Genomic DNA, 41406 nt, shown 5'->3' with positions numbered 1-41406 from the left:
TTGGCCGACATCACCGGCTTGCCCAGCGAATCCAGCAAGAAGGACGATTTGCGGTACAGACTGCCGCCGCTGATGGCGGCCACCAAATGGCCGAGCAAGGACGACGCCACCGGCGCCTCGAACACCACCGGGTACTGCCCGGTCTTCACCTTGCGCGCGCCCAGGCGCCGCGCGGCGCGCTGGCCGGCCTTGGCGCCGATGGCCTCCGGCGCGTCCAGGTCCTCGCGCCGCCGCGCCGACGAATACCAGTAATCGCGCTGCATCGCGCCCTCGGCCTCGGCCACCACCGCCGCGGAAATGCTGTGGCGGCTGCTGGCGTAGCCGGCGATGAAGCCATGGCTGTTGGCGTAGGCGAAGTGGCTGGATTGCGAGGACGCGGTGCCGCCCTCGGAATTGCGGATGCGCGGATCGGCCGCCAGCGCCGCTGCCTCGCAGGACTTGGCCAGCTCGATGGCCTCCTCCACCGGCAGCGCCCACGGGTGGTACAGGCTGAGGTCGGGAAACTCGCTGGCCATCAATTGGGAATCGGCCAGACCGGCGCACGGGTCCTCGGCGGTGTAGCGCGCGATGTCCAGCGCCGCGCGCACGGTGTCGGCCAAGGCCTCTTCGGAAAAATCGGAAGTGCTGGCATGGCCCTTCTTCTGCCCCAGGTAGACGGTCACGCCCACGCCCTTGTCCTGGTTATACTCAATGGTTTCCACCTCGGACAGGCGCACGCTCACGGTCTGGCCCAGGCCCTCGGAAACATCGGCCTCGGCGGCGCTGGCGCCCTCGGCCTTGGCAAGCTCGATCACGCGGGAGGCGATGCCTTCCAGCTCGGCTTGGCTGAAACTGAATGTCTTGTCTGCCATAGTGTCTTTCGCAATGGTCGAAACGGCCGGAGGCCTTTTCCGGTATCATACCAGCCTTGAGAAAACCGATTGAGAATTGCCAACGATGACCCATTACCAGAACGACAGCCCGGACGACGGCTACGTCAGCAAATCCCAGCGCAAGCGCGACATGGATGCGCTGCAGGACCTGGGCCGCGAACTGGTGGAGCTGTCCAAGGACACGCTGAAGAAAATGCAGCTGCCGGAAGACTTGCTCACCGCTATTCTGGACTATAAACGCTTTACCGCGCACGGCGCGCTGCGCCGCCAGCTGCAATACATCGGCAAGCTGATGCGCGACGTGGACCCGGAACCGATCCAGCAATACCTGCTGATTCTCAAGGGCGAATCGTCCGAGCACATCGCCTGGCAGCATCTGCTGGAACGCTGGCGCGAACGGCTGATGGAGGACGACAAGATGCTGGCCAGCTTCGTCAGCGACTTCCCCGCCGCCGATCCGCAGCAACTGCGCACGCTGATCCGCAACGCGCGCAAGGAAAAGCAGGACAACAAGCCTCCCAAGTCCTTCCGCCTGCTCTACCAGGCCATCAAGGACGTAATCCCGGAACCGGGCAAGCCGCGGCTGCAACAGCAGGACCAAGAGGACGACGAGTGATGTTGAAGGTAGGCCTGGTTTCCATCTCCGACCGCGCCAGCAGCGGCGTTTACGAAGACAAGGGCATCCCGGCGCTGCAAGACTGGCTGGCCGCCGCGCTGGCCAGCCCCTTCGCCGTCGTCGCCCGCCTGATCCCGGACGAACAGCCTCAGATCGAAGCCACGCTCAAGGCGCTGGTGGACGAGGAAGGCTGCCAACTGGTGCTGACCACCGGCGGCACCGGCCCGGCGGCGCGCGACGTGACCCCGGAAGCCACGCTGGCGGTGGCGGACCGCGAAATGCCCGGCTTTGGCGAGCAGATGCGCCAGATCAGCCTGCGCTTCGTGCCCACCGCCATCCTGTCGCGCCAAGTGGGCGTGATCCGCAAGCAGGCGCTGATCCTCAACCTGCCCGGCCAGCCCAAGGCGATCAAGGAAACGCTGGAAGGCCTGCGCGGCGCCGACGGCCAAGTGGAGGTGCCCGGCATCTTCGCCGCCGTGCCTTATTGCATCGACCTGCTGGACGGCCCCTATATCGAAACCCATGAGGCGATGGTCAAGGCCTTCCGCCCCAAGTCGGCGCAGAAAAAACCGGCCTGAGCCATGGCTTACCAGTCCCCCGCCTGGCTGCGCGGCGGCCATGCCCAAACCATCTGGCCGGCGCTGGCGATCAAGACGAGCCGACCCGACTACCGCCGCGAGCTGTGGGACACGCCGGATGGCGCCCGCATCGCGCTGGACTTCGTGTCCGGGCGGCCCGGCGCGCCGCTGGTGGTATTGTTCCACGGCTTGGAAGGCAGCAGCGACAGCCACTACGCGCGCGCGCTGATGCAGGCCGTGCAGCGGCGCGGCTGGAACGGCGTGGTGCCGCATTTCCGCGGTTGCGGCGGCGTGGACAATCCCTTGCCGCGCGCCTATCACGCCGGCGACGGCGCCGAGGTGGGCTGGATTCTGAGCCGGCTGGCGCAACGCTTCCCGGTGCTGGCCGCCGCCGCGGTGTCGCTGGGCGGCAGCATGCTGCTCAACTACCTGGCCGACGAAGGCGCGCAGGCGCTGCCGCGCGCGGCGGCGGCGGTGTCCGCGCCCTTGGACCTGGTGGCGGCCAGCACCCGGCTGGACCGCGGCCTGGGCAAGCTGCTGTACACCCGCATGTTCATGGACACGCTCAAGCCCAAGGCGCTGGAATCGCTGCAGCGCCACCCCGGCCTGTTCGACGGCGGCAAGCTCAGCCGCGCGCGCACCTTCATCGAGTTCGACGATTTGGTCACCGCGCCCATCCATGGCTTCGGCACCGCGCTCAACTACTGGCAAAGCGCCAGCGCCAAGCCGCGGCTGGGTCAGATCGCCCGCCCCACCCTGGTGCTGAACGCGCGCAACGACCCCTTTCTACCGGAACAGGCGCTGCCGCGCCAGGACGAGGCCGCGGCCTGCGTCACGCTGGAGTTTCCGCGCCACGGCGGCCACGTCGGCTTCGCCTCCGGCGCCTTCCCCGGCACGCTGGACTGGCTGCCGTCCCGCTTGCTGGAATTCTTCGAACCGCATCTGGATTGACTGCGCGGCGCTTTCTGCGCATCTTGACGGCATCCCACCCTCAAGCGAAAACGCCGCATGGCTTCCGACACCGTCAAGACTTCCGTCCTGCGCAAGACCTATCTGCGCATTCTCCTGCCGCTGTTCATCGCCTCGGTGCTGGCCTTTCTTGACCGGGTCAACGTCAGTTACGCGGCCCTGACCATGAACGCCGACCTCGGCTTCGACGCCAAGGTCTACGGCCTGGCCGCCGGCATTTTCTTCGCCGGCTACGTCTTGTTCGAAGTGCCGGGCGCGATTCTGGCCGAGCGCTGGAGCCCCAGCCGCTGGATCGCCCGCATCCTGTTCTCCTGGGGCGCGGTCAGCATGTTGCTGGGCCTGGTGCAGAACGAATGGCAGTTCTATGTCCTGCGCTTCTTGCTGGGCGTGTGCGAGGCCAGCTTCTACCCGGTGATCTACGCCTCGGTGATCCCGCGCTGGTTCGTCGCGGAAACCCGCGCCCGCGCCATTTCCATCACCTTGAGCTCGCTGCTGGTTTCCGCCATCGTCGGCGCGCCGCTGGCCGGCTGGATGGTGGGCCTGCAACCCTTAGGCCTCAAGGGCTGGCAAAGCCTGTTCCTGCTTGAGGGCGGCGTCACCGTGCTCTACGGCTGCGCCGTCCTGCTGTGGCTGCAAGACGACCCGGCCAAAGCCCGCTGGCTGAGCATGGAGGAAAAGCGCTATCTGCTCGATACGCTAAAGACGGAGCAAGCCGCCACGCGTCTACAACAACCGGCCAGCTTGCGCCAGGCGCTGGCGCAGCCGGCGGTGCTGCGGCTGTGCCTGATCTATTTCCTGTGGATCACCGGCTTCTGGGGTTTCAGCTTCTGGATGCCCACGGTGATCAAGAACGCCTCCGGCTGGTCGCCGCTCGCCATCGGCCTCGCCTCCGGCGTGCCGATGCTGGCGGCGCTGGCCGCCATGCTGTGGCTGGGGCATTCCTCCTCGCGGCGAGCGGAAAAGCGCTGGCATGTGGCGCTGCCGCTCCTGCTCGCCGCCGCCGGTTTCCTGCTTGGCGCGCTGAGCGACCATATCGTCGTTGCGCTGCTCTCCGTCACCATCGTCGCCATCGGCGTCTACAGCCCGATGGGCGTGTGGTGGTCCATCCCCACCACCTTTCTCACCGGCACGCTGGCCGCCGGCGCCATCGGTCTGATCAACTCGGCGGGCAATATCGGCGGCTTCATCGGCCCTTACGCGCTGGGCCTGATCGAGGCCGCCACCGGCAGCCATACCCTGGCCTATTTCTGGCTCAGCGGCTCGCTGCTGCTCAGCGCGCTCCTAGTGCTGGGCTTGAAACCGCCAGCGCGAACAGCGGACAATCCAACTCAAACCGCCGCTTCCGGCGGCCGATAGGACGCACCATGCTGAAACAAACCCTCGCCATCGCCCTCTGCGCGCTATTGCTCACCGGCTGCGCCAGCATGGCCGACCGCCTGCGCGGCTCGCTGGAACCGCCGGCGGAACGCGGCTACGCCATCCTGTCGCTGACCGGCAAATCCGCCAACCCGGACAGCGCGATGCTGGGCCTGAACATCGCCAACGCCTCCGGCCGCATCGTGGCCGCCGACAGCGCCAGCCTGCTGACCGACACCGTGTTCGGCGAACTAGGCAAGTCCATGGCCGAGGGCAAATTGCTGCTGTTCACGCTGGAGCCGGGTCAGTACCGGGTGGAACAAGTGTGGGCCAATTGGCTGGAAGACGGCGCTTGGGGCGTCAGCCGCAAGATGCGCAGCTTCCGCCTGGCAGCGCCGTTCGAGGTGAAACGCGGCGAGGCGGTCTACTTGGGCAATGTGAATGTGGAAATGAGCTTTTTGCCGGAAGCACAACTGCGCAATGAAACCGAGCGCGATCTCGCGCATATCCGCCGCATCTGGAAGATCAAGGATGTCTCCGGCATCCAGCTGCGGCCGCTGGGGCAAACACGGCCCTGAGCGTCTGTTAGAAATATCGGAACCGGCTCAAAACCCGGCATGGCCGCCGACAAAGCGAAAGGCTCATACCGGGTATGAGCCTTTCGAAACCACTACGCCTCTCTACCCGCCGCAGACCACGAACCGGAGCTGAACCCGCTCACTTCTGCCACAGCTTGGCCAGATAGGCCGGCTTCACCGTCGCGGCCGCTAGCGGCACGGCTTCCAGCACCCGGTAGGCGTTCTGCCGGGTGTCGCGCAATAGCGCGTCGGCGTAGGGCGCGCCATCCAGCTTGCGCAAGGCCGCCACCCGCGGCGCATTGGCCCGGTCGCTGCGATGGGTGACCACGCCGATCTCGTTGCTGGCCAGCTTGACGAAGCTGCCCGGCGGATACACGCCCAGCTCCTTGATCAACAAGGCCGCGTGCTGAGGATCGAAATCGCCCAGCTCGCCACGGTACAAGCTGCCTATCACTAGCGCCGGCAGCGCCGGTTGCGGCTGATGTATGCAGGAACACAACACATCCACCATGTGCAGCAAGGCGGCGTCCGGGTGAATCTCCTCGTCGCGCAGGCCCTGCGGGTAGCCATCGCCGCCGCGCTGCTCCTGATGGGTTTGCACCAATAGATGCCAATGCTCGTCCACCACCCCGGCCTCGCGCAGAATGGCGGAACCGACGATGGGATGGGCGTATAAATCGTCGCGCTGCGCCGCGTCCGGCGGCGTTTGCTGCCGCGATAGCTGATTCAGCAGACCGGTGATCGCCAGATTCATGCTCAAGGCCGCGCCCACCACCGCCTGCAAGCGCGCCTCCTCCATGCCCAGCCGCCGCCCCAGCACCGCCATGATGGCGGCCACGTGCACGCTGTGGGCGCTGCCGATATCGCGGTAGGGCGTCAGCAGCACGCTGGCCAGCACCCCGTCCGGCTGCTTGCTGGCCAGGCGGATCAGGGAGGCGGCCATGTCGGCCAGCCGGCCAGCCAGCCCCGGCACCGCCAGGCCGTGCAATAACAGGCCCTCGGCGCGCCGGGTCTGGAAGCCCAGCTCCATGATGGGATTGGGCTGCACCTGGGCCGCGGCTTCTTTCTCGCGCTGCGCCGCGCGCTCCAGTTGCTCGCGCTCCAGGCGCGCGGCCACTTCCTCGCTATCTCCATGGGCAATCGATACCAGCCGCTCGCGCTGCTCCGGCGTCAGCACGTAATGCCCCTTCTTCAACAGCAGCAGGCCGTTCTTGGCATAAACATCCACCGGCAGTTGCCCGCCGATGCGCAGGAAGCTGGTAGGCAGCTTCACCTTGGTGGAGTCCGGCATAATCTATATAAGTTTCGTTAAGTCATGCTTCAACAGCTGTGAATAATGCCGCATTCCCTCCGCGGCTGGAAGCCCCGGCGACCTTCCCCGCACGCCAGCTTGCCTCCGCATACCAACGGCATTAATCTGTGCATTCCTATTCCTCCCCGTACACCAAGCCGGAGAATTCGCTTATGACCAGCAATCGACCCATCGACGCCTCGCGCAGGGACTTTCTGAACAGCGCGGTGGGCGTGGGCTTCGCATTGGCGGTGCAACCCATTGCCGCCAGCGCCATCATCACCGACGGCGCCGGCCTCAGCGCCGGCGCGGTGGAAATCCCGACCGGACCGGCCATCATGCCCGGCTACGCCGCCAAACCGGCCGCCGCCAGCGGGCCGCTGCCGGTGGTGCTGGTGGTACAGGAAATCTTCGGCGTGCATGAACACATCCGCGATCTGTGCCGCCGCCTGGCCAAGGCCGGCTACCTGGCGGTGGCGCCGGAACTGTATTTCCGTCAGGGCGATCCCAGCAAGGTCGCCAGCATCAGCGAACTGGTCAGCGGCCTGGTCAGCAAAGTGCCGGACAGCCAGGTACTGGCCGATCTCGACGCCACGCTGGCCTGGGCCGGCGGCAACGGCGGCGACGCCAAACGCGCTGCCATCACCGGCTTTTGCTGGGGCGGCCGCCAAGTGTGGCTGTACGCCGCGCACAATCCCAGGATCAAGGCCGGCGTCGCCTGGTACGGCCGGCTGCAAGGCGAGCCCAGCGCCAACACCCCGCGTCAGCCGCTGGACATCGTCGCCCAGCTGCACGCGCCGGTGCTCGGCCTCTACGGCGGCCTGGACAAGGGCATCCCGCTGGAATCGGTGGACAAGATGAAGGCCGCCTTGCGCGTCGCCGGCAAACCGTCCGAAATCGTGGTTTACCCGGAAGCGGACCACGGCTTCAACGCCGACTACCGCCCCTCTTACAACGCCGCCGCCGCCAACGACGGCTGGCAGCGCATGTTGCAGTGGTTCAAGCAACACGGCGCCTGACACCGGCTCATCCTCCCGCCGGCCGCCTGGCGCACGCCGCCAGCCGCAGGCGGATCACCTGGTTGAAACGCGCCAGCCACAGCGGGTCGAACTGCCGCTCGGAGGCGTTGATCTCGGCGATGGCGCGCATCATCGAATGGCGCAAACCACGGTGGGCGTGCTTCAAGGTCACCGCCTCGAACGCGTCCACTAGCGCCAGGATGCGCGCGCCGTCGCAGATTTCGGCGCCGCGCAGGCCCAGCGGATAGCCGCGGCCGTCCGGCATTTCATGATGCTGGGCCACCATGCGCGCCGCGCCGGCCCAGGCCGGCATCCGCTCCAGCAGCCCGGCCGCCCAACCTGGATGCTCCGCCATCTGGCGACGCTCCAGCTCGCTCATCCGCCCGTTCTTGAGCCAAAACGACTCCGGCAGCAGCATCATGCCGATGTCGTGCATATAAACGGCGGCTTCCAATTGGTCATCGTCCACCACCCCCGGCGCCTGGCGGCTGGCCTCCAGCGCCAGCGCCAGATTGCGTTCGGTACGGCCCAGGAACTGCGGCAAGCGCTGTTCGAACTGCACCGCCAGCAGCCGGAAAAAGGCCAAATCGCCGCGGCTGGCCAGCAAGGCGGCGTCCACCGGCGCTTCCGGCGCCATCGCGTGCAAGGGTATGCCGGTGATCTGCTCCACCAGTTGGCGGCAATGCTGCAACAATTCGCCAACCGGGGACTCGACCGTGCCGTTCAGCGCGTGCAATAGCAAGGGCAGCTGCAGATCATCCAGCAACTCGTGGTTTTCCAACGCCTCCAGCGCCAAGCCCAGCCGGTCCATCACCAGCAGCATCACATCGCCTATCGAATCTTCATAAGCCACCTCGCCGCTGCGCAAGCGCTCCAGCAAGCTCTCCAGCGCATGCACGAAAGGCACCACGAAGCGCACCTGGCACATGCTGGCATCGCCCTTGATGCTATGCAGCAGACGGAACAGCTGATCGATCTGAGCGGCATCGGTATCGCCGAAGCCCAGCTGGCACACCAGGTGCTCGACCTGCGGCGCGTAATCGCTCATCACTTCCATAAAGTCATGGAACGCTTCCGGTTCCACGATTTCCAACGACAGCTCCTGCTTGCCCATGCCTCCCCCCGTTTTCAACCGCCGTCATTCCCAGTATATGCAGCATGCGGCAAAGCGTGCGACGACACCCTTCTCAAAGCGCCGTCCGCCGCGCATAATTTGCGCCCCGGCGCCTCGCCAAGCCTCTCTTTCCCCATCCCCATGCCAAACTCAATGGACACGCTGCAACAGCATATCGCCTTCATCATCGAAGTGGACAAGCTCAAGACCGTGCTGCGCAAAACCAAGACCGCCCACGCCGACCGCTACGAAAACTCCGCGGAGCACAGCTGGCAGATCGCCTTGTTCGCGCTCAATCTGCGCGACTTCGCCGCCGAGCCGGTGGACATCGACAAGGTGGTGCGCATGTTGTTAATTCATGACCTGGGGGAAATCGATACCGGCGACACCCTGGTCTACGCCGCAGGCGGCGCCGCCGAGCGCGAAGCCGAGGAGCTGGCGGCGATGCGCCGCATCCTGGGCCTGCTGCCCCAGCCCATGTCCGGGCAACTGCTGGCGCTGTGGCAGGAATTCGAAGCGCGCAAGAGTCCGGAAGCGCGTTTCGCCCGCGCGATAGACCGGCTGATGCCCATCCTGCTGAACCTGCGATCCGGCGGCCAAAGCTGGCGCGAGAACGGCGTCAGCAAAGAACAGGTGCTGGCGATGGCGGTTGGAAAAGTGGAGGACGGCTGTCCGCTGGCCGCGAGCTGGCTGCGCGCGGAATTGGAGCGCGCGGAGCAGGCCGGTTATTTCGGCGCCTGAGCGTCTTGCCGCAAAAACCGGCACAAAGGCCAGGGCTTCTGAAAAAACAGCAGAAAAACCCTGACAGCCATGCAGAAAACGCTTGCCATGTCCCGGAACTATAGGCACTATTCCTGCCGCAGGATGCTCAAGTTGTGGATGTGTTGTTGTCGTAGTGGCATTAAGTCCGTACCTCAGTCGCCATTTCCCTTGAACTTCGTGCCTTTTATTTCAACTGCTCGTTTTGAGGAATAAACAAAATGGCAACCGGTACCGTTAAGTGGTTCAACGACTCCAAAGGTTTTGGCTTTATCACCCCGGATGAAGGCGGCGACGACGTGTTCGCTCACTTCTCCCAGATCAATGCCAAAGGCTTCCGCACCCTGGCCGAAAACCAGCGCGTTAGCTTTGACGTCGTAGACGGCCCGAAAGGCAAACAAGCCTCCAACATCCAGCCCATCTAATCCTCGCGATTAGTACAGCTTGATGAAAACCCGGCCTCGCGCCGGGTTTTTTGCATTCACGCCCCAACGCAAGGACTCCCCATGCCCGCCCTCGACGACCACGAAGCCATCATCGCCACCACCAAGGAATGGCTGGAAAAAGCGGTGATCGGACTGAATCTGTGTCCATTCGCCAAAAGCGTCTACGTGAAGCAGCAAGTGCGCTACGTGGTCAGCGACGCCAGCCGGCCGGACCAACTGGCGCAAGAACTGGCCACCGAACTGCAATTGCTGGCCGACACCGATCCGAGCGAAATCGACACCACCTTGCTGATCCACCCGCGCGCGCTGCAACGCTTCCTGGATTTCAACGACTTCCTCGATATCGCCGACGCCATCGTCGAGGACATGGGACTGGACGGCGAACTGCAAGTGGCCAGCTTCCACCCCAAGTTCCAGTTCGAGGGCAGCGGCGTCAACGATATCGAGAACTACACCAACCGCGCGCCCTACCCCACGCTGCACCTGCTGCGCGAAGCCAGCATCGGCCGCGCGGTGGAGGCCTTCCCGCAGGCGGAAGCGATTTACGAAAAGAATATCGAGACTCTGCAACAGCTGGGCCTGGACGGCTGGAAAGCGCTGTTCGCGAACAAGACACCGTAAGCACAAACTCGCCGCGCATTGCCAAGCGCGCCGCGCGCATGGTACACCAACGGGCATCCAACCCTTGGAGTTCAGCCGCCCATGTCGCTCAGGCCCCTGCTGCCGCTCGCCGCGCTATTGTTGAGCGCCTGCGCTTACACCCCGGTGCAGAAACCCGTCGCCGGCGATGATTTCCGCGGCAACGAACTGGGGCAAAGCAGCGCCAACCGCATGGCCAACCTGGCCATGCGCGACAATCTGGCCAGCCTGCAAACCCTGCTGGAAAAACTGTACAAGCGCAATCCCAAGGAATGGCGCAAGGCCGGCGCCGCCGACTACCCGTCGGCGCTGCGCCAGGTCATGGCCGCCATCCGCAACAACACGCCGCTGCCGGCGCTGCGCGGACAGCGCTCCATCGCCGCGATGAGCACCGCCTTCGATCCCGGCTTCGGCGGCGACCGCGCCGGCGCGCTGATCTACGGCATAGGCTCGATGCTGGTGGACGCCTACGGCGGCCGCACCGAGCTATTCCTGGTGCACGGGCTGGACGCGCAGCAACTGGCCAACGCCTCGCACAATCTGGAAGTGGCCGCCTGGATGCTGAACAACCGCCAAATCAGCGGCGCCCCGGTGCTGCTGTCCAATGAAATCGGCAGCGTGCGCAATCTGTCCTTCGAGCGCGAGTTCGGCAAGATGATGGCCAGGCTGGACCTGCTGGCGGAACTGAGCGACGAGAAACTGCGCCGCAGCGCCATCGATTTCGGCCAATCGCTGATCGCCGGCCCCTTCCTGCAATTCCTGCCGGTCAGCGCCGCCGCCCAGGCGGCGGCTCCGTGAAGCGCCGGACTCAGCCTCGGCGCGGGTGCTTGCCTATCTTGTCGCTATAGAACGCGCGGATGCGCGGCATATCGGCATCGATATCGCCGCTGGGCTGGAACATCGGGCCAAAGCCCGCCTCCTTGCGACTGTAATCCAGATAGGCCAGCGCCACCGGCACGCCAGCGCCGCAGGCGATGTGATAAAAGCCGGTTTTCCACTCGTCCACCGCCTTGCGGGTGCCCTCGGGCGGAATCGCCACCACCAGGCGGCTGGAACGCTGGTACACCTCCACCATCTGCTGCACCAGGGAGTTGTTCTGATGCCGCTTGACCGGAATGCCGCCCAGCCAGCGCATCAGCGGGCCCATCGGGCCGGCGAACAGCGTGTGCTTGCCCATCCAGTAAATCTTGGCCCGCGAGGCGAAGCACAAGGCCAGCGTCAGCGGGAAATCCCAGTTGCTGGTATGCGGCGCGCCGATCAGCACGTATTTGTCCAGCTTGGGGAATTCCCCCCGTAGCTTCCAGCCGCTCAATTTGAGCAGCACGATGGATAGCCAGCGGAACAAGGGCCGGATCACAGGCGTGTCGAAAATGGTGAAGTGCATGAGGGTCCTGAGCAAGGGCCTTGCCGCAGGACGGGAGAGCAGCAGTATAGACATGGCGCCGCCCAGCGTCGGGCAAGCGCCAACCACGTGGAAAAACGCCGGAATGTACCTGATAAAACCATCCGGGTAAATCTGTATTGCGAAATACAATCAGGCCACGCAAGCCCATGAATTCAAACGGCAAGCGCGCCGGTTCAGTCCGGCAATGGCACGATGCGATACACGCAGCGCCGCCCGCCGTCGGCCAGCGCGTGCTCGACGCGCTCCACCGCCGCCGCCGGCCCCAGCACACGCTCAAACAGCGCCAGCTCCGAGCGGCACAAACCCTGGCACTGCCGCGCCGCCGCGCAGATCGGACAATGATTCTCCAATAGCAGCCAGCCGGCGCCGTCCGGCTGCAATTCCGCCATATAGCCTTCCTGGCTGCGTATCCGCGCCAGCGCGTCCAGCCGCTGCGGCAGACCCTCCGCGCCGGACATCGCCCGAAGGTAATCCGCTTCCGACTGCTCCTCGCGGCGCTGGATCAGACGCTCCAGCCCGGCCTCGCCGAACACCGCCCGCACCTGCTCCAGCAATTGCAGCGTCAAGTCCGAGTGACGGTCGGGAAAGCGGCCATGACCGCGCTCGCTCAAACGCCAGAGCTGAACCGGCCTGCCCACGCCCTGGGCCTGGGTTTCCGTCTCCGCCAGCCCCTTCTCCTCCAAGGCCTGCAACTGCTTGCGCGCGCCCATGCTGGTCAGCCCCAGCTCCGCCGCCAGCGCCTGCGCCGTCAGCGCTCCGCGCGTTTTCAGCAGATACAGCGCCCGATCCGCGCTATTCATGCCCGCTCCCGTCATGCCTGCGCCGCATCACGTATCACCCCCTGCAAACTGACGGCGGCCACCGCGCAAGTCAGCGCGCCCAGGACCAGCACCAGGCGGGTATCCAGAATGGTCAGCACGCTGCCCAGCAAGGCCACCAGCACATTGGCCACGCAGAAAATCGTGGTCAGCAAACCCATCACGCTGCCCTGCCCCAGGCTGGCGAAACGCTCGGAGCACCAGCTGGGCAGGATGGCGTTGTAAATCGCCAGCGGCACGCCCAGCGCCACGATCAGGCCGACGCCGGTCCACGGCAGCTCCGCCAGCAGGCTCAGCGCCAACAAGCCCAGCGCCACCCAGCCGGCATTGAGCCGCGCCAGCTCCAATGGCGCCCGCTGATGCCCAAGCTTGCCCAGCAAGGCGCTGGCCGAGGTCATCAGCACGCACATCGCCGCGGTCACCAGCGCGATGCCGCGACTGTCCAGCCGCGCGTACTCCACCAGCCACAAGGGGTAGAACTCGTAAAACGCGTTGACCCCGATGGCGAACGCCAGCTGCATCCAGAACAAGCGCGCCAGCAGCGGGTCCGCCGCCAAGAGCCGGAAGGAGTGCTGGCCGCGCATCACCTGCAGCAAGGACTGGTCCTGATGCATGCGCTCGCCGGTTTCCGGCAGGAAGGCCAGCAACACCAGCAGGCACAGCAACATCGCGCCGGCCGCCAGCAGGAAGGGCACCGCCTCGCCCAGCGGCAAAGTCAGTCCGCCGATCAGCGGCCCCACCAGCCAGCCGGTGTACAGCACCGCATTGAGGATGGCGAAGGAACGCGCGCGATCAAGCTGCGGATGCAGATCCGCGACAATGGCCCGTGCCACCGCCACATTGCCCTCGGTCAGCCCGGTGACGAAGCGCGCCATCACGAACAGCAAATACCAGCGGCTCCACAGCGCATACGCCGTCAGCAGATAGCCGGCGAAGGTCAGCAGCAAGGTGCCGGTCAGCACCCGACGCCGTCCCAGCCGGTCCGACAAGGCGCCGATCAAGGTGCTGCCCAACAAGATGCCCAGCGGGTTGGCCGCCAACGCCAGGCCCAGCAGCAGCTTGGGCGGCAGGCCCAGGAAATGGTTGAAACCGTCCGGCGCGGAATCCACGAAGATGGGCGCTAGAATGGGATAAGGCATGGCCACGCCGGCCGTGCTCATCAGCGCCACCAGACAGACTGTCAGCAGAATCAGTTTTGGATGGGAGACATTCATGACGCATACCAATTGAACGATGGCCCATGCTAAACCGGCCCCGGCAATAAGTAAACAAAATGGTTTACTTAAACTTTCTTCCCCGCGGAAAAACATCAATACAGCATATGGAATGATGTACGTATGGTTACGAAATGGCGCGCAAAAAAAGGAACCAGATGGCATTCCCGGCGTCTCAAACAGCACAAGACCTACTTTATGTTTTTGGAGACTCTCATGACATCGATTACCAGCAAGCCCGCCTTTAAAGCGATTGCCGCCAGCCTGCTCGCCGTCAGCCTGTTGTCCGGCTGCGCCAATATGTCCAAGCGTCAGCAAAACACCGCCATCGGCGCGGCCGCCGGCGCCGTGCTCGGCTCCGTGCTCACCAGCGGCGACGCCATCGGCACCGTGGGCGGCGCCGCAGTAGGCGGCGTGATCGGCCACCAGACCGGCAAACGCTGAAACCCAGTCTGATTTCACCGAGCCAGCCTTGCGCTGGCTCTTTTGTTTTGTGCGCCGCGCCCATATCATCAAAGCACTAGCATCACGGGCCACGCCATGACTTCCACCGCACGCATGAATTGGGAACGACTCCTCTCCACCAAACGCTTCAAGGTCATCCAGGGCCAAGTCAAGGAGACCCGCACCCCGGCCACCGAGGAAGGCAGCCCCGGACTGCGCACCGATTTCCACATCGACCACGACCGCGTGGTGTTCTCCAGCGCCTTCCGCCGGCTGGGACGCAAGACCCAGGTCCACCCGCTGGCGCGCCACGATCACACCCACAACCGCCTGACCCACAGCGTGGAAGTGGCCAGCGTGGGCCGCAGTCTGGGCAACCGCGTCGGCATGATGATGCAACATGCCCACTTGCTGCCGGACAACTATACCCCGCACGACATCGGCGCCGTGGTGCAAGTGGCCTGCCTGGCTCACGACATCGGCAATCCGCCCTTCGGCCACACCGGCGAATACGCGCTGCGCGACTGGTTCCGCGCCGAGCGCAACGCGCACTGGCTGCACGGCTTGGCGCCGGAGGAAATCCGCGATGTACAGACCTACGAAGGCAACGCCCACGGCCTGCGCATGCTGGCCACGCTGGAGATGTACACCGGCGAAGGCGGCATGCGCCTCACCGCCGCCGCGCTGGGCGCGCTGATCAAATACCCGTGGACATCGGACGCCGAAGCCGCCCAGGCGCGCGACAAATTCAATATCTACCGCACCGAGCTGCCCTATTTCCAACGCGTGGCCGCGGAGCTGGGCCTGCTGCCCAAGGGCGTGATGCAATGGAGCCGCCACCCGCTGTCCTACCTGATGGAAGCCGCCGACGACATCTGCTACGCCATCCTGGATCTGGAAGACGCGGTGGAGATCGGCATCCTGGACTTCAAGGAATTCGAAACCCTGTTCTCCGGCTTCACCGAATACGAACGCATCTGGGACATGCAGGATGTGCGGCAGAAATGCGGCACCCTGCGCGGCATCGCCATCGGCCGCTGCGTCAGCGAAGTGGCGGAGAAATTCATGCTGCACCACGACAGCCTGCTGCGCGGCGAATTCCCGGCCAAGGACTTGATCAATCTATGCGGCTCGCAGGTGCAGGACGCGCTGATCCACGCCAAGGAACTGGCCAGCACCCGCGTCTACCGCCACCGCACCAAGCTGGTGACCGAACTCGCCTCCTACCCGTGCATGGCCGGCATCCTGGACGCGCTGATCCCCGCCGCCCACGCTTACATCAGCAAGGGCGCCGAGCGCCTGAGCCCGCGCGAGCACCTGGCCATGGGCTTGCTGGAACAGCATATCCGCGGTGACGACAGCCTGTATCAGGCCTATATGAAAGTATTGGACTTCGTCGGCGGCATGACCGACAACTACGCCGCCAACCTGGCGCGCGACATTTCCGGCGTGGGCATACTTTAACTCCGCCCCGCCGTATTTTCGGCAGTTAAAAAAACAGAAAGACAGGAATGCAGCACACCACCCGTTTTTGCATCGTCCGCCATGGCGAAACCGACTGGAACCGCGAATATCGATTGCAAGGCCACACCGACATCCCCCTCAACCCCACCGGCCAGGAACAGGCGGCCAGCCTGGGCCGCGCGCTATGGCCGGGGCGTTACGCCTTCGACGCGCTCTACGTCAGCGACCTAACCCGCACCCGCCAAACCGCCGCGCCGCTGCAAGCCGGCCTGGGCCTGGCGCCCACCTACAGCGCCGCGCTGCGCGAGCGCCACATGGGCGTGTTCCAGGGCCTAACCTATGCCGAGGCGGAACAGAGCATCCGCGACGACTATCTGCAACTCAAATCCCGCGATCCGGACTACGACCTCAAGGGCGGGGAAAGCCTCAATGTCTTCATGCGCCGCATCGGCGACGGCTTCACCGACATCGCTCGCCGCCACCTGGGCCAGACCCTGCTGGTGGTCACCCACGGCGGCGTGCTGGAAATGATGTATCGGCTGGCCACCGGCAAGCCGATGTCCGAAGCCCGCGACTTCCCCATCCCCAACGCGGCCTTGAACTGGCTGAGCTATTGCGATGGACACTGGCGCGTGGACCAATGGGCCGACGAATCCCATCTGGCCGCCGCGCTGGACGAAATCCAGTAAACACGGCAGCCGCTGTAAGCCGCGGCTGCGCCTGGCGACTCACTGCCAAGCGCCCATCACGGAGAACCTCATGAGCACCCGCAAAACCGATCAAGAATGGCAAGGGCAGCTGACGCCGGAACAATATCGCGTCACCCGCCAGGCCGGCACCGAACGCCCGTTCAGCGGCGAACACTATACCCGCACCGAGAACGGCGACTATCACTGCGTCTGCTGCGGCACCCTGCTGTTCCACAGCGACAGCAAGTACGACCCTGGCTGCGGCTGGCCCAGCTTCTGGGCCGAAGCCGCCGGCGCGCGCATCGCCCGCATCGTCGACCACTCCCACGGCATGACTCGGGTCGAAGTGCGCTGCTCGGAATGCGACGCCCACCTGGGCCACGTCTTCCCGGACGGCCCCGAACCCAGCGGCGAGCGCTACTGCATCAACTCGGTGGCGCTGACGTTCACGCCCAAGGCTTGAGCAGTAGTGTTGTAGGTTTTCAAAGTTACCGCACACTCTTTGCACACAGTTGAAATTGCACCAACATGGGGCATAGCCATTACATGCTATGCCCTTTGTTATTTCAACTCAACAAATGGGCACACAAAGTACCTTAGCTTTCCATTCACTCCACTGCTTTACCACACTCCTATTCAATCCCTAGCTCATCATAATTTCCAAAATGGCCACTTTATTTGTTTTTCCTCACAAAATATCAATTGCAAAAAAACAACAAATCGAAAATCGCATTGATTCACTTGAGTTTATTTAACTCAATTGGCATTTTAAAATTTCCATCTGCAATTCCAGTATAAAAAACATGTACTAGAATTGCACTTTCCGTCGAGATAGGTCGGAAAAAATATAGGGAAAGCACTCATATTTGCCAACAATCGCGACAAACCTTAGGATGTAGAAAATATGACAGGAATGGTCTAGCTTGGAAGATGGGAAACCAATTGAAGCGTGGACTAGACCATCAAGATGGAGGCACTGGCCAAATACACGAGATAGCAAAGAGTGCCTGCACATAACAGAACAGGGCACCCCTTTTCAGAGGTGCCCTGCTTGCGAGCAGTCAACACGATCAATGCCACCTAGCCGAACGAGATACTGCTCTCACAAAGTACCCCGCTCGCCAGTAAACGAAAGGATCGCATACACCAGATAACAAAACAGGACACCCCTTTACAGAAGTGCCCCGCTTGCCAGTGTAGGTGACTACACGATACATCTCTCACGAAGCTAGTATCGTCAACTCCCCTCCGCTGGTCAAGCTTCCTATACGCCTTTTTTCTAGATCTCAATTTTTGAGAGGCACCCACACGCCTTTCTCAAGCTGAGGCAGGAGCTTGTCATGTCGCATACCAATAAAGAAGTATCCATTTCAATACTTAGAGAGCTACTGAACTCCACGACCCCTGCTCGCGATGTAGTTCATCGGCACGGATGTTCATATCGCGGCTTCTTCCAGTCAAAAAAGGCTTTCGCAGGAGCGATCCCTTTCGAATCAGGACTCGCCAGAGATGCTCTTCGAACATTTGAACTTGCCCCCGAAGTGACCATGATCGTCCCGGAACCGTTCGCTTTTCATTATGAAATGGACGGGTTAATCCGGCACTACACCCCTGACTACTTGTTGTTTCTGCGCGACGGGCGTCGTGCTGTTGTTGAAGTCAAATGGCAAGCGGAGGCAGATCAGCCAGCAAACCAGCTCCGCTTCGACGCTATCGGCAGGCAGATAGCACGTGCCAACGCCATGTTCGCCGTTCTAACTGAAAGACAGCTACGCGATCCAGTCTTACAGAAGAACATGTCGTTGATAGAAAGCCACAAGCACCTTCAGTTATCGACTGACATCATCAGCAAGATCTTGAGCAGCCTGCGTCACGGCGATCAACTCCTGGGACAGCTTACCGATAGCATAGGCTGCCAAAATCTCGTCCTAGCAGCCATCGGGCAAGGCATTCTTGCCATAGACCTACGCCGCCCACTGACTAACGAAACCAAGATCAGGAGGGTATGAGCATGGCTACTCTCAATCAAGCCACCAGCCTGAATCTTGCGGGACAACTCGTCCCTACTCCTCTCGACACTCCACCGCAATTGGGGCGGACTTTTGAATCGTATCCTGCAGGTGCTCAACAAGAGGCACTACGACGCCGTGCCTACATCGATGCGCTTGCAGCACAGCACTCAGTTCGTCATACGCAGGACATGCTGAAGGAATTAGCCCAACGGGTTGCGGCAAGGATCGGGGATGTGTCACCGCCATCAGCCATATCCATCTATCGCTGGCACAAAAGCTTTGTGACCAGCGGGCACGATCTGCGTGCGCTCATCCCTAAATTTCATGCCCGCGGCGGTAGCGGCCAGCGACTCCAAGCAGAACAGCTATCGCTACTGGAGAAGGCTGTTGACCAGACTTTCCTTAGCTTGCAACGGAAGTCGATTTCTTCAACCTATGAAACCCTATTAAGCTCAATCGCCTATGAAAACTCTCAACGAGCAGGCAAGAGCCTTATCGCTCCACCCTCCTATGCGACAGTACGGCGCTATATCCGCTCGCTTCCCTGCTATGAGGTCGACCTTGCCCGCTACGGACGCGAGTACACCCGCAAAAAGTACCGGCACAGCAGCATCACACCCGCCACGATGTACCTGCTGGAACGCGTCGAAATTGACCATACGCCATTCAACATCTTTGTCATCGATGAGGAATCTATGCTGGTGCTGGGGCGCCCGTACATCACGGTGATCATCGATTGCCACACGCGCATGATCCTGGGCTTCTACTTGTCGTTCTCGCCACCCAGTATCGAGGCAGTGCTGCGTTGCTTGCAGCACGCCATCGGCAACAAAGACTATGTGAAAGAGCGGTACCCCGACATCCAGCATGACTGGCCATGCCATGGCATTCCCACCACCGCTGTCGTCGACAACGGATTGGAGTTTCACTCCCAGGACCTGCTGCGCGCCACTTTCGAACTGGGCATCAACTATCAGTTCTGCCCGCCCCGCACGCCCTGGTTCAAACCCATAATCGAGCGATCGCTGCGAACGCTGGCGGAACAGTTCGCCCATCAACTACCCGGCACCAGCTTTGCCAACTGGTTTGACCGCTATGGCTATGACCCACTGAAAGAGTCGATCGTCACCCTGTCAGAGCTGGTCCACGCCCTGCACATCTGGATCATCGACATCTACTCCCAGACGTACCATCGAGGCCTGAAGCAGACGCCGTATGCCGCCTGGCAACGCGCGGCGGAAATCGTCACGCCTCGCACCATCGATCCTGATCGCTTACGGCTAGTGCTCTCCAAGCAGGCTGAACGTGTGCTGGGGCATGCCGGCATTGAGCTGCATGGCTTGCGTTACAACTGCAAAGATCTACTCCCTTGGCGCAAACAGCTCGGCGATCGTATCAAAGTGCAGGTCCGTTTCGATCCAGACAACCTGGGCTCGATTTTCGCCCTCCACCCGCAGACCAAAGAGGCCATGCTCGTTCCCTGCCTCACCCCGGACTACGCCGAGGGACTGCAACTGCACCAGCACAAGCTGATTCTGGCCGCGATGCGCAAGGAAGGCCTGGCATCCGCCGATCCGCTATCGCTGGCTCGGGCCAAGGTGCACATGCAGGAGGTGGTCGGCCTATTGCTACAAAGCCGTAAGCTGGCCGATCGCAAACGCGCCGCTCGGGCCAAAGGCTCGCACTCAAGCAAGGTGATGACCACCGGCAAGTTGCCTCCTACGATTTCAGAGGACGCGGAACTCCCCCCGACAGACAGCTGGTCACCGCCCAGTACGTTGCCCGTGCTCGCGCACGATCCGGAAGGAGATGACCATGAGTGAGCGTTATACGCTGGCAGACCTTCGACGGGCGGAGCGGATCCAGATCCTGCATCCACAATTCAGCACGGCGCTGGAAAGGCTGTCGCACAGCCATGCCCTGTCGCGCCAAGGCGCCGCTGCCAGGCATCTGCTGCTGATTGGCGCGTCCGGCACCGGCAAGACCTCGGTGCTGCACAGCTTTGCCAAACAGTACCCCAGCTACGAAACGGAGGAAGCAACGATACGCCCAGTGGTGTATGTCCAAGTGCCTGCCCACCCGACCATCCGAGGCCTGGCGGAGGCCATTCTGATCGCGCTAGGGGCCGACGTTCAGCTCCGGGGCAGCACCGCGGAGAAGACCAACCAGATCGTGCAGCTGATCCGCGGCGGTAAAACCGAAGCCTTGCTGCTGGATGAGTTCCATCACTTCGTCGACGCCGGCCGTAGAACCTTCGAGGAGGTCACCGAGTGGCTGAAGACCCTGATCGATCAGATCGCCATTCCCACGGTACTGTCCGGCCTGCCAGAGTGCGAGTGGATCCTGCGCTCCAACGAGCAGTTGCGCCGTCGCTTCGCCGCCCGCGTGGCGCTGACGCCGATCGGTTTCTCCTGCAACGAGGACAAGTCCTTGTTCCGCGACGTCGTCCATGCCTGGGACACGCAGATCAACCAAGGACGCCCAACCTGGGGACTCGCCGAGTGGGAGTGCGTCAGGCGCCTGCACTATGCCAGCAATGGCCTGCTCGGCTATCTCTCCAAGGTGATTCTGGGGGGATTGGAATGCTTAATTAAACAGGATCAGCACAATCTCGACCAAAGCATTTTGGCCATGGCTTTCTCCAACTATGTCTGGCGAGACAGCCTGCCTGAGCTGAATCCCTTCGATACCAACTTTGTATTCCGACGCCTAAACCAGCCTGACGAGCCATTCGAGCCCACCCGGTTCTCCCGCCGGAACGCGCCCAAAGCCGCCATCCCCGCGTTGTAAACCCATGAGGATCGCCTTTATGGCGATCCTCCAACGGAACACATCATGACCTCCCCATTACTGCAGATCCGCCCCAAGCCGCTGGCGGGCGAAAGTCTGCTGGGCTATTGCCTGCGCCTCGGGCACGCCAACGGCTACCCGGGACAAACCTGGTTACCGCTATTCGTCAAAAAAACCAACGCCGCCAGGCAGAATCTAACCCTGCTCACAGGCCATGATCAGACCGGTTTGGAATGCCTGGCAGGCCCTGCGCCAGCCAGCCTGGGCCGTCACAGTCACCATCGGCTCGGGCTCAAGGTGACGTACTGGAACCACCATCATCGCCGCTGGTGCCCCGTCTGCCTGGCCGAGCACGGCATCTGGCAAACGGAATGGCTGCTGACCCTGCAAATAGCCTGCCCAACCCATCGCCTATTGCTGCGAGAAAAATGCCCCGGTTGCAACCAACTCATCCGTTGGCATCAGGGCACCATGTTTACCTGCAGCTGTGGCGCCGACTTGCGCCATGCCGCCACACGCCCAGGCACCGCTGCCGAGTTGGCTCTCGCCAAACTGATTGCCCAAGCCATCCGGCCGCTGATCGATTTGCCCGACCTCGCTGTCAGCAACATCCCCACGCCGCCAGAATTAGATAATTTACATCCGGCCCAACTATGCGACCTGCTTTGGTTCTTTGGCGCCTATGCATCGCACCGTCCCAACACCCGGCCGCAGAAAATAGCCGATCATGGCCGGATCGAAATCATTCAGCCCTATCTGCAGTTGGCCATGCAGATCGCCCAGCACTGGCCGCAACGCTTCCATCAACTGTTGGAGGAGTACACGCTGCCCATATCCGGCAACACGGCATCGTTACGGGTCTACTTGCGAGAAATACATCAGGCCCTCTACCGACTGCTGATCCATCCAGAGTTGCTATTTGTACGGGAAGAATTCGAGCGTTATGTCCATGAGCGATGGCCGGACAAACTGATCCTGCAGCAGGATCTGCGTCAGGCCCATCCCATCATTAGCTTGGCCAAGGCAGCGGAACAGCTCAATCTCTCAAGAGGCGCGGTACACAAGCTGATAGAAAACGGCACGATCAAAGGCTGCCAGTCCTCATCAGCGAAAGGGAAAACCATTTGGCTGGTAGAACGCAGCTCGCTGGATGCCTACGTCCGCAATGAGCATGGCACTCTGTCGATCTCGGAAGTGGAACGTATTCTGCGCATCACCCCAAAACGGATCCGTTTGCTGATTGAAAGTGGTCTGCTGCAGCCATTGCCTCACGATAAGAAACGCACCCGGTGGTGCTTTCAGCTAGAAACCATTAACACTTTTCTGAAGCAACTGAACCATGGCCTGATCAGCCCAGAACCGGACAATCCAGAACTGCTATCGGTGTGGGAAATCACCAAACGGTGGATGCAAGGCAGCGAGCCCTTCTTGGCGGTCATCCACGCCTTGCAGAATGGCTCGTTGGAGGTCATAGGCCGCAACCCGGCCGACCATGGCCTCCGCGCGTTGCTGGTTTCCCGACAGCAATTCACGCTCTGGCATAAGCAATACCGCCGCTCCCGCGGTTTCTTCACGGTTAGGGAGGCGGCAACTGCCATCCAGATGGACGTCAACCTGCTCTATCACCTGATTGGGACTGGGCATGCCCACGCCAGCCAGCAACAGTATGGTTATGAGAAGCGGATGCTGCTGGGTCTGGAAGCCAAAGAGCTGGAACGGCTGACCAACGACTACATCTGGGGCGAACGCTTGGCGGAACAGATCGTTAAGCCTGTACACAAGGCCGCCGGGCACTTGATCAAACAAGGACTACATCCTCTCTGCGGGCCAACAGTAGACGACGGGAAAGAGTATGTGTTCAGGCGTACCGATGTGGCAGCAAAAATGACTTGATTACCCGCTTTCGTCGGATTGCTATATTTCCAATTGGCACAGTGTCTAGAGTCCTACCCCCTTGTTTGACACAGAGTTTTTTCCGTACAGACCAGCTATGATGTTTTTTTATCAATAGCTTTTTTTAAAAATCTGATTTTGCTAAGGAAATCATGATGCCTGACTACCCGGTGAGAGAAATCTCTGTTCATGTCCCGGCTCAAATGGCAGATAGAATCGCCCAAATGGCAAGTCGACTGGGACGCTCTCAAGACTGGATCATGCAACAGGCGCTATCTGCCTGGATAGAACGAGAGGAAGAACGCGAACGTCTTACTCAAGAAGCACTTACCGATGTCGATCTTGGTCAGGTGGTCAGCGACCAAGCTATAAATACCTGGGCGGAAAGTCTAGGAACAGAAAGTTCAATTCCATTACCAAGGAAAGTGGGTCAGTAGAACCCCTTCCAAATTTATTGGGTAATACAAGCTGTGTGCACAGGAACATGGAAGGTCGATCACTTGAGCCGGACTGACCTTTACTCTTTATGAAAGCTGCACCTAACCTTCCAGTCTCCGTAGCCATACAACGGTCGATCACTCTGTCTACAAGGATACAAATCATGCAAAAATCTGAGCCAACCGTCTCCTTGGAGGAGGCCTCCCCAGAGGCCTATGACGCTTATGTACACCAAGCAGTCCAAGCAGCCATAGATGATCCTTCTCCCGGCGTACCGCATGAAGAGGCAAAAATTTATTTTGCCAAAAAGCGCGCAGAGCTACTGAGTCGTTTGGCTGGTTGAACGGTACTGTCCGTAAATTACCAAAACTCAATGCTGGGGGAACGTCGCTGCGGTTAGTCTGCTTTGCACACAAATCGAACATACCATTCAAAATCAAAAATCTGTATAAGATCCCCGACGTCTCCCCCCCCCCTCTACTGAAAACGGGGAGTGTCGGTCTCGCACCAAATCAGCTGGCAGCACCTTCTAGACACGCTGGCCATTCTTGTAGCATCTCTCCTGGGTATGCAGGGTTGTACATAGAACTCACCCTGAAAACTCCTAGCGATAACAGGTCTGTTTTGAGTCTCGTAAACCTTGCCCCCGCTGAATCGATCTGAGGTGCCCTCGTTTGCTAGAGATATTGTGTGGCCTGTAGAATAACGGCATACATCGTATTCAACTTAAGAGAGTCAATTTGGCACCCTCACAGCATCCGACCAGTTCTCAAGGTATCTCCAGTGGAGGCGCAGCAGCAGCAGCGGGTATTGGGTTTCAGGCCCAGCTGGGTGCGCTTTTCGGCCTGCAGTTGCTTGCCCAAGTTCCCGTTGACCACGTATTGGAATTGGGGGGAGCCGCTCCAGTCTGGATTCGCTTTGAGACCGAAGCGCCAGTGGACGACATCCTAGTGGCAACGTCGGAGGATGGATTCATCGCAGTGCAGGCCAAAACGAAAGTGAACCTGTCAGCCGGAGTAGATAGCGAGTTGGCTAAGACCGTCCAGCAGTTCGTTCGACATTGGCTTGCCTGCCGCGACGGCCAGGGTGAACAGCTTTGGGATCGCCGCCTCGATCCGACCAGAGACCGGCTCGTGCTGGCAGTGGGGCCCTCGGCACCGGCTACGATTCGTGTGGATCTCCCGGCTGCGCTGAGGTCTTACTCGCAGCCATCGCCAAGCGCGCTGACGCAAGACCAGCTAAGGGCAATAGAGGTATTCGAGACATGCATGCGGGAGGCCTGGAGCAACTCCACGACCGAGCCATGGAATCCGACCGTGCTTCGGAACGTTGCACAGCTAGTGAGGGTGATGACGTTTGATCCGGCTGGCGCATACGCCAACACCATGGATGGACTGGCAACAATGGCGACAACGCGGGACCAGGCACGGCCATTAGTCACCGCGCTGACACAGATTAGTCAGCGCTGGATGGCCGAGCGTAGCGGTGGTGACTTACCTCAGCTGCGGCAAGCCGTCATGCATGCACAAGTACGACTGTCTGTACCGCCGAGCTTCAAAAATGATATCCACAAGCTTAGGGAACACTCGGCGCAAATTGCCGCCGACTTGGAACGCTACGAGCAGATCGAGAGGACCGAGGGCATCATCCGAATCACCCGAGAATGCCAGACAGCCGCCTTAGCCGCTGCCCAAGAAGGATCGCTCCTCTTGATTGGCGAGCCCGGTGCAGGCAAGAGCGCGGTCATCAATGCGCTGGCTCGTGAGTTGCGGAGCCATGGGGACGTCGTCGAGCTTGCGGTCGACCGCTATAGCGCTCAAGACCTCGTTGGACTGAAAAACGAACTGGAGCTCGAACACGACCTGGTCAAAGTACTCGAGGCCTGGGACAGCCCATCGGCCGGATGGCTCGTCGTCGACGCTCTCGACGCTACCCGCGGCGGGCAGGGAGAGGCCGCGTTCCGAACACTGATCGAGCGCGTACTAGCGTTGAGGGGACGCTGGAAAGTCGTCGCTTCAATACGGACGTTCGATTTGCGGATGGGTATTCGATTCCGTGAGTTATTCGCAGGCCGTCCGGCCAATGCAGACTACCTGGATGCCGCATTCCAAACGGTGAAGCATTTGCTCGTGCCACCATGGTCGGAGGAAGAGTTCAATCAGGTACTGAACCAAGCGCCAGAACTTCGCACAGCCCTTGATGGCGCGCCAACAAAGCTTCGACAACTTGCCCTTGTGCCTTTCAACACACGTCTCATCGGCGAGTTGCTCCACACCGGAATGGGTGCTGAAGCATTTCGTGAGCTAGCTAATCAAGCGGGCCTGCTGAGGATGTATTGGGAGCATCGGGTGACGCCATTGGGATCGCGTGCAGATGCCTGCTTGCACCTGGTTGTTAAGGAGATGGTAGATGGCCGCTCGTTGCGGGTACAGACGCATATCATCGCCGCGGCAACGCCCGATGCCTTGGACGCGCTCCTTCTAAGGGGCGTATTAGCCAAGGTTGAGAACGAGCGTTTTATCCAGTTCCGTCACCATATTCTGTTCGACTATGCCGCCTCGCGACTTGTTATGGACGTCGATGGGCTGGTTTCAGGCAAGGTGCAATACCTGAAAGCTCAGGCGATTGGTCTGATGCTTGCCCCAGCGATGGGGTTCTTGCTACAGGAGCTCTGGGGGACACAGCCGGATCACGAGCGTTATTGGACCGCAGTCGAAAGAATACTCGGCAACCCCGAAGGGGATCCAATCCTGCGCAGTGTGGCTGGAAGGCTCAGCGCTGAGCTGCCGGAGAATGCTACAGACACTCATACCCTCGCAAAGCATGTCACAGATGGTGGAGACATAGTGTCTATGGCACTGTGGCACGTGGTGTCTTCGTTAGCGGTGCGCTTAGAGGACCATCCAGATGTGAGTCTTATGCCGTGGGTCTCGCTCGCAGGAGAACTCGCAGCCAGCGTCGAACGAGCCCCTTCAACCGTGAGGACGCTGCTTTACCTCTTGATTAAAACTGCGCGTCCGTCTCAAACAGGTGAGGCAGTCGGCCTTGCAGCAAGAGCACTGTTGCGATTCACATTCGACCATCCTGAGTCAAGAATAGATGCCGCGCCAGTTATCCCCAATGTCGTTGCCACTTATGCGACTGAGCCTTCAGCGTCTCGAGCACTCTTAGAACGAATCTTCGAACCTGAGCGGGCCGATGCACACAACTGGGAGGACGTTCCTGCGTTGTGCCGTGAGATTTCCACACTGGCCGATGTAGATCCACAATTCGCTGCGGCCGTGTATTCAAGCACATATGCAGGTACGGTCAAAGACGATATCACTACCAGCATGGGGGGACGAAGTCGGATTCTATCTCTGACATCGAACTCCAAGCAGGACTACGGCATGGCGCTGTACTCTCTGTGCGAGTTCTTCCCAACGTTTCTGCAGAATCACCCTCAAGCAGCTACCCAGGCGTTTGTGGAGTCGGTAGACCACTACATTCGGAGGGAGCACAAGCCACCAGAGCGCGAAGTTATCACTAGGATGATCAATTTCAGGACTTTTCAACTCAAAACCGATCTAAGTCACATCTGGGCGCACAACCCTGATCATGAGTATGGCCACGATGGCGATGCCCTGATCGCAAAGTTCCTACCTGCATTTGTTGCGTTACCCGAGCCTGATGCGCTCTTGGTTGCAGAGCAGCTTTCGGCTTCATCTGCATGGGCATTAATATGGGCAAGGCTCTTTCTTGCGGCAGTGCGGCGCAGCGATAGCTTGATCGACCAGCTTTGGCCGGTCGCGGCAGATGAGGCATGGCTCACTAATATCGCTACTCAGAAGGATGCGATCGACCTCGTGGCATGCGGGTATGGGCGGCGTAGCGTCGCTGAGAGGGAAGCCCTCGAAACTTCGGTGACGACCTTCTCAATGGAACGGTACAACGACCCGGAGGCGGCCAGAGAACACCTGATCCAGCGTTTGTATAGTGTCATCGGGTCTGATCTGCTTGTCACAGAGAATGCACGCGCCATCCTTTCCGCCACATCAGCAGAGTTAGTAGCGCACAGCCATCGAAACGAGCGACCATTTCGCATCTCAAGTGGCTGGGGTCAGCCTGATCCCTTTTTCTGGATTGAAAGTCTTGACAGGGATCGACCGTCGAATATTACCGTCATGGCTGCCATTGAGGCGGCTCGGGACTACATCGAGGCCAAGCCTGGTCAACCGTCGACCGACGAAATCGATACGGCACGAATGCTCGAGTTGCTCGAGGCAATCGTTCCCGGCCTAGCGGCTCCGGACTTGGATGGAGCGTTGCGTCTGCACGCCGAAGGCGTCATCGGCCAGGGGTGTGGGCGACTCGCTCAGGGCGAGCGTTTAGTTATCAGGGATGTCTTTGATCCGACAGACCGATATCTTGCGCTCGTTCGAATAGCCGCCACATCTAGCAATCCAGAGGTCACCGACGAGACGGAATCTCAGTATGAACAATCCCAGTCTTGGGGAGGGCCCGCCGCACGTATTGAGGCCGCAACGGCAGTGCTGGACGTTTGCCTTCAGCGAGCAGATCTTTACCCACGACTTGAGGAGGATATCGACCGCTTGCTAGGTGATCGCCATCCAGCAGCGCGGTCTCAATCAGTCCTGCATCTCATTCGATTGTGGGATCTCGACCGGGCAGGTTTCTGGCAGCGGCTTGAGCTTCGTCTGGAACGAGAAACCAACTTTGCAGTTTTGGACTCTGTCGTCGATGTACTGAGAAGGATCATTCATGTCGAGCCCGAACGAAGTGAACGACTGATCCTAACGCTTCTTGGGCGTTATAGCGGTACGGCGAAGCAGGCAGATCTTGAGGTTTCTCTGGTTGACCTAGTTGCGGTTCTTTCGGTGAGTTATGAGAGGGCCTCTGTAGAGGCTATCCTGTCAAAGTGGTTGGATGATCCCTCTGTGCATAGCAAGCAGCTCGAAAAGATTCTGTTTACGCTTCGTGATGCAGTCGTGCTGGGCCTGCATCCCGGCCAATCAGAGGAAGGGGCCCTTCGGCATCGAGCCCAGACCCTTCTTCATCGAATCGTCGCCGCCGCCAGTGGACCACTTGCAGCATATGACCCAGGCGTCGCAGTTCCCGATGAACAGGTGCCGAGATTGAAAGCGTGCGTCGAGCTCATCGACAGGGCGGCCATGCAGCTCTATTTCGCGACCGGTCGCGTCAACGGCGGAACGGGAATCGACGAGGCGGGGTGCAAGATTTACTTGGGCGAGATAGCATCTACGCTCGACCTCATTGCAGATCAAGCGCAGCCACACACTATTTACCAACTCCTGCAATTAGTGGAAATTCTGGCCCCGCAGAACCCGGAGCGTGCGTTTGATCTGACCGCGCGTGCGATTCGCGGGGGCGGCGCAAAGGGCGGCTACCAGTACGAGCCGCTGGGCGCCGAATTGATGGTGCGACTGATAAGCAGCTTCTTGGCCGACTGCAAGGAGATTTTTGGGAACGACCTACGGCGCCAGGCACTCGTAGACTGCCTCGAGATCTTCATGGAAGCAGGGTGGCCGTCAGCAAGAAAGCTGCTCTATCGTTTACCAGAGCTGCTCCAGTGATTCGCGAAGTCACGGAAGCAGAGTTCATCCAACGATTTGCCGATCTGATCGATTGCTTCGAGGCATCGATTGCTGCAGACGCGCGCGCCGAGTTCGCCGGCGCTGGGGCCGGCAATCCTCACGAACACACAACTCGCGTTCACTTTCTGGATGGACTCGTAGAACTGCTTGGTTGGTCGCTCGGATTGGGTGGGGACATGGCGGAAGAGGCCCGTCTCAAAGGCGAGACGACCACGTTCATGGATTATCTTGGCGTCAGAGCAGATACCAATGCTCCAGCCTTACTCATTGAGGCCAAAGCTTGGGACAAGGCGTTTCTGGAACCGCGAAAGAAGGAGTCTTTTGACCCCTCTGTCCTATTAGGTGAAGGAATCAATCATTGGAGAAGTGGAGGTGAGGCAAAAAACTCTCCGGTGGCGGGGCAATGGCATACCTACATCGATCAAGTGGGCGGCTACGTTAAAGGTCTGAAAGATAGACATGGTCACACACTACCCAGAGCCGTGATCACAAGTGGGCAATGGATCGTCGTGTTCGTTGATCCATTACAGGCCTTCATCGAGGGCCCCGTCGAAGACGTCAAGATCAAAATATTTCATAAGCAGAATTTCAAGGTTCAGGCCAGCGAATTGTTTTCGCTGATATCGAAGAAGGCACTTGCTGCCGAAACCCCTTTCAATGTGCGGCCTACCGAGGTCTTGAACTACCTCACAAAGGACTTGGTTGTTGCATGTTTTCACGCAGTTCACGTGAGCTACGAGGCAAGTGGATCACCTGTCTTCGGGCGAAAACCCCGTGTATTGGTCTATCCCGCTCTGGTGCTGCACGGGGCAGACAACATGCTCCTGACTGTGCTTGAGGAATCCGAGGAGTCCTTGCTCGAATACACAAAGGACCCGACGACGGACGAACTCTATTTGGATCCGCACGTCAACAAGCTTGCTGCCGGTGCCGCGGCCCTACTGGCGCGAACGGGAGCACAGCTCGACCTTGAGCTTCGCCCCTCCCCTGTTGTCGATTTTCCTGGGTTCCCTCGAGAGCCGCTGCACAAGCCATCGGTCACACGGGCACTAGCGCGCTCTAATCCCAGAGAACGCGACAACTGGATCATAGTCACTGGCCAAGCGCCCCACTTTGTCAAAACTGGCCCGGACGTCGACTGCAGGTTTCATAAATGGAGCGTCTGCAATGTTGCTCGCCTTGCGGCGGGATCATCTGCGATCTCTAAGCCTGTGTTGTCGACGCCGAGGGTCCTCTTCATCGACGAAACACCTCACCACTGCGCCCACCGTGATGTAATGGACCGCAGAGAACCCCGTTGTCATATACACATGATCGATGCGAGCCTTTGCTGTCGCAGCTGTACTTTTATTTCAGATTGTTGGCCCGGTAATACCCGCCCGCCGCTACCATGCGGCACCTAGCCATCTGTTGAGTTGAATTGCCGCTGAGAATCGCCCCGACTTTTCTAGATGCCTTGCCACCAGCACGAAATCGCGTAAAGAGGGGGCCTTTCAAGTGACAGTAGATCGGCCAAGGCTGACGGTCAACATGACTAGAACTGCTACGAGGGTAGTAAATGACGCTGGAAAACGACACCAACGAGCCTCAGATTCGAGATATACCGAAAGCAACACTAAGAGGAACTTCGCCTGAACTGACTGGCGGCCAAGGATTTAGCTTCGAAGACGCTGTTTCTTCTGTATATGCCGCTGCATTGCTCTGTGAAACAACGGCGCCGGGCCTTCCGGGCCGCGTCGTCAAACATGTCTCCGTGCAGCAAGGTTCGTTCGGCCAGCCTTTGGACGACCTTATCGTTCGTGCAGCCGGAGCCGACCAGGTCTCGATAACCTTCAGTGCCCAGGTCAAGCGCAGGCTGGTAATTAGCGCAGCGGACACAAACACTGACTTTCGAGAGACGATTGAGCGAGCTCACGAAACGCTGTTGGACGCTGCATTTCAGGTTTCGTTGGATAGGGTAGGTGCTATCGTAGGAGAAATCTCGGACGCAGCCAAAAGGTGCTTCGAAACGCTTTGTGAATGGGCGCGGGGAGAAAACTCTTCTGAACAGTTTGCCCGTAAGCTGCAGACCGATGGTGCTTCGGGCGACAAGCTCACGCAGTTCAAGGTAGTTCGCGACATCCTCTCGCCCAAGGTAGCGCCGGGGGAACTCGATACAGTCACCCACAAACTACTAAGTCACTTTGTCTTAATACGCCTAGATTTGCTAACCGAAGGTTCACCAACCGAGGCTCAGGTAGTTTCTGCACTTGCCAATACCCTGGCTCCAGTGGACCGCCCTCGCGCTGACGACCTGTGGCGTCGGTTACTGGCGTTGGTGCGTGTTTCGCAAGGGCGCGCTGCAGGGTACGACCGCAAGACACTCGTCGCTCGCCTAAACGGCGCACTCCGGCTTGCTGGGGCACCGAGTGCGCAAGGAGCACTGCAAGCCATACAGCAGGAGAGCCGGCTTGCCGCTGCCGAAATCACGAACTGCATTTCTGGCTTGAGTGTGCCTCGCTACAGCAGCGTTCAAGCAGTGATCGAAGCTGCAAAGTCGCCTGGATTTGTGCAGATTGGTGGCATGCCCGGTACGGGCAAGTCGGTCGTTCTCCGCTCGGCAGTCGAACAACTTGCCACCTCTGGAACTGTCCTCTTCCTAAAGTCAGACCGTCTGCAAGGGAATACGTGGGCTCAGTACGCCGCCACCACGGGAATGACGCACGGCAACTTGGAAGAGCTCTTGGTGGAGCTTTCCGCATCCGGCTGCAGCGTTCTGTTCATCGACGGTATTGACCGTGTTGAAGTCGAACACCGAGGCATCCTTCTGGACCTGCTGAACACCATCCACTCCTCGCCGTTGTTGTCGGGATGGTGCGTCGTGGCCACCGTGCGCGACACAGGAATGGAGCCGTTACGCACTTGGCTTCCTGCACATTTGTTCTCAAGTGGGGTACGGACGCTGACCATAGACTCTTTCGACGACGGAGAAGCTGAAGCACTCGCGCAAGCCAAGCCAGCCCTTCGACCACTGCTTTTCGGTAGTAACGCTATTCGGTTAGTCGTTCGTCGACCCTTTTTCGCGGCCGTTCTTGCCAAGGAGGTTGACTCGTCGAACGTGCATGCCACCTCTGAGGTCGACCTTGCTGCTCTGTGGTGGGAGCGTGGTGGCTATAGCGCAGACCCCGCGCGGGTGGGCTACAGGAGGAATGCCCTAGTACAACTGGCCAAGACAGGTGCACATCAACTTGGCAGGCGCATTCCCATAGCCGATGTCGATGCTCAGGCGCTCGCCGAACTCGAAGCAGATGGGATTGTGCGGCCTGTCAGGTGCGGACACAGCGTGCAGTTCTCCCACGACATATTCTTCGAGTGGGCTTTCTTACAGCACTTGGTCCGAGCGGATGACTCTTGGCCGGACGTCATTCGCGAAGTGGGAGAGCCTCCAGCACTTGGACGGGTCGTTGAGCTGCTCGCTCAGACGGAGCTTGCACATGGCGAGAACTGGGACAAGCACTTGGCTACATTAGAGGCAAGTCAGGGACTTCGCTCCCAATGGTTGCGCGCGTGGATGGCTGGGCCGTTCTCCCTAGAGACATTCGCGCAGTACTCCGACGCGTTTGACCGAGCGATGTTCGACACTGCCCACGTACGGGTCCGCAAGGTGGTAGTCTGGTACCAGGCTGAAAAGACGAAGCCAAATACCGCCATTCTTGAGCGCTCAGACACTCCAGACCTCGACCTTGCTAAGCGCATGCTGTACGCGGACATGTGGGGGCACCCTTCCGACGTTTCGGCTTGGGTTCGTTTTTGCGATTGGCTTCTGGACCACGCGCAAGACATGCCAACGAGTGTGATTCCGGACGTAGTTGCGGCGTTCGAGGTTTGGCAGAACGCATTCTCTCACTACCGCAATCGGGTTTCGGTGCGCATTGTTAAGACATGCTTGGCGTGGCTGTATCACATTGAGCATCAGCGCCATAAGAAAGAATTTTCGACAGATCGAGGAGCCTGGGACGAAATCGAGGACTGCCAGGATGGCTTGGACGAACTTGAGTCCGCGTTGCGAACGTTGGTGTTGAACTCTTCACTTACCCAAGGCCCATTGGTCACTCAATACCTCCGCGATTTATGCCACCTGGAGCGGATGCCACGGCAGGCCGTTCAGTCCGTATTCACACATGCCCCACTTCTCTCACGGGCTTGCCCTGCGGGCTTGGTCGATTTCACTCTGTTCGTGGTGCGCAAGCGCCTCCCCGTGGTTGTACAGAAGGAAATGCGAGGCAGGGACTACTTTGCGCCACACCACGTCAGTCATTTCGAATGGGACCATCTCTCCATCGACGACCACTTCTCCTTTTTCCCAGCTGCACCCACGAGGGAGCCGTTCCACTCGCTGCTGCAACAAGCCCCAGATGAGGGCAGGAAACTGGTTCGAGAGGTCGCTAACCATGCCATTCGATCATGGCGGCAACTGCATAGGCTCTCTTACGAGAAGGATGGAACACCTATTCCGCTCGTCATGCAGTTCCCGTGGGGCAAGCAACTATTCTGGGGGAATAGCCGTCTCTACTTAGGTGCGCGTGGAAGCTTCGGGCCATCCACTGTCAACTCAGGCTGGATGGCTCTTGAGGCGTGGGCATTCCGTGAGCTTGAGAGTGGCACTCCTGTTGATGACGTCCTCAAGGCAGTCTTGGAAGGGCACAGGTCCGTGGGTGCCCTCGCTGTTGCTGCAGCTATCGCTCTACAGGCGCAACACACCTCCGAAATAACTCTGCCCATTGCGACGAACCAACGTCTCTGGCACTGGGATATTCGGCGCCAAGTGGAGGACATGGGACAGATGGCGAACCTCATCGGGTTCACCAATTCGCAGGACAGGCCTCATGCGTTGGCCGTGAAGGAAGGCAACGAACGGCCGGTGCGTCGTGCGGACGTCCGCTCGCTCGGCACTCTGATGGTGCTCAGGGGAGGAGAACTAGGCGCGCAAGCGGGTGTAGCAATCCAAAGCTTTCCGGGGAACTTGCCCTTTGACTATTCTGAGCAACGAAACAACGCTGAGGTGTGTTCGGACCTCGCCAGAACAGCGGAGATTTGGGCCGAGATTGGCAAGCGAGAGAACTATCGCGCAGAGCTCAGCCAGGATGAATCCCAGGTGGTAATCTCCCACAAGAATCCCAAGGAAATAGGCGAGGACATTCAGGTAATGCAAGCCCAGTACAGCGAGATGGGACGCTATCTCGCTCTTCTGAACTGGACTTACTCCTACTTCAATGAAGGCAAACTTAAGGAGTCGCTCACGCTCGAAGTTGCTGCAACAGAAGCAAAGGCACTCGATCTTGAAGATCTTTTTGCCTCTGGACATGACCACATAGCGTTGGCACATCAACGGCAATCGGCCGTTGCGGGTGTAGCTGCAATCCTTTTGCTGGAGAACGCTGAAGCGCACATCGAATGGGCCGCTGAAGTGTGCGTTCGTGCTGCGTGCACACCAGAGGTACCGCAACAGTTTTTCACTCGCAACGCGAAGCTCATGCACCATCCGGTGCTCTACGCAACCAAGGGGCTAGGGGCATTGTTCTCGGTCATTGAAGACGACAGGGACATCAATACGCTTCAGTCATTCCTCACGGAGCTGTGCGCCCATCCTTACGAGGAAATCACAGTTGCGGCATTCGGTTCCTTACTGGGTGCCTGGCCTAAGTATCCAGACATCGCGTGGGCTGCGTTGTGGCTGGCTACGGCGCTTGCGCTCGTCGAGGTGAACTATGTTCCCGAAGGAGACACAGAGGCACGGCAATACACACGAATCCAGGGTGTCGTCAATGAGGAACTCCAACGTCTCCAAGATGGAGCACCTGTAGTTAGTACTTTTCCTGCGTGGCCGGAACCTTGGTTGCCTATTACTGAAGGCGAGGCTGTTCAAGCTCGCCGGCGACGTAGTCGCACTGTCAATGACGAGTGGCGGGTCAACCCAATACACGTCGACACTTCGCTTCTGGAGAAGGTTCTGCAGGTCATTCCCTTGGAGGCTGCACTGGCAGACCAAGCGCACGCGGCGTCTTTCTTGGACTGGTGCGAGGGGCTGACCAAGTGGACTATCGAGCGAATTGCACCTGCTTGGGCGAGAAGCCGCAGAGACCTTGATGACAACTACGGCCCGGACTATTTCGAGTGGCGTCGTCATCTCTACCGCTTTTTGGCTCGAACCTCACTAATGTTGCCTGTAGATGAGGGTACACGGCGTTTCCTGGAACCTGCGATGGCCACTAATGACGAGGTCTTTGCGAGTTTCGGTGAATGGTTCACATATCATCTGATTGCTCAGGTTGCGGACAGTAAGGAGATTCCTCAAGCCGCGTTGCAACTACTGTCTGTCATCACGCAGCGCGTTCTGGCCTACGAGGATTGGCATCACGCGAGCCATGGCGGGCTCTCTGAACAGGACATTGTCGACATCGTCAAGCACCTGTTCTTTGCAGACTTCACGTACGCAGGTGGGGCAGTTCGCTTTGCTAACCGCAACTGGTCTGAAGTTGGCATTGTACTTCCAGTCTTCGAGCCAATATTGCGTACCCACGGGTCTGTCACCTTTGTCGCTCGCGCCTGGATGGACCTTTGCGAAAGCAGCCTCGAGCACTACCCAGTTCAGCACTTCGTCGACAACCTTGAGCACCTTCTGGTCGGAGAAGGAACACCACCTGGATGGCGTGGCACGCAATTGCCGGCCCGGTTGTCAGGGCTGATTCAGCGCTTCAGTGAGCGGCAGCAGCCCATGCCCCTGGAGATGGCGCAGATGCTACTGCGGGCACTAGATAGGCTCGTTGACATGGGTGATAGGCGAGCGGCTGCAGTGCAGCTTAGTGAGGTTTTCCGCTCTGTTCGTATGGCCAAATAAAGGCTGGCCCCGCAAGTCATGCTTTGCTCGCTACAGGCTCATTGTTGGGGCGTCGCGTTTCCAGCAGGTCTGCTTTGGCCGATTAACAGCCCCAATCCCAAATAGTCAATACGGTCAGTTGTTGACCTTTTCTCATTAATCATGCCTATAAGTCGTTTTTTTGCAGTAACCATGCTCCGCAGTCCTTGTTCAGCATGGCCACGCAAATGCAAAGAGCCTTGACTGACAAGGCTCTCTTTTTTCACGTACTTTGCTTCCCTACAAGTGTTGTAGGCAATGCGAGCCGGATCGCCGTTGGTTCAACTGCGCTATGGCCCGCAATCAAAATCCGTTGCGGCTTCATGCTTGGCGTCCCTCCGTGATTTCGCTTAATGCCAGGTGCTGTAAGAGCATGATCGTCTTGCCGTCGACGATCTCGCCGCTTTTGACCAAGCGCAAAGCGGTCCGCAGCGGCATTTCGAGCACCTCAAGATCCTCGCCCTCGTCTTCGATGCCGCCGCCATCGCTTACGCGCATGGACGCGTCGTAGTCCCCCAGATAGAAATAGAGCTTCTCGGTCACTGACCCTGGACTCATGTAAGCCTCAAATACCTTGCGGATATTGCTCACGCGGTACCCAGTCTCCTCTTCCGCCTCTAGGCGTATGCGCTCTTCCGGCGTGGCGTTGTCGAGCAAGCCGGCGGCCGCCTCGATCAACATGCCGTCGTGTCCGTTGACGAACACGGACATCCGAAACTGGCGCGTGAGCACGACATTTCCCGTGCGCCGGCAATGCAACAGGATGGTTGCGCCGTTGCCGCGATCGTATGTTTCCCTGCTTTGACGCTGCCACCTGCCGTCTCGGCGCAGAAAATCGAACGTCACCTTCTTCAGCGTGTACCAATTGTCGGAGAGTACGGTGGACTCGACGATGCGAACCCGGTCTTTCGTTGCAGCCATGGCGCCTCCAGTCGACAGCTAATAGCGATGATGGTATCGTGCACACTCGTGCAACATCAAGATATTTCGTGCAAACATATGCTAACGACACAACGTAAGAAAGCCATCCTGGACGCGCTTGCTCGCGATGGCCAAGTGCTCGCCGGCGAGTTGAGCGTGGAGTTCGGCGTATCGGAAGACACGATTCGCCGGGACTTGCGTGAACTCGCTTCGGAGGGGTTATTGCAACGCGTTCACGGCGGCGCGTTGCCCGTTTCTCCTGCGCTCGCACCGTTCGAACTGCGCCGGGACATTGAGTCGGCCGCCAAGCAAAGGATTGCACGGCAAGCGGCCGCGATGATCGTCCCCGGGCAGACAGCGATCATTGATGGCGGCACCACCTCGGCCTTGCTGGTCAAGGCACTGCCCGCTGATCTGCGGGCGACGATCGTCACGCATAGCCCAAGCGTCGCCACGGCGCTCGCCGAGCATCCTTCGGTCGAAGTCATTCTGATAGGTGGACGGCTGTACAAGCATTCGATCGTCGCCGTCGGCGCCGCCGCGATCGAGGGCATCTCGCGCATCCATGCGGATTGGTACTTCATGGGCGTGACCGGTGTTCACCCCACGGCGGGTCTGAGCACCGGAGATTTTGAGGAAGCCGCGATCAAGCGCGCGTTCGCTGCGCGCGCGGCGGAGACGGTCGTGCTGGCGTCGTCGTCGAAACTCAATGCGGCGTCGCCTTTCGTCATCGGTGAGATCACGCTCGCACAAACCATCGTCGTCGAGAAGGACGCCGACCGGGAATTGATGAGACAGATCGAAACAGCGGGGGTGACGGTCGTGCGTGCATAGTGCTGCGGCAAGAGCCTGTCTCTGATCCCGCAAGCTCGAACAAGGCCAGTCGAAAACCGCTGAGAGAGCGGAATGAGCAAGTGGCACATGAACATTTCGAAGCTGTTTTCAACGCCGCATCACCGCCGCGCAGCAGACTTTGAACAGGCTCCAAGAGTCTGTTCAAAGGCTCGCGAGCAAGGGCGAGACAAGGCGAAAACGAGCGAAAAAGCGGAATGTACAAGTGGTACATGAGCATTTTGAGCTTGTACTCACCGTGTAACGCTCCACGACGCGCAGCAGATCGTAAACAGGTTCTAAGAACGCCACGAAGGCCCGCAGGCTTGGCCTACAACATCAGCCGGCCTTCAATGCAGGTCACCGCATTGCCGCCTATCCACACCTCATTGCCCACCTGCTCCACCTCGATGCACCCGGCGCGCCCCATGCTCAGCCCCTGGCTGACGCGGTAGCGCGCCGGCGCCAGTCCGGCCCCCAGCAACCACTGGGCAATGCCGGCGTTCAGGCTGCCGGTGGCCGGGTCTTCGGGCATGCCGTCGCCGGAGATGAAGGCCCGCACCTCGAACTGGGCGTCGCTATCGTCTTGCCGCGGGTCGCAGCGGGCGATCACCCCCACCGCCAGCCCGCTCAGCGCCGGATAGTCCGGTTGCAGCTCCAGCACCTGCTGACGCTTGGCCAGCATCACCGCCAGCCAGCCGGCGCCGTTGTCGACCCACTGGGCGGCGATGATCGCCTCGGGCGCCAGGCGCAGGCCCAGGCGCACCCGTTCCAGCAGCTCCTCATCCACCGGACCGGAGCGCAGCAGGGGCGGCGCCAGGAAAGCCAACTGCCTCCCCTGGCGGCGGATCCGCACCAGCCCCACCGCGCATTCCTGAATGATCTCCCCCCCTGTGGCACGCCGCCGGACTCCAGCCAGGCGTGGCAACTGCCCAGGGTTGGATGACCGGCGAACGGCAGTTCGTGCAGGGTGGTGAAGATACGCAGACGGTAGTCCGCCCGCGGGTCCTTGGGCTGGAGAATAAAGGTGGTCTCGCTGAGGTTGGTCCAGTTGGCGAAGGTCGCCATCTGCCGCTCATCGAGCCCGTCGGCGTCGAACACGACAGCAACCGGGTTGCCCTTGAGGGGCGTGGAACTGAAGACATCGACCTGCCTGAAGCCCAGGGCGCTCATGGAATGTCCTGTTGGTATTTTACTGGGACGGCTAGTCTACGCCCAAACCCGCCTCATCACCCATCAAGCCAACTCGGCCCGAATCAAACGGATGCCTTCTTGGTAGCTGGTCACCGGGAAATCGGGGAAGCGGCGTTTGAATTTGCTGGAATCGAACAGATTGTCGCTTGCATAGCGGGGCAACAATTCCCTGATCTCTCTGGCCGGCTTGGAAAATAGGCCGACGGCGGTCAACGTCCATTTGCCGATCAGCGCGTAAGCAGCCTCGCTGCCGAACGCCTCGCACGCCATGGTGGCGAGTTGCCCGTAGGTCGGCCGGTCTTCGCAGCAGGGCAAGTGCCAGGTCTGGCCAAATGCGTCCGGCGTGTTGCCCAGCGCCGCCAGCGCCCGGCTCGCGTCCGGCGTCCAGATCAGGGTTCTTCTGGTGTCGTCGCGCAGCGGCACGCGCGGCCTGCGGCCCTGCTTGAGCGGGTCGAACAGCAGCGCGTTGGTGATGCTTTGCGTATTGCCCGGCCCGTAGAACTCGGGGGCCCGCCCGATGAGCACGGGAATCTCGCCGCGCGCCATCTCCTGCAACACCATGGTGGCCATCGCCGCCCTGACCCTGCCTTTGCGGCCCATCGGCGCGAAAGGCGTTTCCTCCGTCAGGATTCTGTCGTCCTGCGGATACATATAGGTGTTGTCGAAATAGGCGAACTTGGCGCCCTCCGCCCGGCACGCGTCCAGCGCGTTTTTCAACATCAGCGGGAACTGCGTCTCCCACAGCTTGCTGTCCGGCGGCAGCCCGGCGGTGAAATAGACCAGATCGCTGCCCCTGACCGCCTCGCGCGTCTGCCCGGCATCCAGCAAGTTTGCGGGCAGCAGCGCATCGCTGGCGTTGACTTTACGCGGATTGCGGCTGACCAGCCGCAAATCGCTGCGGTAGTTATCGTGCAGCTCGCGGGCGAGTTCCACCGCGATCTGGCCATTGGCTCCAAGTATGGTTTGCATATGCTTCGTGGGGTCTTGAGTAGGGAATGAGGTGCGTGGATTCAGCGGCCAGGCCGCGCGCTATTTGTCGACGGCAAGGCCCAGGCCAGCCATCACCCGCGCGGCATTGAGCTTGCAGTCCATGCCTTCCGGCTTGGACTCGATCAGCTGAACCAGGGATTGGATCTGCGCCTTGCTGTGCGCCAGGCGCGCCTCCAGCGCTTCGATATCCGCCACCTTGCGCTGGAGGATGGCGATCAGCTCATCATGCCGCCAGGACGAAACATCCGCCGGCAGCAGGCGCTTGATTTCCTCCAGCGAGAAACCGGCCTGCTGGGCATCGCCGATGATGGTCAGCAAGGTCACCGCTTCCGGCGGGTAATCCCGGTAGCCGTTCGCCTGCCGGCTGGCGATTTTCAGTAAGCCCTTGGCTTCATAGAAGCGAATCGCCGACGCCGCCATGCCGGCGCGCTTGGCCAGTTCACCGATTTTCATGCGCGTCCTGACCCAGGCCTGGCTGACCGTCAGCTTGCCGCGAGTGTGCCGCCGGCAAGGCGGCCAGCAAGGCCCGCGCCACTTCCTTGCTGGAGCCGGGGTTCTGGCCGGTGACGATACGGCCATCGGTCAACACGAAGCTGCCGAAGGGCAGCCATGACTTTTCGTAGCGCGCGCCTCGGGCTTCCAGTTCGCTCTGCAGCCAATAGGGCACTTGGTCCTTGACCCCGGACAGCGTTTCTTCGAGATTGGAAAATCCGGTCACGCGGCGGCCTGCAATCAATGGCCTGCCGTCGTCCGCCTCAAGCTCCAGCAGCCCGGCCGCGCCATGGCAGACCGAGGCCACAATGCCGCCATGACGATAGATGCTTTCCGCCGCTCGCTTGAGCGCCTGATTGTCGCGGAAGTCCCACATCGTGCCGTGGCCTCCGGTGTAGAAGATGGCCAGATAGGCATCCGGATCGATGTCCGCCGCCGCTCTTGTCGCTTGCAGCCGCGCCATGAAGACCGGGTCGCGCAAGCGCGCTTTCGCCGCGGCATCGGCATGGGGCCAGCCCAGGCTGCGAGGATCCAGCGGCACCGCGCCGCCCTTGGGGCTGACGAAATCCACCGCGTAGCCGGCGGCCGTCAGCACATCGTAGACATGGGTCAACTCGGCGAGCCACAGTCCGGTGCCATCGTTTCTGTCCGGATAATGGCCGTGGCTGGTCATGACCAACAGCACCTTGCCAAGGCGGGCGGCTGACGCCGGCGCCGATTCGGCCGCGGCGGTTTTCATCATCAATGGCGACATGGCGAATAAGGCAAATCTCTTGAAAGTCAGCATGGGCGACACCCTGTGAAGAATAGAACATTCCGCCATGCCTTCCGCCTAGAGCCTGTTCAATGTCTCGCGAGCAAGGGCGAGACAAGGCGAAAACAGGCTCTTAGGCTGGTGATGGCAAGCGCCATGCTAAGCTTCAAGTTCGCTTCAATGTCAACCACGGATTTTCCGGCCGCGACGCCGGCGCGGCGGCCAAGCAAAAAGGCAGCGCCGCCGTTCCGGCGACACTGCCTTTGATGATCACCGCCAGAACCCAGTCGGCTTAGAAGCTGTTTACGAT

The 41406-nt window shown here is 60.2% G+C and carries 37 protein-coding genes and 1 pseudogene; 25 read left to right on the top strand and 13 right to left on the bottom strand.

Annotation, left to right across the window (positions count from 1 at the left end):
• Nucleotides 1-851: metallopeptidase TldD-related protein (locus tag LQT98_RS19085; protein ID WP_231464358.1), on the bottom strand; the 851-nt coding region annotated here is incomplete at its 3' end.
• An 85-nt stretch (nucleotides 852-936) separates the two neighbouring features.
• Between LQT98_RS19085 and yjgA the strand changes: the two genes are divergently transcribed.
• From yjgA to LQT98_RS19060, 5 genes are read left to right on the top strand one after another with little or no spacing between them, the layout of a single operon-like run.
• Nucleotides 937-1488 (top strand): ribosome biogenesis factor YjgA, encoded by a 552-nt coding sequence (yjgA, locus tag LQT98_RS19080; protein WP_048411793.1) that lies wholly within the window; start codon nucleotides 937-939, stop codon nucleotides 1486-1488.
• Nucleotides 1488-2066, top strand: coding sequence for a molybdopterin adenylyltransferase (gene mog / locus LQT98_RS19075; protein ID WP_048411794.1), 579 nt, complete (start codon nucleotides 1488-1490; stop codon nucleotides 2064-2066). The genes yjgA and mog overlap by 1 nt, the downstream gene beginning before the upstream one ends.
• 3 nt (nucleotides 2067-2069) lie before the next feature.
• Complete coding sequence (locus LQT98_RS19070; RefSeq protein WP_231464356.1) at nucleotides 2070-3017, top strand: YheT family hydrolase; 948 nt, start codon at nucleotides 2070-2072, stop codon at nucleotides 3015-3017.
• Nucleotides 3018-3074: 57 nt separating this feature from the next.
• Nucleotides 3075-4391: an MFS transporter gene (locus tag LQT98_RS19065; RefSeq protein WP_231464354.1), complete on the top strand. Its 1317-nt coding sequence runs from the start codon at nucleotides 3075-3077 to the stop codon at nucleotides 4389-4391.
• A gap of 8 nt (nucleotides 4392-4399) precedes the next feature.
• Entirely contained in the window at nucleotides 4400-4969 is a 570-nt protein-coding gene (locus LQT98_RS19060; RefSeq protein WP_231464352.1) for a hypothetical protein, read from the top strand.
• A gap of 139 nt (nucleotides 4970-5108) precedes the next feature.
• Here LQT98_RS19060 and LQT98_RS19055 read toward each other — a convergent pair whose 3' ends face one another.
• Entirely contained in the window at nucleotides 5109-6260 is a 1152-nt protein-coding gene (locus LQT98_RS19055) for an HD-GYP domain-containing protein (protein WP_048411797.1), read from the bottom strand.
• 173 nt (nucleotides 6261-6433) lie between these two features.
• Between LQT98_RS19055 and LQT98_RS19050 the strand changes: the two genes are divergently transcribed.
• Entirely contained in the window at nucleotides 6434-7279 is an 846-nt protein-coding gene (locus LQT98_RS19050) for a dienelactone hydrolase family protein (protein WP_231464350.1), read from the top strand.
• A gap of 7 nt (nucleotides 7280-7286) precedes the next feature.
• Here LQT98_RS19050 and LQT98_RS19045 read toward each other — a convergent pair whose 3' ends face one another.
• Complete coding sequence (locus tag LQT98_RS19045; RefSeq protein WP_231464347.1) at nucleotides 7287-8393, bottom strand: HD-GYP domain-containing protein; 1107 nt, start codon at nucleotides 8391-8393, stop codon at nucleotides 7287-7289.
• Between the two features lie 153 nt (nucleotides 8394-8546).
• Between LQT98_RS19045 and LQT98_RS19040 the strand changes: the two genes are divergently transcribed.
• The 4 genes from LQT98_RS19040 (at nucleotide 8547) to LQT98_RS19025 (ending at nucleotide 11035) form a co-directional block, all read left to right on the top strand.
• Complete coding sequence (locus LQT98_RS19040; RefSeq protein WP_231464345.1) at nucleotides 8547-9134, top strand: HD domain-containing protein; 588 nt, start codon at nucleotides 8547-8549, stop codon at nucleotides 9132-9134.
• Nucleotides 9135-9373: 239 nt separating this feature from the next.
• Nucleotides 9374-9577, top strand: coding sequence for a cold-shock protein (locus LQT98_RS19035; protein WP_019101682.1), 204 nt, complete (start codon nucleotides 9374-9376; stop codon nucleotides 9575-9577).
• 81 nt (nucleotides 9578-9658) lie between these two features.
• The gene (locus tag LQT98_RS19030) at nucleotides 9659-10219 is read left to right on the top strand and encodes a DUF1415 domain-containing protein (protein ID WP_048411801.1); all 561 of its coding nucleotides are present in this window, start codon (nucleotides 9659-9661) and stop codon (nucleotides 10217-10219) included.
• Nucleotides 10220-10300: 81 nt separating this feature from the next.
• On the top strand, nucleotides 10301-11035 hold the full coding sequence (locus LQT98_RS19025; protein ID WP_048411802.1) for a hypothetical protein: 735 nt from the start codon (nucleotides 10301-10303) through the stop codon (nucleotides 11033-11035).
• A gap of 10 nt (nucleotides 11036-11045) precedes the next feature.
• Here the strand turns inward: LQT98_RS19025 and LQT98_RS19020 are convergent, their stop codons facing one another.
• From LQT98_RS19020 to LQT98_RS19010, 3 genes are all read right to left on the bottom strand, one after another.
• Nucleotides 11046-11621 (bottom strand): lysophospholipid acyltransferase family protein, encoded by a 576-nt coding sequence (locus LQT98_RS19020; protein ID WP_048411803.1) that lies wholly within the window; start codon nucleotides 11619-11621, stop codon nucleotides 11046-11048.
• Nucleotides 11622-11815: 194 nt separating this feature from the next.
• Nucleotides 11816-12442, bottom strand: coding sequence for a helix-turn-helix transcriptional regulator (locus LQT98_RS19015; RefSeq protein ID WP_231464343.1), 627 nt, complete (start codon nucleotides 12440-12442; stop codon nucleotides 11816-11818).
• A gap of 11 nt (nucleotides 12443-12453) precedes the next feature.
• On the bottom strand, nucleotides 12454-13674 hold the full coding sequence (locus tag LQT98_RS19010; RefSeq protein WP_231464341.1) for an MFS transporter: 1221 nt from the start codon (nucleotides 13672-13674) through the stop codon (nucleotides 12454-12456).
• 216 nt (nucleotides 13675-13890) lie between these two features.
• Between LQT98_RS19010 and LQT98_RS19005 the strand changes: the two genes are divergently transcribed.
• The 13 genes from LQT98_RS19005 (at nucleotide 13891) to LQT98_RS18945 (ending at nucleotide 35896) form a co-directional block, all read left to right on the top strand.
• Entirely contained in the window at nucleotides 13891-14118 is a 228-nt protein-coding gene (locus LQT98_RS19005) for a glycine zipper 2TM domain-containing protein (protein WP_231464339.1), read from the top strand.
• Nucleotides 14119-14214: 96 nt separating this feature from the next.
• The gene (locus LQT98_RS19000) at nucleotides 14215-15582 is read left to right on the top strand and encodes a deoxyguanosinetriphosphate triphosphohydrolase (protein ID WP_231464337.1); all 1368 of its coding nucleotides are present in this window, start codon (nucleotides 14215-14217) and stop codon (nucleotides 15580-15582) included.
• 47 nt (nucleotides 15583-15629) lie between these two features.
• Entirely contained in the window at nucleotides 15630-16271 is a 642-nt protein-coding gene (locus LQT98_RS18995) for a histidine phosphatase family protein (RefSeq protein ID WP_231464335.1), read from the top strand.
• A gap of 70 nt (nucleotides 16272-16341) precedes the next feature.
• Entirely contained in the window at nucleotides 16342-16734 is a 393-nt protein-coding gene (gene msrB / locus LQT98_RS18990; RefSeq protein ID WP_231464333.1) for a peptide-methionine (R)-S-oxide reductase MsrB, read from the top strand.
• A gap of 877 nt (nucleotides 16735-17611) precedes the next feature.
• Nucleotides 17612-18280, top strand: coding sequence for a hypothetical protein (locus LQT98_RS18985; RefSeq protein WP_231464331.1), 669 nt, complete (start codon nucleotides 17612-17614; stop codon nucleotides 18278-18280).
• 2 nt (nucleotides 18281-18282) lie between these two features.
• The gene (locus LQT98_RS18980) at nucleotides 18283-20106 is read left to right on the top strand and encodes a DDE-type integrase/transposase/recombinase (RefSeq protein ID WP_231464329.1); all 1824 of its coding nucleotides are present in this window, start codon (nucleotides 18283-18285) and stop codon (nucleotides 20104-20106) included.
• On the top strand, nucleotides 20099-21073 hold the full coding sequence (locus LQT98_RS18975) for a TniB family NTP-binding protein (RefSeq protein ID WP_231464327.1): 975 nt from the start codon (nucleotides 20099-20101) through the stop codon (nucleotides 21071-21073). Before LQT98_RS18980 ends, LQT98_RS18975 begins: the two co-directional genes overlap by 8 nt.
• A 45-nt stretch (nucleotides 21074-21118) precedes the next feature.
• Entirely contained in the window at nucleotides 21119-22966 is a 1848-nt protein-coding gene (locus LQT98_RS18970) for a helix-turn-helix domain-containing protein (RefSeq protein ID WP_231464325.1), read from the top strand.
• A gap of 152 nt (nucleotides 22967-23118) precedes the next feature.
• Nucleotides 23119-23403, top strand: a complete 285-nt coding sequence (locus LQT98_RS18965; protein WP_231464323.1) for a CopG family ribbon-helix-helix protein — start codon at nucleotides 23119-23121, stop codon at nucleotides 23401-23403.
• A gap of 164 nt (nucleotides 23404-23567) precedes the next feature.
• Nucleotides 23568-23747, top strand: a complete 180-nt coding sequence (locus tag LQT98_RS18960) for an antitoxin PaaA2 family protein (protein ID WP_231464321.1) — start codon at nucleotides 23568-23570, stop codon at nucleotides 23745-23747.
• Between the two features lie 397 nt (nucleotides 23748-24144).
• On the top strand, nucleotides 24145-28998 hold the full coding sequence (locus tag LQT98_RS18955; protein ID WP_231464319.1) for a zeta toxin family protein: 4854 nt from the start codon (nucleotides 24145-24147) through the stop codon (nucleotides 28996-28998).
• The gene (locus LQT98_RS18950; protein WP_231464316.1) at nucleotides 28947-30422 is read left to right on the top strand and encodes a hypothetical protein; all 1476 of its coding nucleotides are present in this window, start codon (nucleotides 28947-28949) and stop codon (nucleotides 30420-30422) included. The genes LQT98_RS18955 and LQT98_RS18950 overlap by 52 nt, the downstream gene beginning before the upstream one ends.
• Nucleotides 30423-30577: 155 nt before the next feature.
• Nucleotides 30578-35896, top strand: a complete 5319-nt coding sequence (locus LQT98_RS18945; RefSeq protein ID WP_231464315.1) for an NACHT domain-containing protein — start codon at nucleotides 30578-30580, stop codon at nucleotides 35894-35896.
• Between the two features lie 38 nt (nucleotides 35897-35934).
• On the opposite strand, the gene LQT98_RS18940 is transcribed toward LQT98_RS18945, so the two are convergent.
• Nucleotides 35935-36141 (bottom strand): hypothetical protein, encoded by a 207-nt coding sequence (locus tag LQT98_RS18940; RefSeq protein ID WP_231464313.1) that lies wholly within the window; start codon nucleotides 36139-36141, stop codon nucleotides 35935-35937.
• A gap of 94 nt (nucleotides 36142-36235) precedes the next feature.
• Nucleotides 36236-36835, bottom strand: a complete 600-nt coding sequence (locus LQT98_RS18935; RefSeq protein ID WP_231464311.1) for an NUDIX hydrolase — start codon at nucleotides 36833-36835, stop codon at nucleotides 36236-36238.
• A 48-nt stretch (nucleotides 36836-36883) separates the two neighbouring features.
• On the opposite strand from LQT98_RS18935, the gene LQT98_RS18930 reads away from it, so the two are divergent.
• Entirely contained in the window at nucleotides 36884-37669 is a 786-nt protein-coding gene (locus LQT98_RS18930) for a DeoR/GlpR family DNA-binding transcription regulator (RefSeq protein WP_231464309.1), read from the top strand.
• A gap of 328 nt (nucleotides 37670-37997) precedes the next feature.
• Here the strand turns inward: LQT98_RS18930 and LQT98_RS18925 are convergent.
• The 4 genes and pseudogenes from LQT98_RS18925 to LQT98_RS18910 all read right to left on the bottom strand — a co-directional run bounded on the left by LQT98_RS18925 (nucleotide 37998) and on the right by LQT98_RS18910 (nucleotide 41015).
• A pseudogene (locus LQT98_RS18925) lies at nucleotides 37998-38839 on the bottom strand (PhzF family phenazine biosynthesis protein).
• A 63-nt stretch (nucleotides 38840-38902) separates the two neighbouring features.
• Nucleotides 38903-39829, bottom strand: a complete 927-nt coding sequence (locus LQT98_RS18920; RefSeq protein ID WP_231464308.1) for an NAD-dependent epimerase/dehydratase family protein — start codon at nucleotides 39827-39829, stop codon at nucleotides 38903-38905.
• Nucleotides 39830-39889: 60 nt separating this feature from the next.
• Nucleotides 39890-40303 carry a MerR family transcriptional regulator gene (locus tag LQT98_RS18915; RefSeq protein WP_231464307.1) on the bottom strand — a complete coding sequence of 138 codons (414 nt, stop codon included), beginning with the start codon at nucleotides 40301-40303 and terminating at the stop codon, nucleotides 39890-39892.
• The gene (locus LQT98_RS18910) at nucleotides 40290-41015 is read right to left on the bottom strand and encodes a type 1 glutamine amidotransferase domain-containing protein (RefSeq protein ID WP_231464305.1); all 726 of its coding nucleotides are present in this window, start codon (nucleotides 41013-41015) and stop codon (nucleotides 40290-40292) included. The genes LQT98_RS18915 and LQT98_RS18910 overlap by 14 nt, the downstream gene beginning before the upstream one ends.
• On the opposite strand from LQT98_RS18910, the gene LQT98_RS24065 reads away from it, so the two are divergent.
• Complete coding sequence (locus tag LQT98_RS24065) at nucleotides 41014-41145, top strand: hypothetical protein (RefSeq protein WP_269326086.1); 132 nt, start codon at nucleotides 41014-41016, stop codon at nucleotides 41143-41145. The genes LQT98_RS18910 and LQT98_RS24065 overlap by 2 nt on opposite strands.
• Before the next feature lie 40 nt (nucleotides 41146-41185).
• Here LQT98_RS24065 and LQT98_RS18905 read toward each other — a convergent pair.
• The coding region (locus LQT98_RS18905; protein ID WP_231464302.1) for a hypothetical protein at nucleotides 41186-41406 on the bottom strand (221 nt) is incomplete at its 5' end.

Source organism: Chromobacterium aquaticum (assembly GCF_021129195.1).
In the GTDB taxonomy this organism is placed as follows: Bacteria; Pseudomonadota; Gammaproteobacteria; order Burkholderiales; family Chromobacteriaceae; genus Chromobacterium; species Chromobacterium aquaticum.
Note: the sequence above shows the minus strand (reverse complement) of the source record. Positions and strands in the feature narration are given on the sequence as shown.

Bases quoted from the DNA above. Each gene is read 5' to 3' on its own strand.
- yjgA (WP_048411793.1), top strand. From the start codon at position 937: ATGACCCATTACCAGAACGACAGCCCGGACGACGGCTACGTCAGCAAA.
- mog (WP_048411794.1), top strand. From the start codon at position 1,488: ATGTTGAAGGTAGGCCTGGTTTCCATCTCCGACCGCGCCAGCAGCGGC.
- LQT98_RS19070 (WP_231464356.1), top strand. From the start codon at position 2,070: ATGGCTTACCAGTCCCCCGCCTGGCTGCGCGGCGGCCATGCCCAAACC.
- LQT98_RS19065 (WP_231464354.1), top strand. From the start codon at position 3,075: ATGGCTTCCGACACCGTCAAGACTTCCGTCCTGCGCAAGACCTATCTG.
- LQT98_RS19060 (WP_231464352.1), top strand. From the start codon at position 4,400: ATGCTGAAACAAACCCTCGCCATCGCCCTCTGCGCGCTATTGCTCACC.
- LQT98_RS19055 (WP_048411797.1), bottom strand. From the start codon at position 6,260: ATGCCGGACTCCACCAAGGTGAAGCTGCCTACCAGCTTCCTGCGCATC.
- LQT98_RS19050 (WP_231464350.1), top strand. From the start codon at position 6,434: ATGACCAGCAATCGACCCATCGACGCCTCGCGCAGGGACTTTCTGAAC.
- LQT98_RS19045 (WP_231464347.1), bottom strand. From the start codon at position 8,393: ATGGGCAAGCAGGAGCTGTCGTTGGAAATCGTGGAACCGGAAGCGTTC.
- LQT98_RS19040 (WP_231464345.1), top strand. From the start codon at position 8,547: ATGGACACGCTGCAACAGCATATCGCCTTCATCATCGAAGTGGACAAG.
- LQT98_RS19035 (WP_019101682.1), top strand. From the start codon at position 9,374: ATGGCAACCGGTACCGTTAAGTGGTTCAACGACTCCAAAGGTTTTGGC.
- LQT98_RS19030 (WP_048411801.1), top strand. From the start codon at position 9,659: ATGCCCGCCCTCGACGACCACGAAGCCATCATCGCCACCACCAAGGAA.
- LQT98_RS19025 (WP_048411802.1), top strand. From the start codon at position 10,301: ATGTCGCTCAGGCCCCTGCTGCCGCTCGCCGCGCTATTGTTGAGCGCC.
- LQT98_RS19020 (WP_048411803.1), bottom strand. From the start codon at position 11,621: ATGCACTTCACCATTTTCGACACGCCTGTGATCCGGCCCTTGTTCCGC.
- LQT98_RS19015 (WP_231464343.1), bottom strand. From the start codon at position 12,442: ATGAATAGCGCGGATCGGGCGCTGTATCTGCTGAAAACGCGCGGAGCG.
- LQT98_RS19010 (WP_231464341.1), bottom strand. From the start codon at position 13,674: ATGAATGTCTCCCATCCAAAACTGATTCTGCTGACAGTCTGTCTGGTG.
- LQT98_RS19005 (WP_231464339.1), top strand. From the start codon at position 13,891: ATGACATCGATTACCAGCAAGCCCGCCTTTAAAGCGATTGCCGCCAGC.
- LQT98_RS19000 (WP_231464337.1), top strand. From the start codon at position 14,215: ATGACTTCCACCGCACGCATGAATTGGGAACGACTCCTCTCCACCAAA.
- LQT98_RS18995 (WP_231464335.1), top strand. From the start codon at position 15,630: ATGCAGCACACCACCCGTTTTTGCATCGTCCGCCATGGCGAAACCGAC.
- msrB (WP_231464333.1), top strand. From the start codon at position 16,342: ATGAGCACCCGCAAAACCGATCAAGAATGGCAAGGGCAGCTGACGCCG.
- LQT98_RS18985 (WP_231464331.1), top strand. From the start codon at position 17,612: ATGTCGCATACCAATAAAGAAGTATCCATTTCAATACTTAGAGAGCTA.
- LQT98_RS18980 (WP_231464329.1), top strand. From the start codon at position 18,283: ATGGCTACTCTCAATCAAGCCACCAGCCTGAATCTTGCGGGACAACTC.
- LQT98_RS18975 (WP_231464327.1), top strand. From the start codon at position 20,099: ATGAGTGAGCGTTATACGCTGGCAGACCTTCGACGGGCGGAGCGGATC.
- LQT98_RS18970 (WP_231464325.1), top strand. From the start codon at position 21,119: ATGACCTCCCCATTACTGCAGATCCGCCCCAAGCCGCTGGCGGGCGAA.
- LQT98_RS18965 (WP_231464323.1), top strand. From the start codon at position 23,119: ATGATGCCTGACTACCCGGTGAGAGAAATCTCTGTTCATGTCCCGGCT.
- LQT98_RS18960 (WP_231464321.1), top strand. From the start codon at position 23,568: ATGCAAAAATCTGAGCCAACCGTCTCCTTGGAGGAGGCCTCCCCAGAG.
- LQT98_RS18945 (WP_231464315.1), top strand. From the start codon at position 30,578: ATGACGCTGGAAAACGACACCAACGAGCCTCAGATTCGAGATATACCG.
- LQT98_RS18935 (WP_231464311.1), bottom strand. From the start codon at position 36,835: ATGGCTGCAACGAAAGACCGGGTTCGCATCGTCGAGTCCACCGTACTC.
- LQT98_RS18920 (WP_231464308.1), bottom strand. From the start codon at position 39,829: ATGCAAACCATACTTGGAGCCAATGGCCAGATCGCGGTGGAACTCGCC.
- LQT98_RS18915 (WP_231464307.1), bottom strand. From the start codon at position 40,303: ATGAAAATCGGTGAACTGGCCAAGCGCGCCGGCATGGCGGCGTCGGCG.
- LQT98_RS24065 (WP_269326086.1), top strand. From the start codon at position 41,014: ATGACCAACAGCACCTTGCCAAGGCGGGCGGCTGACGCCGGCGCCGAT.
- LQT98_RS18910 (WP_231464305.1), bottom strand. From the start codon at position 41,015: ATGACCAGCCACGGCCATTATCCGGACAGAAACGATGGCACCGGACTG.